Genomic DNA, 56668 nt, shown 5'->3' with positions numbered 1-56668 from the left:
ATCGTGTGATGCGGCTGGTCGTCGTCGGCCACTCGCTCCAGCGCAGCCATGAACATTGCCAGTTGTCCCTTGGCGTCACAAACGCCCCGGCCCGTCACCCGCCCTGCCGCCCGCTCCATCCGGAAGGGCTCCACGGTCATCCCTTGGACCTCGACGGTGTCGCTGTGGGTCTGCAGCACGATCGTGCCCGGCAACTCCCCGGGGATGGTCACCACACCGTTGGACCGGCCGGGCAAGGCTTCATCTAGACGGCCCGGCCATCCGTGCCCCTGCGCCCACCGGGCGAGGTGTTCGGCGATGCGGGTCTCACCGCCGTCAGCGGCGGTGTGGCGTGGGTTCACGCTCGGGATGGAGATGAGTTCCGCCAGGATCTGTTCGGTCCGGTTCAAGCCAGAACCCCTTCGTTCGCGGGTCGTAGCGGGCAGCGTGCAGGCACGGTGAGCACCCGGTGGGGGCGGCGTACGGAGGCGGATGCGCCTCTTTGACACCCCCAGGGGCGTGTGCTTCACTATCCACTGTTCGGTCTGCCGAACGATACTACGTTCTAGCGAACGATACGACCGACCCTCGAATCTCAGTCACCGGGAAACCGGGGGCGAGCGACCAGCACTCAAGGGAGAGCATGTGACGGAACGCACCGCGATGCAAGCCCCGCCCCCGGCCGAGGATGGCTCCATGGGTGCTTCGAACGGCGACGCCGGCTGGAGCGCTCCGGCTACAGGTGCAGGTGGACGCAGCGCACACCGACCGATGGTGGCGAACAACCTGCAGAAGTGGCGACTGCGCCGGGGCCTGTCCGTCTCCGCGCTGGCCCGCGCCGCCGAGGTGTCGAAGTCGACGATTTCCGAACTGGAACGCGGTGCGAGTAATCCCTCGTTGGACACCCTGTGGGCCATCGCCAAGAGCCTCAACGTCTCTCTGGGCGCGATGTTTGTCGACCCCGGCGGCGTCCAGGAGCCCGCGGTGCGCCGATACGCCGACGCACCGGCGTTGACCGCCGAAGGTCAGGCCCACCAGGCCAAACTGCTGCTCGGGTGGCAGGCACGCGGTGAGATCGAAATAGCCTTCGTCTCCCTGGACCGCGGCGCTCGGCGGGATTCACCCGGGAACGCCCCGGGGGTGGTCGAGAGGGTCGTGTGCGTCCAGGGCGAAGTCGAGGTCGGCCTGACGGACAACTATTCGACACTTCGTGTGGGGGATCTGATCACCTTCCGTGCCGATCGGCCGCACTTCTATCACGCACCCCATGGGCCGGGTGAACTCGTGGTCGTCCAGCAGTATCCGGAGAGCGCATGAGGACGATCACGAGATAGCCCTGCCGCCCCTGAGCGGACCAGGGCAACGCCGCCGGTCGTGCATCCGACTTTGCACATCACCCACGCAGAACCAACTCAGCAGAACCCATTCATCAGAACCCACTCATCAGAAAGGTGTATCGATGAAGACACCACGGATCGCAAAGTCAATCGCCGTCCTCGCCGCGGGCTCGCTCCTGCTGTCCGCTTGCGCAGGAGCAACCGAGAGCCCCGTGCCCGAGGAACGCGATGATGACGAGACCAACACCGAGGGTGAGGACGAGACCGCCGCAGCGGACAGCGACGAGGAGATCCTCATCGGCGGCAGCATCTTCACACTGCAGTACGCCTGGTTCCTCGGTGCCCAGGAGGGCATGGAGAACTGGGCCGAGGACAACCCGGACGCCAACATCCGGTTCCAGTTCGAGGACAGTAACCAGGACATCCAGCGCAACATCGAGAACCTGGAGAACCTGGCATCAGCGGGCGCGGACGGGATCGTGGTGTTCCCCACCGATTCCAAGGCGATCATCCCGACGATGGTCAACCTGCACAACACCCAGGACATCCAGTTCGTCGTCGGGGACTACCCCCAGCAGCCGGACAACCCCGATGATGCTGTCTGGGAGACCTTCGTCGGCCACGACATGGTTGCCCTGGGCGAGAGTTCCGGCCAGATCGCGGTCGACCACCTGCTCGAGCAGGGCGTCGAGGATCCGACCCTGTTGTTCATCACCGTGCCCTCCTCCGGTGAGGTGACCGAGCAGCGGTTGGAAGGCTTCCGGTCCGTCGTCGAGGCCGAGTTCCCGGACGCTAACATCATCGTCGAGGGTGACACCGGCGCCGGTGACCGCAACTCCTCGCACACCTTGATGGAGAACGTCTTGCAGCGGGAGGCTTCGATCGACGTGGTCTCCGGGCACAACGACGCCACGGTCCTGGGCGCCTACAACGCCGCCGTGGGCGCCGGCCGGGACGGAGACATGGGCTTCATCGGCATCGGCGGTGAGAAGGAGGTCTTCCAGCACATCCAGGACGGCAACGAGGCCTGGATCGGTGAAGTGGTGCAGGACCCGGTGGTCCTGGGTTACACCGCGATGGAAGCGCTCTGGCTCGCCATGAATGGCGAATCGCTGCCCGAGGAGTACGACCTCCCGGCGCCGGAAGGCATCACTCCGGCCAACATCGATGAGCACGACTGGCAGAACTGGACCTGGTTGGGCTGATCCGGACGGCCGCCGCGCGGAGCACCCGTGCGGCGGCCGCCGCCTGACCCGCGACTGGAAAGGACTGTGAACATGACTGTGTTGCTTCCCGAACCGAAGTTTGTGGCCACCCAGGAGGGGCTCACGCTGCCCTTCGAGGCTCTCGAACTGGACCTCACCGCCGCCGGTGAGATGAGCCAGGAGGAGATGCGGGAGATCGCGCAGATGCGGATGTGGAACGCCCCGTGGCTCCTGGCCGCCGAGGCGGGCCGGACGCTGCCGGTACGCGTGGTTCCCTTCCGTGCTGAGGTCGAGGTGGAGAATCCGGATCTGTTCCGCAGTCAGGGCTACATCCTGGAACTGCACGCCGACCACGCTGTGATCGAGTATGGGGGCCGGCAGGGTTACGTCGCCGGTCTTACCTCGCTGAAGAACCTCATCCTCGCCCAGCACCTGGCGGGGGAGGCCGACGGTTACCAGCTCGACTGCACCAGGATCATCGACTACCCGTCCATCCCGGTGCGTGCGGTGTCCCCGACGTTCAGTTGGTACGCCGGCTACGGGCGGATCGGCTTCGATATGCAGTTGTGGGGGTACGCCGAATGGGAGCAGTACCTGCAACAGTGCATCGACCAGAAGATCAACCAGTTGAACATGGTGATGTATGGCTACTGGCCCTTCGAGTTCGAGCAGTACCCGGAGACCACGTTCAAGGACATCCCGGTCCAGATCTGGAACGCCGAGAACGACCGCTGGTTGAAGATCGCCTACTCCCACCCGAACATCGAGGAGAACTTCCTCGCCGACTTCATCGAACTCGCCCACAAGTTCGGCGTCTCGATCTTTGCCTACGTGGGTCTGAACTCCTACAACGGCGGCTACACCATCGCTCACCCGGACAAGCGGATGACTCCGCCGGCCGATTCGGGGTTCCTGAACGATTTCGACTCGGTCTGCCTGTCCGACCAGGAGAACATCGACTACATCCTGGCCTCGATGCGCAAGATTGCCGAACTGGGCTTCGACGGCTTCAGCCTGGAGGAAAGTGAGGAGGGGTTCTGGTTCTGCGAGTGCCCGGCCTGCACCGAGCGGTGGCACGCGAACGCCAAGTCCGCCGGTGAGGCCAAGCATGCGGCGAACATGTGGCTGCTGAACCAGATCTACGACACCGTCCGCGCGGTGCGCAGCGACCTGGTGCTCGGAATCCGTGCCTTCCGCCAGCCGCCGCTGGTCAAGGACCCCGAATGGCTCGCGGAGACGGTGGCCTCGATCCCCGATGACATCGTGCTGTTCTGGGCGCCGGCGCTGTACGTCCCGGACAGTGAGTTCACCAAATGGGTCGAGGCGTTCGGCAAGCACCGGATTTGGGGCCGGGACTCGGAGGCCAACTCGATCACCTCCACGATGGGCCGGCTGTACCGGGTGTTCACCTCCAACATCGTCCGGTATGAGGATGAGCCGAACGAGATGTCGATCGAACGGGACATCGAACAGCACATCGGCAGCGTCGAACATGACGTGCACGGCATCAACGGGTTCATGTTCGAGTGGTACGGGCTGTTCATGCACCAGTTCGCCCACGGGAACTACGGCTGGGGTTCGACCATGCCCCAGGAGGAGTTCTTCCAGCGGGCATGTGACCTGCACTTCGGCCCCGACCTGGGTGCCCGGGTGCTGCGCGTACTGCAGTCGATCCTGACGATCCACGAGAGCCAGATCGAGTTGTACACCACCCCGTTCCCGTTCCAGGCGAACATCATCAACGACGGCGACCGTCCCCAGATCCGGCAGGCCATCAGCGATCATCCGCAACTGTTGGAAGAGATCCGCAGCATCCAGGAACAGGTGACGGCCGAGCCCGCACTGCGGCATTACCTGCCGCACTTCACCAAGATCGAGAACGCGCATCGGCGCAACCGGGTGATCTACGACCTGGTGCTCAGCGCACTGGACTACGAGCAGGAGGCCGACCCAGCCCGCAAGGCTGCACTGCTGGACGAGGTAGCCCGGCACAACGAACGCGACTTCGCGGTCGCGAAGGAGATGTTCTTCGACCTCAACCCGGTCTCCCAGACCGGGGTGCGCAGTTGCATGATGCCGTACCACGAGATGAAGCGACTGATCCACAACATCAAGAAACCCGATTCGCCCGATGAGGAAATCATCGTCTCGGGTATCGAGGCCCTCGGGTGGTTGTGGCTGGCAGACGACGAGGCACGGAACGCCCAGGTATGAGCGATTCGACGAACGTCCTGTTGGAGGTCCGCAACTGCACCGTGCGGTTCCCCGGCGTCGTAGCCGTCGACGACGTCAGTTTCGAAGTCCACGCGGGTGAGTGTCATGCCCTCGTGGGGGAGAACGGCGCCGGGAAGTCCAGCCTCATCAAGGCGATCATCGGTGAGAATCGGATGGCCACAGGTGAGGTGTCCGTCGCTGGAGAGCCGATACCGGCCGGGGCAAGCATGCACGAGATCCAGGACCGGGGCATCGCGGTGGTGCACCAGGAACTCCAACTAGTGGAGGACCTGTCCGCCCTGGAGAACATCTTCCTCGGGCAGTTGACTCCCGCCGGCCCGTTCGTGCAGCGCGCGGCGTTGCGCCGCCGCGGAGAGGAACTGATGAAGTTCCTCCAGATCGAGTTGGATCTGAACCGGCCGGTGCGCAGCCTGCGGACCTCGGACAAACAGGTCGTCCAACTGGCCCGCGCCCTGGCGCGCGATGCCCGGGTGGTCATCTTCGATGAGTTGACCGCGGTACTGCCCGAGCAGGAGACGAAGAACGTCTACCGACTCGTGCGGTTGCTCAAGGAACGCGGCCTGGCTGTGGTCTACATCTCGCACCGGCTCGATGAGATTTTCGAACTCTGCGATCGATACACCGTGCTCACCGACGGTAAGCAGGTGGGCAGTGGACGGGTCGAGGGGTTGACCAAGCCCGAACTCATCCAGATGATCGCCGGCCGGGAACTGACGAAGATCTACCCGACCATCGCCCCACACCAGGACGAGGTCCTGCTGGAGGTCGAGGGCCTGTCCTCTCCGGTGTTCTCCGACGTCAACCTCAACCTGCGATGCGGGGAGGTGGTGGGCATCGCCGGCCTGGTGGGCGCCGGGAAGACCGAACTGCTGCAGTCGATCTACGGCGCCATGAAGACCACCGGCGGCACGATCCGGGTGCGCGGCGAGCAGGTTCGGATCGGATCACCGATCGACGCCATCCGGGTGGGCATGGGGCTGGTGCCGGATGAACGGAAGACCGCCGGGCTCAATATGCACACCGATGTCCGGCGCAATGCCACGATCGCCTCACTGAAGAAGTTCAAACGTGGCTTCTTCTTCATGGACGAGCGCAAGGAGCGCTCCGCCGCCTATGACACCCTCGAGCGTCTGGGTACGCGGTACCGCTCCCTGTTCCAGGGCGTCGGCAAACTCTCCGGCGGGAACCAGCAGAAGATCATCATCGGCCGGTGGCTGCTGGCCGATACCGACATCTTCCTGATGGATGAGCCCACCCGGGGGATCGATGTGGGATCGAAATCGGAAATCTACAACCTGATCGGCGAACTCACAGCGCGCGGCAAGGGCGTGCTGATGGTGTCACCGGAGCTCGAGGAACTGCTCGGCGTATGTCACCGGATCTACGTGATGTACGAAGGACGGATCGTCGACGAAGTCTCCGGTAGCAGGCTGAATCAGGACCAGATCTTGGAATCATTGATGGGAGCAAAGGTATGACGGCACCTACCACTGGAGATGCCATCGAAGGCGGCCTCTCCCTGAAGAACCGCCGCTACGGAATCGGCAGCAGCGGGTTCGTCAGCGACTGGATGATCTTCTTCCTGGTGCTCAGCGTGTTCCTGCTCTGCTCGATCTTCATCGACAGGTTCTTCGAACTCGGCAACATGATGAACATCATGCGCCAGATCTCCTTCCTGGCGATCGTGGGGCTCGGGCAGTTCTTCGTGATCGTGCTCGGCCATCTGGACCTGTCGGTGGGTTCAGCGATCGGGTTGTACTCGGTGCTGATGGCCGGGTTGGTCTCCCGTAACGATTTGCCGTTGCTCGTCGCGATCGCGCTGGTGCTCGTGCTAGCTGCGCTCGTCGGGCTGGTTAACGGGCTGGTCACGGCGGTGGGGAAGGTACCGGCGTTCATCACCACGCTGGTGATGATGAACATCCTCATGGGCGTGGCCTTCCTCTACTCCCGCGGCCTGCCCATCTCCGGCCTGCCCTCCGGGTTCAACTTCCTGGGGATGGGCTACCTGTTCTCCGTGCCCGTCCCGATCTACCTGATGCTGCTGATCGGGGTGGGCTGTTACGTGTTCACGATGCACACCCAGATGGGACGCAACTTCTATGCCGTGGGTGGCAACGCCGAAGCGAGCCGGCTGAGCGGTATCAATGTCCGCGCGATCACCCTGATCGGCTTCATGCTCTCCTCGGTCTTCGCTGCCGTCGGGGCGATCGGACTGACCTCCCGGACCATGGCCGGTACCGCGTCGCTAGGGGAGGCGTTGCTCTTCGACGTCATCACCGTCGTCGTGCTCGGCGGAACGTCCCTCTTCGGAGGACGCGGTAACGTCGTCGGCGTCATCCTTGCCGCACTACTCATCGGGATCATCTCCAACGCGATGGTGCTGCTGGGGATCGACACCTACTTCCAGTGGATCGTCAAGGGCACGATCCTCATCATCATCGTGCTGATCGATGTGAACTCGAAACGACGATGACGGCGTAGCCGAGGAGCGCACCGCACCTGCTGGAGTACCGCCCAGGGCTACCTGGGCCCCGGGGACGGGACGCCTCTGGCTGCGACGCGGTTGGGCTCCAGGCGGCGCACCTACCTGTCCCAACTCCTGTTGCGTTGGGCGTTTGCCCCGGCGAGGAAGCAGAGCATGCGCGATTCAGGCAGTTGGTTGACGCCGTTCGCCAGTTCGCCATCGAGTGGTGCAGAGCCACCCTGAACTCCGGAAGCGGGTCGCCTACGAGACTGCCGATCTGCTCATCTACCTGGCGCGCATGGCGGACGTCACCGGCATTGACGCTGCTGGGGCAGCTTGGGTCTCTGGGTCGGTGGAGTGCAGGATCGTGCCTTTCATGCCACAGGTGAGCAGCACCCGCCGGGCTCAGTGGTTCCACTACTGCAGGTCGGTGTGCGGGGCGCTCATGCCCCGGGTTCGACCTCGACCACGGCTTCCACCTCGACCGGGGTACCGATCGGAAGTTCGGCCACGCCCACGGCCGAGCGGGCGTGGCGTCCACGATCCCCGAGGACCTCGACGAAGACATCCGAGGCACCGTTGGCTACCTGCGGCTGGTCGCGGAAGCCGGCAGCGGAGGCGACGAACACGGTGAGTTTGACGACCTGGGCGACCCGGTCCAGCGACCCCAGTTCCTCCTGCAGTCGCGCCAACAGGTTCAGCGCGCACTGGCGGGCACAGGCATTGCCGGTGGGGACGTCGACGTCGGTGCCCAGGACGCCGGTCGCCAGCAATTCGCTGCCCACGAAGGCCACCTGCCCCGACATGTGCAGTACCTGACCGGCCCTGCGCAGCGGGCGAACGGTGGACTGCGGTCCGGGAGCGGCAGAGGTGACTGGCTCCAGGGCGGCGAAGCGTGCGTCGGCGCCGTTGGTGGGGGAGTTGTTCATGGTGTCTCCTTGATAGTGGGTGGGGTGTTCAGGCCGGTTGCAGAACCTGGCCGGGTGCGGCGCCGGTGTCGACACCGCCGTTGATGACCACCTGTCCACCGACCAGCACATGGATCACTCCCTGTGGCGGGAGCAGCGGGTCGGCGAAGGTGGCCCGGTCTGTGATGGTGGCCGGGTCGAAGACCACCAGGTCAGCGGCGTAACCACGGGCGATACGGCCCCGCTGGGGCACGTTGAACCGCTCGGCGGCTTCCATGGTCATCCGTTTGACCATGGCTGGTAGATCGGCTACCTGTTCCTGCCGCACATAGTGTCCCAGCACCCGGGCGAAGGTGCCGGCAGTGCGTGGGTGGGGCCGCCCGGGAAGCGGGATGGTGTCGGATCCGATGAGCACGTACGGGTGGGAGATCAGGGTGCGGACGTCCCCTTCGCTCATCTTGTGCAGCACGACCATGCATTCACCGCGCAACTGTCGGAGCAAGCAGGTGAGGACTTCCGCCGGTGGACGGCCCTCGTCGTCGGCCAGTGCCGCGATGCTGCGGCCTTCGATCTCCGGACGGGCCGGCGCGGAGGCGATGATGATGCCATCCCATCCGGCCGCAGCGACGAAGTTCTGCCAGCCGGGTAGCCCGGTCTCGAATTCGGTGGCGACCCGACGACGCACCTCCGGATGGTCGAGCCGGGTGAGCATCGCGTCGATTCCACCGTCGTTGACCCACGGAGGCAGCAGTGCCCGCAGCAAGGTGCTGCTGGCGGCGTAGGGGTAGACATCGCCGCGCACGTCGATGCCGTCGGCGGTGGCGGCCTCGATCTGGTCCAGCACTCTCGAGGCGGTGCCCCACCGTGGCCTCCCGGCGACCTTCAGATGGGACAGTTGCACCCGCGCGCCGGTGGTCCGCCCCACCTCGATCCCCTCCGCCACGGCCTGGTGGACCGCCTCCATGTCGTTGCGCATGTGGGTGGCGTAGATGCGCCCGGCACCTGCGAGAACCCGGCCCAGGGCGTGCAGTTCCTCCGGTGGGCTGTACATCCCGGGTGGGTAGACCAGGCCGCTGGACATCCCGAATGCCCCCTCATCCAGGCACTGGGCCAGAAAGCGGCTCATCCCGCGGAGCGCCTCGGCGGTGCCGGGCTCACGCCCCAGCCCAGCGGCGGCGGCGCGCAGCGTGCCGTGCCCGACCAGGGGGGCCAGATTGGTCAGCAGGGGCTGGGCGCCGACCGCCTGCCGGTACTGGGCATAGGAATCGAAAGTACGAGCAGCGGGGCCGAACAGCGCCGCGATGTGGTCACCGATCACAGCCCGGCGCGCGGGCGTGGCGGGGAACGGCGTCCAGCCACAGTTGCCGGTGACTTCGGTGGTGACCCCTTGGCGCACCGAGGTGCGGGCGACCTCCGAGGCGCTCGCCGGCAGGAAGGCGGTGAGGTCACTGTGGGTGTGGACGTCGATGAAGCCCGGCGACACCACCAGCCCCGTGGCGTCGATCTCTGTCTCCGCCCGGGCCGGGGTCAGGTCACCGATCGCTTCGATCCGCCCGCCCCGCACACCGACGTCAGCCACGACGCTGGGAGTGCCGGTGCCGTCGATGACGAGACCGTTGCGCACGATCATTGAGAACATGGTGGTTTTGGTAGGCGATCCGGCAGGTATGCGGGGGCGGTTCGCGTTCAGCGGGGTGCGAGCACGGTCTGGCGCTGGGTGCCCAGGTGATCGATGCCCAACTCCATGGTGTCACCGGCCTGCAGGAAGATCTGCGGGTGGTAGCCCATGCCCACCCCGGGCGGGGTTCCGGTGTTGATTAGGTCCCCGGGTTCGAGGACCAGGAACTGACTGATGTAGTGCACGATCGTGTCGACATCGAAGACCATCGTGGCGGTGGACCCGTCCTGGCGGCGGGTACCGTTGACGTCCAGCCACATGCCCAGGTTGTCCACGTCGTCGATCTCCTCCGGGGTCGCCAACCACGGACCGGCGGGGTTGAAGGTTTCCGCGGACTTGCCCTTCAGCCACTGCCCGCCGCGGCGGGTCTGGAACTCCCGCTCGGAGACGTCATTGACCAGGACGAAGCCCGCGATCGCCTCGCGTGCCTGCTCGGGGGAGTCCAGGTAACTGGTGCGCTTGCCGATCACGATGCCCAGTTCGACCTCCCAGTCCACCTCGCTGGCCCCGCGCGGGATGCGCACCTCGTCATTGGGGCCGATGAGGGTATTGGGGGACTTGGTGAACAGGATCGGCTCTTCGGGGACGGGCTGACCGGTTTCCGCGGCATGGTCGGCGTAGTTCAGGCCCACGCACAGGATCTGGTGCGGGCGGGCGATGGGGGCGCCGATGCGCTCGTCGGTGAAGGTGTGGGTCTGGCCGGCCGCGCGATGCTCATCGACCACCTGGCGCAGATCCTCCAGGGCGCCGCGAGCGAAGAACTCCTCGTCGAAGTCGCCGGCCGTATCCGACACGTCCACGTAGGTGGACTCATCGAGGCGGACGACGGGCCGCTCTTGGCCGAGAGGGCCCAGGCGCATCAGTTTCACAGAAGTTGCTCCTTGGTTGTTCGTGGGGGTGGGGTGCGGGCCGCCGTCGGGGCAGGACCCGGCGGTCGTGAGCGCCCAGGTAGGGCCGGAGACGTTGGTTCAGGCACTGGAGTCGGGGGCCGCGGACCAGTCGAGGTCGGCCTCGAAGGGAAACACCGGGCGGATCCGTGAGTAGGCGAAGGTGTTTAGATCCGCACTGGTCACCCCGGGAGTGGCCACGTAGATCATCTGCGCCGCGAACGGTTCGAAGGTCGCTCGCGGGGAGTTCACACCCTTGGCGATGATGATCGGCTGCGTCGTCGGATCCAGTCCGACGGCGCGCAACTGCTGGGCGCTCACGTTGCCCACGGGGCGAGAAGTGAGCAGGACATCGTGGCCGTCGGTGGTGTGCACCAGGACGCTGGTTCCCGTGTTGAAGAACCGGAATCCACCGTGCGTGGGTCCGCTGTCCTCCCACTGACCGTCGGTGATGACGCGAACCTGTCCCTCGATCCGGACCGGTTCTCCGTGCCTCGCATCGGTCTTGCCACCCACGTGTAGTTCCACCTGGGCACCCGGGCCGGCCTGCACCGCGGCCGCCACCGCCTCGGGATCGCTCAGCGAGCAGAATACCCCGGTGACGCCCAGTCGCTGGGCAGCTGCGAGCAGATGGGTGGAGTCCGCTGGACTACCCGCACCAACGTTGTCCCCGGTGTCCAGCAGTACCACTGGACCGGAGTCGGCCCGGGCGGCTTGCTGCAGTGCATCCTCGATGCCTACGCCGAGCCCGTGGGTGTGTTCACGCATCCGCCAGGTGCGTTCGGCGAGGTCTGCCGCGACCACAGCGGCCAACTCGTCCTCGTCGTCGGTGATCACTACCACGCTCATGCCCATCTCGGCGACATCGGCATACGGGTAACCTTCCACCAGACTCACCGACAGCACTCCGGGCCTGTCCTCGGCTTCGCGGGCAGCGGTCAGCAGGTCCCGGACCGGGAAGTCATCGGTGCCCTGGCGCAGAATATTGATAGCGATCGGCACCATCTGCAAAGCCATGCGCGGGCGTCGATGACCGGCGATGGTGTCCCGAACGATCCGTGCGGCCCGAAGCGCTTGATCGCGGGCGTCGACGTGCGGGTTGGTCTGGTACACGGTCATGACATCGGCTGCTGCGACCATCCGCGCTGAGATATTGGCATGCATATCCAGGGTCACCCCGACGGTTACGTCAGGTCCGACTGCCTCGCGGACCCGTCGCAGGATCTCCCCATCGGCGTCCGGGTACTCCTCGGAGACTGCAGCACCGTGCAGCGCGAGCAGTACCCCGTCCCACGGTCCGTCCTCACGCAGCAGTGTCACCATCCTGCCGACGAGATGTTCGAAGGTGTCGGCCGGGATGATCCCCATCGGGGTGATCTTGGAGAAGAGCAAAGGCTCTACCTGAATCCGCTGATCGTGCTGGGCCAGAGCGAGAAATCCGCTGATGGTGGCCTCGGCAGTGGCGTACTGCTCCCGGATCTGGTCTCCGTGCAGGATCCCGGAACTCTCCCACTGCTCCAGGCTGGCCGGCACTGAGGAGAAAGTATTGGCCTCGTGACTGATTCCCAGCGTTGCGATCCGCATCTGCCACCCTCCATCGGGTTTCTCTGTTTGAAATGAGTAATTCAGTAGATGAATCTGTTGGCAACCTACTGAGAGGCGCCGGTCGCGGTCAACCGATCGAGCGGCATGGTCAGCGGATCAGGAAGGGAGGTAGGCGACGACGTCGATCTCGAATTTGAGGGAACTGATGCCGCCGGAGGTGGTGGTCCGGGCGGGCAGGGGGGCGGTGAAGTACTGGCCGTACTGCGCGTTGTATTCGTCGCGGTAGGAGATGTCGCCCAAGTAGGCGCGCACCTGCACCACATCGTCCATGGAGGCGCCGGCCGCGGCCAGGATGCGCTTGACATTGGACATCGACCGGTCCATCTCCCCGGCGAAGTGGTCCTCGACGTAGGCGCCGGTGTCATCGACGGAGGCCTGGCCGGAGACGAAGATGAAGTCGCCTGCACGGATTGCCGGGGAGAAGGGCAGGTGGCTGACCGGGATGTCGCCGGTGATGGCTGTGCGGGGCATGGCTGTCTCCTTCGAGTAAGGCGCCACCGGGACAAGATCGTCGGCGGCAGTCGGGGTTCATCGTAGTGCTCAGTTCACTCACTAGACTAAGTTGTTCATGTGGCGGAACGTCGACTGGTGCATCCAGCATCAGCCTGTTGGGCGTAGATTCGATCACAACGACATCTTGGTGGACGCTGGCCGAAGGCGCTCCATCCCGCGTATCGATGAAGGGGAATGAGAAATGACGGCGAAGGCAACGCAGCCTACGGAAGCCACAGACGTGCCACACAACGCCTACCCGATCCGCGCCGTGGACCGTGTGTGTGACATCTTGGACACGCTCGCCAATGCGTCCGAACCCGTCTCACTGCCCGCGGTCGCTGCAGCAACCGAGTTGCCGAAGAGTTCGGCGTTCCGGTATCTGACCGCCCTTGAAGCGCGCCACTACGTGGAACGTACCTCTGACGGGGCTGCCTACCGGCTCGGCCTGGCCTTCCGCTCCCAGGACACCCGAGGGGTGGAACATCTCAGCGAGACCGCGACCGCGGTACTCGGGAACCTACGCGATCGATTGGGGGAGACAACCAACCTCGGGGTACTCGATGGCTTCAAGGTGGTCCATACCGTCGTGGCGGAATCACCGCATATGATGCGGCTGGCCGCACGGGTTGGGGAGCGAGGCCTGGTCCACGCCACCGCTTTGGGCAAGGCCATGTGTTCACAGTTGCCCGACGACCGCGTGCGCTCGATGCTGAAGGTCAGTGGCATGCCCGGGTACACGTCCGCCACCATCACCACGCCGGCGGACTATCTGCGCGAACTTGAGCGAGTCCGCGAGCAGGGTTGGGCAGTGGACGACGAGGAGAACCAGGTAGCCGGTCGATGCGTCGCCGTGGTCATCCCAGATATCTCATTCCCCGCCGCGATCAGTGTTAGCGCCCCGGTGGACCGGCTCGCCCCGGACCAGGTGGAGGTCGTCGCACGGGACCTACAGCGCGCAGCGAAGGCAATCGCCCGGAAGGTCGCAAACTGACCACTCACCGGCCGGGGTGCACAGCCCCGCCCGATCCCACTTCGTCCCAGTACCGGAGGTAGACGTGCACAGTGTCCGCAGACGCAGGATCGGGATCGTGGGATTCTGGCATGAGACCAACACCTACTCCGCCGCTCCCACAACCATTGAGCAATTCCGCGACTTCGAACTCGCCAGCGGCAGCGTACTGGCCGAACAGAACGCGGGCGTAGGCTCGGTGATCGGCGGCTTTTTGGACGCTACCCAGTTCGACCTGGTGCCGGTGTTCTCCGCAGGCGCCTGGCCCTCAGGTCCCATTGACTCGGCAACGATGGCTGAACTTTTCGATCGCGCTCACTCCGAACTCTCCCGCGCGGGCGCATTGGACGGGGTGCTGCTCAACCTGCACGGTGCCATGGTGGCCGAGGGTTACGACGACGCCGAAGTCAGCGCGGTGCAGGCCGTGCGGGACGTCGTCGGTGAGGTGCCGATCGCCGGGGTGCTGGACTTGCACGCGAATCCCTCACCGGAGTTGATCGGTGCAGTGGATGCTCTGGTCAGTTACGACACATACCCGCATGTGGACATGCGCGAGCGTGGGGTGGAAGCCGGCCAGTTGCTGTCGACAGTGCTGGAGGGCACGGGCCTGCGGACGGCGATTCGCAAGGTGCCGCTGCTGGTTGCCCCCATTGCCCAGGCCACTGACCAGGACCCGATGCGTGCCTTGCAACAGCGCGCGAACCAGCGAGCAAACCAGGCCGGCTTGCACCGAGTGTGCGTCGTGGGTGGATTCGCCTATTCCGACGTCTCACGGGCCGGCATGAGCGTGCTCGCGATCCATGACGACGCGCACGAGACCGCCGCTGCCGATGTGCTGCAGCAGACCATCGCTGACATCGAGGGTAACGCCGCCAACTTCGTCGTCGCCCGCGAGGGTCCGGCAACCGCTGTGCGTCGCGCGCTGGGGTCCACCAAGCCCCCGGTCATCCTGGTCGACGTCGCCGATAACGTGGGCGGCGGCTCCGCCGGCGACGGCACCGCGCTGCTGAGCGAACTCCTGCGCGCCGGGGCCACCGGGGCGGTGGTCCCGCTGGTGGACCCGCAGGTTGCCCGGCTGGCTGAGGAACTCGGCGAGGGTGCGCAGATCGAAACCCTGGTGGGCGGCAAGACCGATGACCGTCACGGTCCACCGGTTCCGATCCGTGGACGGATCCTGCGGGTGAGCGACGGGCGCTATCGTTCGAGTGGTCCGTGGATGACCGGGCGGCAATTCTCCATGGGCACCACTGCCGTCATCGACGTGCAGGGCATTCGGATCATGGTGATGGCTGATCGCACGCCGGCGTTCCATGCCGAGCAGTTCACCAGTCAGGGTATCGACCCTGCGGCGGCGAGGTTAATCGTGGTCAAGGGTGCGATCGCCTGGCGCGGCGCCCTGGGCGATATCGCCGGCGACGTGATCGAGGTCGCTGGCCCGGGCATCACCCCGGTGGACGTGCACGATCTGCCTCGGACCACGCAGCCCGTGGGTCTGTGACCCAGCGATATCCCATGTTCGCCGAAGCGTATTGACCGATTCGCTGTGCACTCTCTACAGTTCAGGTACTGAAATCCCTGTTCCGGTAACCAGAACGCCGGAGTTCGTCGAACAGAAAGCGACATCGCATTGGCTAATACAGGCACCGTGGCCGAGACCGCCGGGTCCAGTCTCATCTCGTCCTGGCCCGCGTCCGAAGCGGCATGGGAACGGACCAAGGCCTCCCTGCCGGGGGGAGTGTCGACCGGATTGCGGGCGGCGATGCCGCCGCACCCGCTGTTCTTCGAAGGTGGCCAGGGTTCCCGGCTGACCGACCTGGACGGCAACTCCTACTTGGACTACGTGCTCGGATGGGGCCCGGTCATCCTGGGTCACGGCCACCCCGGGCTTACGGAGGCCGTCGCGGCCCAGTTGCCGCACGGGGCCACCTACGGCGCCGGCCACCTGCTGGAAGCCGAAGCCGCCGAGATGATCATCGACCGCGTTCCGGGTGCCGAGCGAGTGCTGTGGAGCAATACCGGTTCCGAAGCCGCCCAGATCGCGTTGCGGCTGGCCAGGGGCACGACCGGCCGGCACCGGTTCGTCAAGTTCGGCGGCCATTACCACGGGTGGACCGACGCCATGCTGATCGGTTACCGGACCGGCCCGGACGCCGACCTGGGCCGAGGCAGCCTGGGCCAGCCGGTCCAAGCGCTCGACGACGTTGCCGTCTCCCCGTGGGGTGATCTGGGCGCGGTCGCCGAACTGCTGCGCAGTCGCGACTACGCCGCGGTGTTCTGCGAACCGGTGCTGTGCAACTCCGGCGTGCTTGCCCCGCCGGAGGGGTTCTTGGCCGAACTGCGGCGGCTGTGCGATGAGACCGGCACGGTGCTGGTGTTCGACGAGGTCATCACGGGCTTCCGGATGGGTCGCGGTGGTGCCGCTGAACGCTACGGGGTGCAGCCCGACCTGGTCACTCTCGCCAAAGCGGTTGCCGGAGGCTTCCCACTTGCGGCGATCGCGGGTAAAGCCGACATTCTGGAGCGCACCACCAGCGGGATCGTGCACGCCGGTACCTACAACGGGAACCCGGTCGTCCTCGCCGCTGCCAAGGCGACCTTGCAGGCGTTGAACGAGCCGGGTGTGTACGAAACGTTCGAGCGGCACGGCCTGGCGCTGGGCGAGGGGCTCGGTGCATCCCTGGCAGCGCACGGTGTGGTCGGCACCGTGCACCAGGTGGGGCCAGTTGCCCAGTGCATCATCGGGGTGGAGCAGTCCGCGACGTTCGAGGACTTCCTGGGCGCGGACCAAGAGTTCTACAACCGGTTGCTGGTCCAAATGCTTCGGCGCGGCGTCTTCGCACTTCCCGGGGGTCGTTGGTACATCTCCACCGCGCACACCGACGATGACATCGCCCAGACAGTAACGGTCTTCGATGAATCCCTCGCCGCAACCCTGGCCGAGGGACCGCCGCCGGTGATCCAACGCTGAAGCGTTGCTCGCAGGCACCGCCGTTGCAGTGGTCGTTGACACCCCGCCAACTTCCTCCGTATCGTTAGGTGAATCAGGCGTTCCAATATGCAGAACGACGCGGGATACTTGTTCGCAGTGCGGCCGGGCCGCCCGGTCCGGCCGCAGTCACCACGACACGGCAACTCCACACATTTCACAGAGGCGTGGAAAGCCTTGATCCGGCACTTGGAGAAACGACATGGACAACGCACGCACCCCCCGTTCGGTCAACCGGCGCAGGTTCCTGCAAGGCTCGAGTAGCGTCGCCCTGCTCGGTCTGCTGGCCGCCTGCGGCCGTGATTCGAGTTCGCCGGAAGAGACCGCCGAACTCACCGGAGCCCTGAGCCTCCTGCTCGGCTCACACATGGGACCGATCGAGGAGGCGGCCGATAACCACGCCGACGCCTTCGACATCGACCTGGCCGTCGAGCACGTGACCACACCGGACCTGCGCAACGTGCTGACGAACGCCTTCATGGCGCGTCGCTCGCAGTGGGACGCGGTCTTCCTGAGCGCCGAGGTGGTCCAGGAGATGGCCGACCGGCAGTGGCTCACCGACATCTCCGGAGTCCTGGAGCCCTTCACGCAGAGTGAGGACTTCATGGTCCGGACCATGACCGCAGCCGAGGATGGCGGGCAGTACCTGGCCGTACCGTGGAACGTGGGCGCTCCGATCATGCACTGGAACAAGACCTTGCTGGAGCAGGTCGGCCTGGACCCGGAGGCCCCCGCCCAGTGGCACTCCCAACAGAACTCCTGGGACACCTTCGTGGAGTACGCCAAGGAACTCACCACCACCATCGACGGTCAGCAGACCTACGGGTTCACCGATGCCTGGGCTGACACCGCGGTCCTGAACACCTGGGGGTCGCTGCTGCAGATGCACGGCGGCCAGTGGTTCGATGAGGATGGGCAGCCTGCCTTCAACTCCGACGCCGGCCGGGCCGCAACGGAGAAGTTGTACGACCTGTTGCACACGCACCAGGTGGTCGACCCGGCGGCGACGACCTACACCTGGGTCTTCGACGCCTCCCCGGCATTCCTGAACGGATCCCGCGGCTTGTTCTTCACCTACCCGTTCATGGCCGGTGTGGCCAACGACCCCGAGGAGTCGGAGATCGCCGGCGCCAACGGGTACGCCCCCAAACCTGCGGTGGACACCAGCGCCTCGGTTGATGGTTCAGAGTTCCTGGCCATCCCCACGTTCGCCGAGAATCAGGGCGAGGCTGAACGCTTCCTGGAGCACGTTCTCAGTCCGGAGGTGCAGAAGGAAATCGCCATGGCCGGTTGGGCCACCGCCTCCACCGAGGCGAACCTGGACCCCGAGGTACTCGAGCAGTACCCGGTCAACGAAGCGGTGGTGCAGTCCTATGAGTACCCGGTGGACTACGGATTCAGCCCGGACTCAGCCATGTGGAGGGGCATCCTGGCAGACCAGATCCACGCCGTGCTGACCAACAGCACTGGCATCGAGGCGGCTCTGGACGACGCTGCCGCGCAGATTGTGAGCGAACGCTCTTGACCCAGACCGCTACCCCCCGAGTGCCGGCCGTCCCCCCTGGCCGGGCCGAACCGGCGGTCTCCGCCGGTTCGGCCCAGCGCCGTCAGCGTTGGACCGGACTGGCCCTGGTTTTCCCCGCCCTACTCATCGTGGGCGGGGTGTACCTGTACCCCATGATCACGACGCTGGTCTACGCGGTCTCCAGCATCGACATCGCCACCTACACGATCGAATCCTTCGTCGGCTTCGACAACTTCGCCCGCGTGATCGGCTCGGCAGCGTTCGTGCCGACCCTGGTGCGCACCCTGTACTTCGGGCTACTCGTCGTGGTGGTCACCCTGGTGCCTTCGCTCGCCATCGCCTTGGTGCTCAACGAGAGGTTCTGGGGACGCACCTTCGTCCGGCTCGTGGTGCTGCTGCCCTGGGCTGTGCCACCGGTGGTCGGCGGCGTGCTGTGGGGGCAGATGTTCCAACCCGAATTCGGATTCATCAACAAGATCATGGGCGCGGTTGGCTTGCCGGCGGACACCATCTGGCTGGGCGATCCCACCCTGGCGTTGCACGCGCTGGTGGTCGCCGAGTCCTGGCGCTGGATCCCGTTCGCCACCCTGTTCCTGCTCGCCGGCCTGCAGACCATCCCCACCAGCACCCTGGAGGCATCCCAGGTGGACGGCGCCGGTGCCTGGCAGCGGCTGCGTCACATCACTATGCCCCAATTGATGCCGACGGTGCTGCCGGTGATGATCTTCTTGTTCGTGTGGGCGATGAAGACCTTCGATGTCATCTTCGTGCTGACCCGCGGCGGTCCGGGCGGTGCCACCACCACTCTGAACTACATGGTGTACGAGGAAGGATTCGAGACCTTCCGCTTCGGCAATGCCGCAGCCATTGCCTGGCTGCTGACGTTGGTGACGGTGCTGGTCATCGGTCTGCTCGCCCTGGTCCGCAAGATGCTCTCTGCCTCGAGGGGGGAATCATGAGAACACGACGGCGTAAGCAAGTCGGCCTCTATGTAGCCGCTGTCATTATCGTGGTGCTCATGGGCTTCCCCCTGTACGGGGTGATCCTCACCAGCATCCAGCCCGAATCAGTGATCCGCTCCCCGCAGTTGAATCTGCTGCCTACCGATCTGGATTTCTCCCATTACACGGCCCTGTTTGCCCCGGGCCACGTTGTGTCGCTGATCCCAGCGATTGCCAACAGCATGTTCGTGGCACTGACGGCAGCGTTCCTGGGCGCCGCCCTGGCCGGACCCGCCGCTTATGCCTTGTTCCGCACCCGGGTTCCGGGTGGACGGCTCATTATGGGCGCCCTGGCGGCGGTGTACGTGTTCCCCACGTTGCTGTTCATCATCCCGCTGTACATCATGTGGGTGAACCTGGGCTTGTTCGACTCCCGGATCGGCCTGATCATCCCCTACGCGGCGTTCGTTCTGCCGATCATGATCTTCATCCTGGGCACCTTCGTGCGCTCGGTACCGATGGAGGTGGAGGAGGCGGCCCGCCTGGACGGGGCGAGCACGGTCCAAATCCTGATTCGGATATACACACCGCTGATGCGCCCAGGCATCTTCGCCGTCCTCATCCTGGGGTTCATCCTGTCCTGGGTGGAATTCACCACGCCGCTGCTGTTCACCTCCCAACTGGACATCATCACGGTGTCGCTGAGTTTGTTCCGATCCTCCTTCGACATCCAGATCGGGCAGTTGGCCGCCGCTGCCGTGGTCACTGCACTGCCTGTGGTTCTGGTCACCGCGGTGTTCCAGCGCCGCATTGTCGAAGTACTCACTGGAGCCCACCGCTGACCCCGCACCGTCAACGCCCGACGCTCTCGACCCAAGGAGGCCACAAATGAGTGTTGAATACCATCAGTTGACCACGACCGAAGCCCGCGAACTCGGTGCCGCAGGGGGCGTCGTCGTCGTCCCGATCGGAGCCACCGAGCAACACGGCCCGCACCTGCCGTTGGGCACCGACTTCATCATGGCCCACACCGTGGCCACCCGCGCCGCCGAGCAGGTCGAGGGGGTGCTGGTCACCCCGCCGATCTGGACTGGCTTCTCCCCCCATCACATGCAGTTCGCCGGTACCGTCAGCCTGCGTACCAACACGCTGATGGCGGTTATTCGCGACGTTGCCGAATCATTGTGGCACCACGGGATTCGACGAATTCTCTTCCTCAACGGTCACGGTGGAAACGCCAACATGCTCGGCGCGGCTGCACAGTCGTTGCGGTTCGAGTCGCAGGTGCGGATCGCGGTGGCAAGTTACTGGAACTTCGCGACCGAGAAAATCGCCACCTGGCGGCAATCCCCGCTGGGCGGAATCAACCACGCCTGTGAGATGGAAACGTCTCTGATGCTCGCCGCCCACGGTGAGCAGGTGCATGCTGAGAAGGCGACCAACACCCCGCACGTGGTCAGCAACCCCTATCTGGGCAACGACCTGCTGGGCGCCGGAGCGGTCGCCACCCCCTGGGACTTCACCGAGATCACCACAGATGGCACCCTGGGGCACCCTGAACTGGCCACCGCCGAACGGGGGGAGGATCTGCTCACCGCGATCACCCAGGGGGTGGTCGATTTCCTGTCCGATTTCAAGAATTGGGACTGGCAAGACCCGCAAACGATCATCGGGAGGGACGATGCCCGCTGAGAATGTTTCCATGTGGGCCTATCCATGGGACCTCAAGGACGAAGGCCCGGCCGCTGCCTTGCAACGGATGGCCGATGCTGGAATCGGCGACGTTAAAGTTGCGTCCGTTTACCACTCCGGGCGGTTCATCCTGCCGCACAACCCGCGGCGTAAGGTTTACTTCCCCCAGCCTGGCGCTCTGTACTTCCAGCCGGACGCCGGTTGGTATGACACGGCCGCGATTCAGCCGCCGGTCTGGAGTGACCTGCCCGAGGGGTTCTGGCCGCAACTGCGGGAGGAAACCAACGCTCGCGGCCAGTCATTGAGTTCGTGGTGCCTGGGATTGCACAACACGCATGTGGGCTCCACCCACCCCGAGGCGGCGGTACGCAACGCATTCGGTGATCTGCTCATGACCGACCTGTGCGCCGCCAACCCCCAGGTGTCGGAATTGGTGACCCGCACGGTGTCCAACGCCGCTCAGGCCACCGGTGCCGATCGGATCCTGCTGGAGTCCTTCGAGTACATGCCCTTCGCCCACGGGTACCACCACGAAGTAATCGGGGTGCCAATCGCTCCACGGACAGGTTTGCTGGCCACATTGTGCTTCTGCCGCTGGTGCACCGAAGCCGGCGAGAGGGACGGTGTGGACGTCTCCGGATTGCAGCAGTGGGTGCGAGAACAGGTCAACACGGCGATGGAGCACGCCTTCGACACGGCCGAACCGTTCGACTGGGATAAGTTCCGTGCCGGGTTCGGGGGCCAGTTGGGCCGCTACTGGCAGATGCGCAACAAGGCGGTGCAGTCGCTGCTGGCGGCAGTAGTCGCGGCGATCCGGGCGGTGAGTGACGCGCGCATCGGAGTGCTGGACTTCGGCCCGATATATGGGACACCCATCGACGGCACCACGTGGCAAAGTGGACAGGACGTCGCCCAGATTGCCCAGATTGCTGATGAGGTACACCCCACCTTCTATCTGGCTGACCCAGCGGCGAATGAAGCATCAATCAACGACTACCTGGACCTCGTACCCGACGGCGTACAGATCCACCCGGCGATTCGGGCGATCCTGCCCCAGGTCAGTGGACCGGAGAGCCTGCAGCGGACTCTCGCACCGCTGCAGGGGCGGGTCGATGGGGTGTCGTTCTACAACTATGGCTTCCTGGGCACCCAGGCTTTCGACTGGATTAGCGGGCAAGCCGCAGACTTCAAGGTGAGGAATTGACCCAATGATCAACGTGGACGTGGCCATTCAACCGGTGGTCGTACGATTCAGTCTCATCGGCAATGAGATCTCCTACCACTTCGCGGTGGGGGCCGATGCGCAACTCGATCAGATGGAGAAGCGATTCGGTATCGATCCTGAGCAGGACACGGTCTTCGACTCCAACCTAGGCTTCCTGCCGGTGGCGACCACCCTGCTGATCCGCGGGGAGAAGACGATCGTGGTCGATCCCGGCAACCACCACACCTCCAGTTACGGGATCCTGCCCGGGGCGCTGAAGAACTACGGTGTAGACGTTCAGGACGTCGACATTGTCGTGGCGACGCACTCCCACCACGACCATATTGCCGGCGCCTCGGTCTTCACCGGCGCCGAGTTGGTGGTAGGTGCCGGGGAGGTCGACTTCGCCCGGGAGGTGTACGGGCCGGCCAAGACGCAGGCGATCATCGAGGGATTGACTGTCCGCGAGGTGCCCACCGGGGAGCAGTTGGACTTGTGCCCAGGCGTGTCCGTGGTATCTACCCCGGGGCACACGCCGGGGTCGGTCAGTGTCCTGGTGGACACTGGCAGTGAGCGCTACCTCGCTACCGGTGATGCCGCAATGACCCGCAAGGAGTTCGAGACCCGGCGATTGGGCCACTGGTACACCGGCGAGCAGCGTGAGCAGATGGCCCGCAGTTTGCAAGTGCTGCACGACTTGCGGCCCACGATGGTCTTCCCGGGGCATGACCGGGCCTTCCGTCCGGAGGAGTCTGTATGACCCTTCGGGCGGCGGTGATCGGGACCGGTCGGATCGGATCCCTGCACGCGGCAATCTACGCACGCGATCCGCGCACTGACCTGGTCGGAGTGGTCGACGCCGATGTTGACCGCGCACAGCAGGTGGCGTCCGAGATGGGTACGGTCGCCTTCGACTCCACCGAGGAACTCCTGGAGAGATCTGCCCCGGACGTCGTCAGTGTGGCGGTCCCTGAAGGAGTGCGGTTGGAGCCCGCTGTGTTGGCTGCCAGAGCAGGTTGCCACCTGCTCCTGGAAAAGCCCATCGCCCCGACCCTGGCCCGGACCGACGAACTCATCGCTGGACTCGACCCGGCGCCCGGTGTGGTGATGGTCAACTTCATCCTGCGCTCCGACCCCAGGTTCCTCTCCGTGCGCGACGCCGTGCACCGAGGGCGTCTGGGGACCGTCCGTACGGTGTCAGCGCACCGTCGTGGCACCGCCGCCGGGGCTCAGGCGCTGGGGGAGTGGACGAATCTGCTGATCTCCACTGCCATCCACGATGTCGACGCCATGTCCTGGGTGGTCGGCTCCCCGATCCGCCGGGTGTATGCCGAGGCGGTCGCTGGGGCATCGGCCCAGTGGGGACATGAGGACGCAGTCCTGGCGACGTTCCAGTTCGCCAACGGCGCGATTGGGTCCCTGGACACCAGTTGGGTACTTCCTACTGGGGTTCCGGCCCCGCTCGATGCGGGGTTCCGGATCGTGGGAACCGGAGGGTCAGCCGCTGTGGAGGGCGCCAACCAGGGCCTGTCCTACGTGGGTAAAGCCGGACTGGAGTTACCTGACCTGATGCACTGGCCGACCGGCCGCGACGGTGTCGGTGGTGACCTGCGTGCCAGCGTCAGCCACTTCTTGGACTGCGTGCACACTGGATGTACCCCGGTGATGACCCTGGCCGATGCCCGTCAGACCGAGCGTGTGGTGCATGCCATCCGCGAATCGATCGCCAGGGAAGAGCCGGTCGTCCTCGACTAACCGGTTCGCGCCAGGCGGTATCCCACCGTGCCCGGCGCGGAAGCCCTCAACCGGCCTACGGCACCGAGCTGGTGCTCGGACGGAAGATGCCACCCACCACCGTTCCGTGGACGTGGATATCCTCGATCTCGACCGGTACCCCGTGGCGCAGGTCGCTGCTGCGTTGTTCCGTCGCGCCCCGTCGGGCCCGACCGTGATGTCCAGGTGCTGATCTCCATAGGCCCAGATGTGGTTTGCGAAGACATCGGCGCAGGCACCGAGTGCCGCCATGCGCCGGTACTGTGCCGCCGTAGTCATCTGTGTATGCGTGCAGGTGTGGCGGTGATCGGGCCTGGGAGCAGCACCGCGTGTTCGAAGCGGGGCTTCGCAAACGGCACCGGGATAGGCGAGCAACTCGGCGACGTGGCCGACCGCTCGGATCCGGTCTCCGCGCACCGCTACCGCCTCCGCCGTCGGGCACGCCGGGTCCATCGTCCGAATCAAGCGGACGCCGTACACAATGGTTGGGGTCATAACTCCTCGTGCTGGCCGGGGTGAGGCCAGTCGTCGCGGATGAACCTACGGCAGAATGTTTCAGCCCGCTCCATTGCACGTGCGACGATCTGCTCGCCTAAGCCTGCGTGAGCGGCGGTGGGATCTCCGTACACGCCGTCGGTGGTCAGATCGTCGAAGCGTGGCGCGACATCCACGAAACCATGCGGGGCGGAGAGGCTATCGATCTCGCGATGCTGACCGGGTCGTTGGATGCGTTCGGAATGCACCAATTCCGGGGCGAGGAACATCGCGACGGACGTCTCGAGTTCGCAGGCGTGGCCATAGCGCGGGCCTGACGCTAGTTCGGCGCAAAGGTCGCGTGCCAGACGCGCCCACATCACCGACGCGGCCAGGACGCCCAACTCGCTGCGAATCCGGCGTGTAGCGATCGACAGGGCGTCGATATTGCCGCCATGGCCGTTCACGAAAATGATCCGAGTGAAACCCTGACTCTTTAAAGATGCAGCCAGGTCGACCATGACCGCAATGAACGTCATGGGGCTCAGGGTCACCGTTCCGGCGAAGTTCTCGTGGTGTTCGGAGATCCCGTAAGGCTGCAAAGGGAAGAGAATTGCCTGCTCATCAAGGCGGCCTGCCAGGGACTCCGCGAAAGCCTCCGCGATCGTGGCATCTGTCAGCAAGGACAAGTGCGGGCCGTGTTGCTCCACGGCTCCGACCGGAAGGATCGCTACCTTCGCCCGGGTCATCGCTTCCGCGGCTTGCTCGGTCGTCTGGTCCTTGATGCGAATAGTGCTCATGGCAACATCCTGGCCGGCAGGGTGAACGTCTGGAGTTGGGACAACTCCTCGATGGAGTAGCGGCCCCCGATGCGGCCCACGCCGCTGGCGCGTCCGGAGTAGCCGCCGAAGGGGCTGTGCGGTTGCCAGGAGGTCGCCACGTCACCGATATTGACGATACCGGCCTGTAGCCGCCGGCCGAGGTCCACCGCACGGGCGGTGTCGGTGCTGAGCACTCCGGCGACCAGACCCAGCCCGTGGTCGTTGACCAGATTCGCTGCCTCATCCAGGTCATCGAAGGGCATCAGCATGGCGACCGGGCCGAACGTCTCCGCCCGGAACGCCGTCATCGTCGGATCCAGACCTTTGAGGATGCTCGGCTGGTAATACAGATCTGTGGGGTGGCCACTCGCCCTTGCACCGCCGGCGAGGACGGTCGCGCCACGGGAAGTGGCATCGGCGATGTGTTCGTCCACCTTGGCTGCGGTGGCTTCATTGTTCAACGGGCCGATCGTGGTGTGTTCGTCAAGGGAAGGGCCCAGACGGAGTTTGCGTGCTTCGGCGGCGAGTGCCTCCGCGAGGTCGTCATAGATGCCGCGTTCCACAATGATCCGCTCGGTGGAACTGCAGATCTGCCCGGCATTGGCGAACGTGGCACCGGCTAGCCGGCGGGCTGCTTCGGTCACATCGGCATCGGCCAGCACCACGGTGGCGTTGTTGCCGCCCAGTTCCAGCAGCAGCGGTTTCGGACCGGCCGCAGCGGTGATGGCATTGCCGGTGGCGGGGCTTCCGGTGAAGCCGATCGCGTCAATGCCCTTGTGCCCGGCGATCCCGGCGCCGATGTCGTGCCCCATTCCCGGCACCAGGTTGACGCTGCCTGCCGGGAAGCCTGCCTCCTCCACGAACTCCAGGAACCACAGCGCCGTCACCGGGGTGAGTTCGGAGGGTTTCCACACGATCGCGTTACCTGCGGCGAGACCGGCGCATAGGTACTCGGTCGGAATCGTGGCCGGGAAGTTCCACGGCGTGATCACTCCCAGCACGCCGTGCGGGCGCCGCACAGTGAGGATGGCGCGCTCGGGGTCATCACTGGGCAGGATCTGATCGGTCAGGTGCCGGGCAATCTCGGCCGCATCGCGCCACATCTCGGCCGCCACGGAGACTTCGCCGCGTGCCTCGGCAAGGGGTTTGCCCTGTTCGCTGGACAGGTCCCGGGCCATCGCTTCGGTGTCACGTTCGATGAGGTCGGCCACCTTGGCCACCTTCGCGGCCCGTTGCCGGATGGTCATCGCAGCCAGTTCCTCTGCTGCAGCCCGGGCCGCGTGGACAGCGCGGTCCAAGTCGCCGGCCGTAGCCAGGGCCATGGTGGCCACCGCGTCCCCGGTGGCCGGGCTGATCACCTTTCGATGACCATCGCCGGTGCTGCGCTTGCCGCCGATCACGATCGGTACGTGCTTCATCGGTCTCCAAACTCCTTCATCATGATGATCTGCCCGGTCCGGGCCGAGTGTTCCACGGCCAAACTGGCCCGTAGTGCTTCCATACCGTCACGGGCTGTGCAGACCGGGTCGGTGCCGTCTGCGATCACGGAAATGAAATGATCGACCTCCCCGGCCATGGCGCCACCGGTTCGGCCATGAATCTGCGGGCTGTACCAGGTGTCCAACGCGGTGGGGCCCTCAGCAGTGACTCCTACCAGCCCGGTCACCCCCTGCTCCACTTGCAGGTAGCCATCGTCCCCGATCACGGTGAAACCCGACAATCCCGGCGGGACCGAGCGGTCCGGTAGGGACCAACCCAGCATCGAGGTCCCATGGGCTCCACTGGTGAACTGCAGTGCGACCGAGTACAGGTCCGCGATGTCGTAGCCCTGGTGGGTGAGCACCCCGGAACTGCGGAAGGCGGAGATTCGCTCGATGTCACCGGCGTACCAGCGGGCCAGATCCAGTTCATGGGTCCCGTAGTACAGCGGGGCGGTGGTCCGCCCCCGTAGCACGTCCTGGTCCCCGCGGATGCCGATCCGGGCGCTGCGCACCCCGATGACCGGTCCGATCACACCTTCCTCGATGGCGGACTTGATGCGACTGTAGCGGGCTTCGAACCGCAGGATGTGACCGGCCAGGACGGGCACCCCGGCGCGTTCGGAGGCCTCGACGATCCGAGCCGCAGAGGCCAGATCATGGGCCAGTGGTTTCTCCACTGCTACCGGGATCCCTGCCTGCAGGGCCTGGACAGCAGGCTCTGTGTGCAGGTGCTCAGGTGTGCACACGAGCACACCGTCGATGCCGGTGAGATCGTCCAGATCCGCGGACCAGCGGGTCCCGAGGTCAGCTGCCCGGCTCCGGGCCCGCTCGGTGTCGGTGTCGCAGACCAGCGCGATCTCGGCCGACGGGTGATCGACCACAGCGCGCAGCCACCGGGATCCCATCACCCCTAGGCCCACAAGAGCGATGCGGACGGGAGGCCTCATGTGGCATCGCCTTGAGACCGGGCGAGGCATTGATCGGCGAAATGACACGCCACCTGCCTGCCGGGCCACCATTCGCGCAGTTCGGGTCTCTCGTTCCGGCAGATGTCCTGGGCCATCGGGCACCGCGGATGGAAGGTGCATCCCGGCGGGGGATCTTTGGGGTCCGGTGGATCCCCCTGGATTTCGCGGCGGGCCCGATTGCGGTTTTCGATGCTGGGCACCGCATCCATGAGAGCGCGGGTGTATGGATGAGCCGGGTTCTCGTAGACATCCGCCGCACTGGCCAGCTCCACCACGCGGCCTAGGTACATCACAGCGATCCGGTCGCTGATGTACCGCACCACGCCGATGTCGTGGGAGACGAACAACATCGTCAGGCCCAGTTTTCGTTGCAGCCGCCGTAGGAGGTTGAGGATCTGCGCCTGCACCGAGACATCCAGTGCCGACACCGCTTCATCGGCGATCAGCAGCGACGGCTCGAGCGCGAGGGCGCGGGCAATGCCCACCCGCTGCCGCTGACCACCACTGAGCTGGCCTGGTCGACGGCCCGCGTATTCAGGTCCCAGGCCGACACTGGTGAGCAACTCACCCACCCGTTGCTTCAGCGCATCCCCGCGCAGCAACCGGTGGATGAGTAGCGGCTCGGCAACGATCTGGCGCACGGTCATATGCGGGGGTAGGGAGGAGTAGGGGTCCTGGAAGACGATCTGGATCTCCCGCCGTAAGGATTCCGACGCCGATGGCTCCACGACGGCACCCTTGAACGTGATCTGGCCCGAATCGATCGTCTCCAACTGCACCAGGGTCCGGGACAGCGTGGACTTGCCGCAGCCACTTTCCCCGACTAGCCCGACGATCTCTCCCGGGGCTATCGAGAGCGTCACACCGTTGACGGCCTGGACAGCCACAGTCCGGCGGGACAATCCGCTGCGCACCCGGTAGTGCTTGTAGACATCGTCCAGTTCGACCAGGGGCGCGGGCCCTGCAGTCGTGCTCATCGGGGTACGACCTCCGGTTGCGGAACGTGAAGATGGCACGCGACGGTCTGACCGGCGGGGACCGGCAGCAAAGCCGGGTTGTTGGTCCGACAGACATCCATCACGAAGGGGCAGCGCGGTGCGAACGGACAACCGTGGATCGGTGCCATGGGGTCGGGCAGGTCACCGGCGATCCCTTCGAGGCTGTCGGCGGCGATGACCTCCGGGGTCGGCACCGAGGACAGCAACGCCTGGGTGTAGGGATGCTGCGGGTCGAGCAGGACCTGCTCGGCGGTGCCGGACTCGCATACGCGACCGGCGTACAGCACCACGACTTCGTCGGCGATCTCACCGATCAGGCCGATGTCGTGGCTGATAATCACCACGCTGACTCCGTGTTCATCCCGCACCCGGCGCAACTGGTCGAGTACCTGGGCCTGGGTGGTGACGTCCAGGGCTGTGGTGGGCTCATCGGCGAGCAGAAGTTCGGGCTCGACCACCATGGTCATGGCAATCATGACGCGTTGGTTCTGGCCTCCGCTGAGCCGGAAAGGGTGACGCCGCAGAACATCGGAAGGGTTGCCGAAGCCGACGTCCCGCAGTGCCGATGCGGCGAGTTCCCGGGCGGCTTTGCGGGCCATCGGCTGGTTGGCGCGGATCGCCTCGACCATCTGGAAACCCACGGTGAAGACCGGGTTGAGGGAACCGGTGGGGTTCTGGAAGATCATCCCGATACGGCGACCTCGGATCTGGCGCAACTGCCGTTCGGAGGCTGCGGTCAGGTCTATCCCGTCGAAGTGGATCGATCCGTGCGGGATACGCGCGGCACCCGGCAGCAGCCGACTGATCGCGTAAGCCGTGACCGACTTGCCCGATCCGCTCTCTCCCACGATCCCCGCGATCTGGCCACGACGTACCGTCAGATCGATACCGCGAACCGCGTGCACAGGCGGGCTGTCATTGTGTGGCTGGAAGTCCACGGCGAGGTTCTGCACACTCAGCAGCACATCCTCGTCGGTCGCCGGCGGTGCCGGCGAGGAGTCCGAGGGGGTCCGGGACGGGGAGTCGGACTTGGGGCGCCGCAGGAAGTGCGCACGCCACGGCCGTCGTCGGGACTCAAGGCCCGGGGCTTCCACAGCCAGGTTGATGGACAGCACCGTGAACATGATGGCCAGACCGGGTAGCACGGAGAGCCACGGGGCGATCGCCATGCTCTGGCGCCCATCGGCCAGGATCTGCCCCCAGGAGATATCGGGTGAGGAGAGGCCGAAACCGAGGAAGCTGAGGGTGGATTCCATGACCACCAGGTTGGACAGGTCCACCAGCGCGATGGCAGGCAGCACGCCCCAGACCTGCGGCAGGATGTATCGGAAGATCCTGCGTATCCCGCTGGCGCCCAGCGTCGTGGCCGCCTGCACGTAATCCGATTCTCGTTCTGTGAGCACTCGCGCACGGATCACCCTGGCGTAGACGATCCACGCCGGGATGCCCAGCACCACGATGAGGTGGATGGGGCGGCGCTCGGGCAGCATCCCCAGGATCACGATGGCGATCAGGATGAACGGTAGGGCGAGCTGGATGTCGCCCAGGCGCATGATGACGGTGTCGACCAGGCCTCCGAAGAACCCGGCGATGAGCCCGGTGATCACGCCGAGCGTGCCGCCGATCAGCATGGCGCTGCTGCTGATCAGGACCGAGGACCGGGCGCCGTAAATCAACCGGGACAACACGTCGCGACCGAGGCCGTCAGTGCCCAGGATGTGGGTCATGTCGCCGCCGGACCACACCGGCGGGGCCAGGACGTTGGCCAGGTTGGTCTGGCCCGGGGGATGCGGCACGATCCACGGTGCAGTGATGGCGACCAGGACGATGATGAAAAGCCCGGCCAGGCCGACGACGGCGGTACGCCGGCGCCACATCGAGGCGGTGAAACGTGGGGCGCGTCCAGGCAGCCGCGGTGAGGTGAGTGCGACGGTCGGTGTTCCGGTCACGCGTTCGCTCCCAACCGGATTCGAGGATCGAGTACCGAGTAGAGGATGTCGACGACGAAGTTCACCACCACGAAAGCAACCGCTGCGATGAGCACCGAGCCTTGCACCATCGGATAGTTCCGGCTCGCCAGCGCATCGACGGCCAATTTCCCGATACCGGGCCAGTTGAAGATCACTTCGACGACGTAGGACCCGGCCAGGATCATCCCGGACTGCAACCCGACCAGGGTGATCAGCGGCAGGGATGCCACCTTGAGGGTGTGCAACAGCAGGATCCGCGTGTTGGAGATGCCCCGGGCCCGGGCCGCCCGGATGTAGTCACGCTCCAACGTTTCGACGAAGGACTGGCGGATCGTGCGGATCAGGATCGGTGTCAGGGCCACCATCAGGGTGGTGACAGGCAGGACGAAACTGATCGGCCCGGTGAAGTCGATGGCTGGTAACCAACTCAGGTTCACGGCGAAGACCAGCACGAGCATCACGGCCAGCCAGAAGCTCGGTGTTGACTGGGCCAGGCTGACGTACACCTGCACGGCCCGGTCCAGTAGTGAACCGCGGAACAGTGCCGACCCGATGCCCAGCAGCAGCGCGAAGGCTGTGGAGACCACCACGGTCACCACGGCCAGGGCGATGGTGTTGGGTAGTGCCGCCAGCACCACGTCTCGGACTTCGTAGCCACCATGGAACGAGCGGCCGAAGTCGCCGACCACGATGCTGCGCAGGAAGTAGAGGTACTGCACGCCCAGGGGTCGGTCCAAACCCAGCCGTTCCCTGGTAGCGGCGATGACCTCTTCGGGGGCGTCGGCGGCGTTCATGAGCCTGGCCGGATCGCCCCCGGCGATCCGTAGGAGCACGAACACCAGCGTCACCACGCAGAAGACCACAAAGATCATCTGCGTGGTGCGCCGGATGAGGAAGAGAACCATCCGCTCTCTCAATCAGAGACGGAAGCGGGGTAGAAATTCGTGTCGTAGTTGGGCAGCACCCGCAGGTCTTGCAGGTTCTCGGAGTAGGCGACGGTGAAGTCGCTGTAGTACAGCGGGATGTGGGGAAGTTCCCCCCACATGTACTGCTGCAACTCGTGATAGATCCCCTCACGTTCGGTGTCGTCCGTGGTCGTCTTACCCTCTTGGACGAGTCTGTTGATGGTGTCGTCACCGTGCGTCCAACGGTTTGGTGAGGCGTAGATCCCGGCAGCGGCGTCCGGGTCCCCGCCGCTGGACCAACTGATGTGGTAGAGCAGTCCGGTGCCGTCCACTGAGTCATCGACCAAGCCAGCGACATCGGCGGTGACCAACCGGGCCTCGAGGCCGATCTCGTTGAGGTTCGCCACGATTGCTTCGGTGACTTGTTCTCCACGGGGCAGGAATCCGCTGGCTGCCCAGACATCGAACTCCAGGCCCACGGCGCCGGCTTCCTCGACCAGTGCGCGTGCTTCGTCGAGGTTCTGGCTGTAGTCGATCTCGCCTGGGCTGTAGTAGAGCGTCTCACTCGGCAGGAAGCTCTCTGCCACCACACTTTCGCCCTGGACCAGGTTCTCCACCAGCGCCTGCCGGTCGATGGCTAGCATCACGGCGCGGCGCAGTTCAGGGTTCTCGTCCCATTCCGGAACGCGGTTCGGGACGGAGAACAGATTGACCTGTTCACTCGCGGTAGCCGAGATCAGGCCGAAACCATCGGCATCTTCGATGGTGGACAGCTGCTCCGGAGGTACCCGGTCAATGGCATCAGCCTGACCGGCCAGGAGTGCGTTCACGCGAGTCTGGGCATCGCCCACGTATTCCCAGACAAGGTTTTGGATCGACGGGGCGCCGCCCCAGTAGTCCGGGTTCGCCACCATGGTTTTGATGGTTTCTGTCTCACTGTCCAACATGAACGGCCCGGTGCCGTTGGGGTTCGACGCCAGCGCATCACTGCCGGCCTGGATGTCCTCGGCCGCCACGATCGGCGTCTGCCGGATGGCGTTGAACAATGAGGCCAGGGGCGCTTCCATCTCGAAGCGCACGGTGTGGTCATCCACGACATCCACTGTGGTCGGCACCCAGCGGTTCTCAATGACCGTCTCGACGCCGGCGGTGCCGGAGGCCAGTTCCACAGACTCCTTCACGTCGTCGCCAGTGAACGGTTGGCCATCGTGGAAGGTGACATCCTGGCGCAGGGTGAACTCCCAGGTGGTGTCGTCGATCTGCTCCCACTCCGTTGCCAAGCCCGGCTCCGGCTCATCCAGACTGCCGCTCGGGAAGACCAGCAGGTAGTCGTAGATGTGTTGATTCAGGCGCGATTGGCTCTGCGCGGTGCTCTGGTACGGAGTCCAGTCCGCCCAGAAGTTCTCGGCGATGAGGAATCGCACAGAGTCGGAGGGTCCATCCTCGGCAGCACCCTCGACGTCCTCGGTGCCGGTGTCTGCGGGTTCCTCGCCGGGCACCTCACTCGGCGAACACGCGGCGACGAGTACGAGACTCGCCGCCAGGACAGCCACTTTGCTTAGACTCATAAAACGCCCTCGTTTCGGTGAGTGGAACCGTAGTTCCAGTGACCGTGAGTCAAGCAACTTTCGATGATGTTGTCAATGGGGCACCGGCAACTGTTGCACGACCGTCATCGCACGCCGGGGTAGAGGACTGGGGCGCAGTCAGTTCGGCCCCGCTTCTGCGGGCGTGCGGAGAGGTTCACCGGGCAACAGTGGTTGACGAGGCGCTGGAGTCTCTCTATGGTGCATGGACCAAAACCGACGTTCCGCAGATCAGAATCTCGGAGTCGGTTCCTCAAAGACGAGAAGTGGTGGCGCAGTGGCCGATGCGACGACGAACACGACGATGAGCGGGGTTGGGATCCGGTCCTGGCCGGAGTCCGAGCGGCTCTGGAACAGAACGAAGCAATCTCTACCCGGGGGCGTGTCCACCGGCCTTCGCGCTGCGATGCCCCCGCATCCGCTGTTCTTCCGAGAAGGGCGCGGCCCGCGGCTCACCGACGTCGACGGACACACGTACCTGGATTATGTGCTCGGGTGGGGGCCTGTCATTCTTGGCCACGGGCACCCAGGGCTGAGCACGGCGGTGGCGGCGCAATTGCCGCGGGGGGCTACGTTCGGCGCCGGTCACCTGCTGGAGCCGGAGGTTGCCGAGACGGTCATCGCCAGGGTTCCCGGTGCGGAGCGGGTGTTGTGGAGCAATACCGGTTCCGAGGCGACGCAGATCGCGCTACGGCTTGCCCGGGCCTGCACCGGACGCCGGAGGTTCATCAAGTTCGGAGGGCACTACCACGGGTGGTCCGATGCGATGTTGGTGGGCTACCGTCCCGATGCCGAGGGCCGGTTTGGTTTAGGCAGTCGTGGCCAGAGCACCCAGGCCATGGAGGATGTCACTGTGGCTCCCTGGGGAGACCTGGAGACGGTGCGAGAACTGCTCCGTGAGACCGACGGTGATTACGCCGCAGTCTTCTGTGAGCCCGTACTGTGCAACTCTGGAGTGTTGGCACCGCCACCCGGGTTCCTCGAGGGATTGGTGGACGTATGCCGGGTTACGGGCACGGTGCTCGTCTTCGACGAGGTGATCACCGGATTCCGGATGGCCCACGGGGGCGCTGCGCAGCGGTACGGAGTGGAACCGGACCTTACGGTCCTGGCCAAGGCCGTGGCGGGTGGGTTCCCGCTTGCCGCCGTAGCCGGGCGTGCCGACTTGCTGGACGTGACCACAACCGGAGTCGTGCATGCCGGCACCTACAACGGAAATCCTGTAGTACTCGCTGCCGCCGCCGCCACGTTGACCGCACTTGACGCGCCCGAGGTCTATGACGACTTCGAGCGGAGGGGGCGCGATCTGGCCGATGGGCTCCGGGCCGTCCTGACCGGCTCCGGAGTGCCCGCAACAGTCCATCAAGTTGGGCCGGTGGTGCAGTGCATCGTCGGGGTCCGCGACTCCACCTCGTTCGACGACTTCATGCAGGCAGACCAGGACTTTTATGATCGCCTGATCGTGGAGATGCTGAGCCGGGGCGTCTTCGCCTTGCCCGGGGGTCGCTGGTACCTCTCCACAGCGCACAGTGACCCCGATATCAACGAGACCGTCGAGGTCTTCAGCGATGCGTTGGATGCGGTACTCGAAGCAGGGCCACCGCCCGGCGGCCACTGATCAACCCTCCGAGCCTCCCAACCTGCAGGTGGTCACGTGCGACATCCTGGCTCTGAGAACCCGCAGGATTTGCGGGCGGTACGGTCTCTGTGGCCGTCAAGTCGGTATCGGCGCGTACGGTGCGGTGACGTCGCACCCAGCGACGAGGTCTGATCCCTGAGATTGGTGACCGGGCAGGACGGACGAATGCTCGTTGGCGCGACTCGCTGATCGAGATGACTGGGCTCACCGATGGGTACATTCTCCCGATACATGGACCACCGAGGAGGCGGTGCCTCTGCGGCGACATGTGGGGCCGCGCCGACCTTCGCCCTCACGTGACTGAGGGCGAGATGACCAGGCTGGTGGCCTGGAGTCGAGAGTTACGTGCCGTGCATGAACGGCTACGTGCAGCGCTCAGGGTGACGCGCGAGGCGGTGGACGCCGGAGGCGACACCGACTCGGCGACGCGTGACCTGTTGCTGTTCTGCCACGGCTTCTGCACCGCGCTGGCCGGGCACCACGAGGGTGAGGACCGGGAGTTGTTTTCCGCGATCGCGGCCGCGCACCCCGAACTGCGGCCGAGCCTGCAACGCCTGGAGCAGGACCACTCGATGATCGCCCACCTGTTCTCAGGGTTGCGGGCAGCGGTGTCGAGAGCGGCCTCCCCGGCCGAGTTGGATCGTCACCTCGAGGGGATCGCGGCGATCATGGAGAGCCACTTCCGTTATGAGGAGCGCCAACTCAGATGAGGTCAAGCACGCTCGTCGCCTGCGTCCAAAGATCCTCCGCGGCGTGGGCGGATCCGCCGTTCGGTGCCGAGTACGTCGAGGTCGTCATCGAGCAGCGGGAAGGAGTACACCGGCGTCAGGCTCATCGTCGCCCCGCCGTCCGCGTCGCGCTCGATGGGGACGCGTGTTGCAGTGATATCATTGCAACATGGCAGCGATCACCATCCGTCAACTGCCCGAGGAAGCCAAACAGCGACTTCGGATGCGGGCGGCTGCCCACGGTCGCTCGATGGAGGCGGAGGCTCGGGGGATCCTCCTGGCTGCATTGGAATCCACCGGGAAAGCCGACCTGAACTGGGTCGAGCAGTTGATCGCCGTCGGGTATGAGGTTGGCGGCGTAGACCTGCCCGTACCTGAGGACGAACCGGCGACGGCGGCCGACCTGCGGTCGTGATCATCCTCGACACCAATGTCGTCTCCGAACTCATGCGGGGGTCTGTTGCTTCTCCAGCAGTGCTGAACTGGGTACGCGGTCTGGACGAGCAACCCGTGACCACGGTGGTCACGCGCGCTGAGATCCTCGCTGGCGTTGCGCTGCTGCCCGCCGGACAGCGGCGCGACCGAATTGAGTCGGTGGCGACGGCCGCATTCGACACCCTCGGCGTCTGTTTGCCGCTAGTGCCCGGATGTGCTGCGCAGTACGCCGACATTGTGGCGACCAGACGCGGCATCGGGCGCCCGATCGGGGCGATGGATGCACTCATCGCAGCCATCGCACGCTTCAGCGGAAGCGCCCTGGCGACCCGGGACACCGAGGACTTCGAGCACCTCGGGCTGGACCTGGTCGACCCCTGGAACAAAAGGACCTGAGGAGGCTGCTCAGCGCCGTCCGGCACCCACCCACCCCCTCACCCGCGCCGCCGTGAGGCGCGCTTGGTGCGCGTGGTGGGCGTCGCCGTCGTCGGATCCTCCGGCCAGGGATGCTTCGGATAGCGGCCACGCAGTTCCGCGCGCACCTGCAGGTATCCGGAGGCCCAGAACGTGGCCAGATCGGCGGTGACGGCGGCGGGTCTGGAAGCCGGTGAAAGCAGTTCCAACACCAGCGGCACCCGGCCTCCGGCCAGCCGCGGCGCCTGGTCCCACCCGAACACCTCCTGTATCCGTACCGGCAGCACCGGGCGCTGCGGGTCGGTGTAGTCCACCGCGATCTTCGACCCGCTGGGCACCTCGATGCGTTCGGGTGCGAGGCGGTCCAACTCACCGGCATGGGGCCAGGGGAGCAGTCGTCTCAGTGCGGCGGTGGTGTCGATGCGGCGCAGGTCCGCTGTGGTCCGCACCCGGGCCAGGTCCGGGCCGAGCCACTCCTCGATGGCGTCCAGGAGTGCCTCATCGGAGACATCCGGCCAGGGCGCTCCGAGCGCCGCGTGCAGGAACAACAGCCGACGACGTAACCTGGCCGCCGCAGCCGGCCAGCCGATGAGGTTCAAGCCCTGCGCCTGCAGACCCTCGCGTACCGCCCGGGCGACCAGACCGGGACCGGGATCGGCCAGGCGCTGGCTGGACAGTTCGATCGCGCCCAGGTTCAGCACCTGGCGGGCGCGGATGCGACCCTCGTGCCACGCCACCTCGCGTTCCTCCGACAGTGCGTGACCGGCAGCCTCCAGCGCGGTGGCCTCATCGATCGGGGCGGCGGCGCGGATGATGGCGTCGGATTGTCCGGGGGAGCGGGCGGCGTCGGCGATCGCCAGCCACGAGCTGCCGGCCAGGGCGCTGCCCGGCGCCAGGCGCGCGCCGGTGCCGCCGACCATCAAGTAAGAGGACCCGCCCGGCCGCAACCGCGCGATGCGGCCGGGATGGGCCAGGGCGGTGACCGTGCCGACGGCTAGGTCGAGTTTCGTGCCGCCGTCGACGGACTGGCGTCCGGGTGGGGCCTCGGCCGGCGCGGGGGAGTGCGCCCCGCTGCCGGAAAGGGCGGTACGTAGCCGGCGACGTTGCTGCTCCCACGCACCCGTGCCCGGCCCGCCCCGACGCAGTTGGCGGAGCAGGGCAGTGAGGTCGCCACCGGGCGCCGGTGAGTCCTGGTCCAGCATGGCCACGGTCTCGGCGGCGAGGGCCGCGCCGACCTCACCGGCACCATCCAGCAGCGCCCTGCCCAGCCGCGGGTCCACGCCGACGTCGGCGATCGCCCGCCCGCGAGCAGTGATCATCCCAGCCGCATCGATCGCACCCAGTTCCATCAGGGCGGCCTCGGCAGCCTGGACGCTGCTGGCCGGGGGCTCATCCAGCAGGTTCAGGCCCTCACCGCGCGGGGTGCCCCACCGGGCGAGTTCGAGCATCGCGGAGGTGAGGTCGGCGGTGTGGATCTGTGGTGCGGGGTGGGCCTGCAGGCGGGCGTGGTCAACCTGGGACCAGCACCGGTACACCTGGCCCGGGCTCTCCCGGCCGGCCCGCCCGGCGCGCTGCTCGGCGGCGGCTTGGCTGACGCTGCGGGTGACCAGGCCGGCCAGGCCGCGGTTCTGGTCGGTGCGCGGCACCCGGGCCAGCCCGGCGTCGACGACGATCCGCACTCCCGGCACGGTGAGCGAGGACTCGGCGACGGCGCTCGAGACGACCACCCGGCGTCGTCGGCCCTTCCGCAGGGCGCGGTCCTGCTCGGCCGGCGGCAGGCGCCCATGCAGGGCCAGCACGTCCGTACCTGCCGGCAGCGCGCCGGCGCTACGCAGCCGGCGCACGACGTCGTCGATCTCCCGGGCGCCGGGCAGGAAGACCAGGGCATCGCCGTCATGGGCCGTCATGGCCTCGCCGGTGGTGGTGGCGACGTGGTCGAGGAAGGCCGGGGTGGTGCCGCGCTGGTCGAGGCGGGCGGCGGTGGCCGGCGGCGGGCGCCAGTGGGTCGTGACCGGGTGCAGCCGGCCCGGCACGGTCACCACCGGTGTGGCCGGGCCCAGCACGGCCGCGACGCGCTCGGCCTCGATCGTGGCCGACATCGCCACCACCGTGAGGTCCTCGCGCAACGCCGAGCGCACGTCCACGAGCAGGGCCAGCAGCAGGTCGGTGTCCAGATGCCGCTCGTGCACCTCATCGAGGACGACGGCGCCGACGCCGGGCAGTTCGGGGTCGGCCTGCAGCCGGCGCAGCAGCAGCCCGGCGGTGACCACCTCCACCCGGGTGCCGGGGGAGACGCGGCGCTCACCCCGCACGCTGAAGCCCACGTCGCTGCCCAGGGGCCTCTCGATCAGGTGGGACAGCCGGGCGGCTGCGGCCCGTGCGGCGATCCGGCGAGGCTGGGTAACGACAACCCGCGCACCGCTTCCCGCCGCCAGCGTCGGGGGCACCAGGGTGGTCTTGCCGCTGCCCGGCGGGGACTGCAGCACCGCGGTGCCGCCGCCGGTGAGGGCCTTGCCCAGTTGCGCCAGACCGTGGCGCACCGGCAGGTCCGGCGGGTCGGCGAGCAGCGTGGCGAACGGGTCAGTGGGCACCCGGCTAGTGTGCCGCAGGACCGGATGGGCATCTCTGACAGGTCGTAGTCTCCGTGAGGTCACGGCACGTCACGTCACGTCACGTCGAACGGTGGCCGCAGCCTCACTAGTAATCGAACATGCGTTCGGCTATACTGCAAGTTGTGTCCACCGGGCCCACCATCCTGCACGCCGACCTCGATGCGTTCTACGCCTCGGTCGAGCAGTTGCTGGAGCCCGGCCTGCGGGGCCGTCCGGTAGCCGTCGGTGGCAGCGCGCGTGGTGGCGTGGTGCTCGCGGCCTCGTATGAGGCCAAGGCTCATGGCGTGCAGGGCGGGATGCCGGGCCGGCGAGCGGCTGAACTCTGCCCAGACCTCATCTTCATCCGCGGGCACTTCCATCGGTATCAGCCAATCGCCGACGACGTGATGGCCATCCTTGGCGACCTCACCCCGGCCGTGCAGCGGGTCTCGATCGACGAGGCCTTCCTGGACGTCACCGGCTCCACCCACCTGTTCGGCCCGCCGGCGCAGATCGGTGAACTCATCCGCCGCCGGGTCCGCGCCGAGGTCGGGCTGCCGATCTCGGTCGGTGCCGCCCGGACCAAGCACCTGGCCAAGATCGCCTCCCAGGTCGCGAAACCGGACGGGCTGGTCGTGGTAGAGCCCCACGAGGAGACCGCCTTCCTTCATCCGCTCCCGGTCGGCCTCATCTGGGGCATCGGCCCGGTCACACAGCGCCGGTTGGCCGAGCTCGGGATCCACACCATCGCCGAACTCGCTGACCTCGGGCGCCCGGTGCTGGAGCACCTCCTCGGCAGTGCCGCCGGTGCCAAGCTGCACAGTCTCGCGCACAACGAGGACCCCCGACGGGTGACGACGTCGAGCCGGGCCCGGTCGGTCAGCGCCCAGTCCGCGCTGGGCCGGGTGGCCGTCTCGCCCGAACTGGTGCGCCGGGTGCTGGGCGGGCTAGCGGAACGCATCGCCAGGCGGCTGCGCACCAAAGGCCGGGCCGGGCGCACGGTGACGGTGCGGGTGCGGTACCCGGGAATGCGCACGGCCAGCAGGTCCCACACGCTGGCGCAGCCGGTCTCCGCGACGCTCACGCTCACCGAGGTGGCCGAGACACTGGCCTGGCGGGCCATCGACGCCGAGGACGGGGACCGCGTGGAGGTCACCTTGCTGGGGATCGCGGTCTCGAACCTGCAGACCCAGCACGCCGTCCAACTCGAGCTGCCGTTCCTCGCCGACCCCTGGCGCCCCGGATCACAGGCGGGCGCGGCCCGCTGGGCGCTGGACCACTCGATGGACACCGCGCGGAAGCGATTCGGCAGGAGGGCCGTCGGCTACCTCCCCGCCACCCTCGGCGCGGCCGGGGGAGTGCCCGACGACTTCCGCGAGTTGGCCGAGCGGGAGGTGTGACGCTCCCGCGGGGCCGTCTCGGGGCTCGGCGCGAAGCCTTGGTTGAGGGACACCGGGTGGCGTGCCGTGATTAAGTGCAGGTGAGAGCCGTCACGCAAAGGAGCCCGCAGTGAGCCTGCCAGTCCCCGCCCAACGGCGGCGCGTCATCGTCAACACCGACGCCAAGAATGAGGCAGACGATCAGTTCGCGATCGTGCACGCCCTCCTGACCCCGATGTTCGACCTGCGCGGCATCATCCCGGCCCACTTCGGCACCCGTCGCACCAACCAGAGCTTGCAGGAGAGCGCCGAGGAGGTGGATCTGATCCTGCGGTTGATGGATATGCAGGCAGACGTGGTGGTCGCCAACGGGGCGGAAGGAGCCATCCCGGACGAGAACACTCCGGCGGACTCCCCAGGCGCCCGGCTCATTGTCGACGAAGCGATGCGGGAGGGGGCGGGTCCGCTGTTCGTCGCGTTCCTCGGTCCGCTCACCGACATGGCCTCTGCGATTCTGCTCGAGCCCGCGATCGTGGACCGGGAGGTCACTGTGGTGTGGATCGGTGGTGCGCCGTACGGCCACAAACTGCCTCAGGGCGGGAATATCGAATTCAACCTGTCCAACGATGTCGCGGCGGCGAACGTGGTGGCCGCATCCGGAATCGACTTCTGGCAGGTGCCGCAGTCGACGTACCGGATGATCAGTGTCGGCTACGCCGAGTTGGAGGAGCGAGTCCGCCCGCACGGGCGTATCGGCGACTATCTGGTGCAGCAGTTGCTGGACTTCAACGCAGCCCATCACGCGCTGCCGATCGAGAGCCGACCGTTGGGGGACACTCCGGCGATCGGATTGATGATCGGCCCCGTCAGTGCCGAGTGGCGTGAGCAGTCCCCGGTCCGGTTCACCGGGGCCGGTGGCTATGAGGACGCTGCCACGGGGTCTCGGATCCGCGTGGCCGAGGCGATCGATGCCCGCTTCATGCTCGAGGACTTCTTCGCCAAACTCAAGGCCTTCGCGCGTGACTGATTCGCTCGTGACGGAGCCGGGCCGTCAGGCGCCTTTTCCGCCGTTCGCCGCTCGGTGGCGCCGCGCGAGATCCACATAGACCGCAGCGTTGCGCCGCAGCCCTTCGATCTGCTCCTCGTCCAGGTCGCGCCGGACCTTGGCCGGAACACCGGCGATGAGGGAGCCGGGCGGGATGTCCGCGCCCTCGGGCACCACAGCACCGGCCGCAACGAGCGTGCCGGCACCGATCCGGGCGCCGTTGAGGACCACGGCGCCCATACCGATGAGGCAGTCGTCCTCCACGGTGCATCCGTGCAGGATGGCCCGGTGCCCCACCGAGACATTGGCTCCCACCACTACCTGGAAACCGGGGTCGACGTGTGCGACGCATCCGTCCTGGATGTTGCTCCCCGAACCGATGACGATCTTCTCCATGTCGCCGCGCAACACGCTGCCGTAGAAGACGCTCGCACCTTCTCCCAGCGTCACCCGGCCGATCACGGTGGCGTTCGGCGCAACCCACGCATCGGAGTGAACGTCAGGGGCCTGGCCCTCGAACTCGATCAATGGCATGGCGATTCACTGCTCCTTCGGTACACGACGCGGTCCTGGTCGGCCCGGTTTCTAAGGTCGATCACATCGTGGATCCGATCCTACCCGCGCCTGAACGCGCCACCCGGGTCCCCGGTTTGGCAGCCCGCACCCGAACGTCGACCGGACCCAAGCACTCTCGCACCCGCCCACTGCGCAAGAATGTCCTCATGACCACCAACCCCTTCAGCCTGTCCGGACGAACCGCTGTCGTCACCGGAGGTCGGCGCGGGATCGGTCAGGGCGCCACCCGGGCGCTGCTGTCCGCCGGCGCCGACGTCGTCGTCCTCGCCCGCCAGGACGTGCCCGCCGAGGATCGCGGCTACGCCGCCTCCCTCGGGCGGAACCTGACCGAGCACCGGGTGGACCTGGGCGACCGGAGCGCCACCGAGCAGGTGGTGCAGACCGTGCTGAACGAGCACCAGGTGGACATCCTGGTCAACAACGCCGGGGTCCAGGCCCGCCACGCCGCGATCGACTTCCCGATGCAGGACTGGGAGCGGGTCATCGACATCAACCTGCGCGCGGTGTTCCAGCTGTGCCAGGACTTCGGGCGCCCGATGCTGCAGCGAGGTGAGGGAAAGATCATCAACATCGCCTCGCTGACCTCCTTCCAGGGCGGGCGGAACATCCCCGCCTACGCCGCCAGCAAGGGAGCGGTGGCGCAACTGACCAAGTCGTTGTGCAACGAGTGGGCCGGTCAAGGCGTGAACGTCAACGCGCTCGCGCCGGGTTACATCGCCACCGATATCAACGCCGAGTTGCGCGAGGACGAAGCCCGATTCGCCGAGTTGTCCGGGCGCATCCCCGCCGGGCGGTGGGGCACCCCGGCCGACATCGGCCACGCGGTGGTGTTCCTGGCCTCACCGGCGGCCTCGTACGTGCACGGCGAGGTGCTGGTGGTCGACGGTGGGTGGATGGCTTACTGAGGTCCGGGTGATCGGGCCTTACATCTTCTCGCCCGGCAGGGAACTCGCCTGCGCGATCCACGAGCGCAGTTGCGCCATGTCCACGTCCTCGTCCTGGTGGATGTCGAGGTAGCGGACCTCGGGGTGCTTCGAGGCCTTCGGCGGCATCGGATCCAGTGAGGTGCCCTTGAGGAACTGCACCTGCACATACCTGGTGTAGCACCGGAAAGAGAGGAAGTAGCCCTCATCCCCGCTGCCGTAGAACGGCTGGTTCCATTTCACCGCCTTCCGCACCTCCGGCACGGCCTCGCCGACCAACTCATCGAGGCGGCGGCCGATCTGGTGCTTCCAGCCGGGCATGGCGCGGATGTAGTCCTGCACCGGCCCGTCGCCCTCGCCCTTGGGGATCTGCGGGTTTCCACCGGATAGGAGCCGCGGTCCGGTGTTGTCATCGTCAGACATGTCTCACCTCCGTGCCCCGGCTGTGCGCCCTGTGCGGCACAACGCCGGTACGCCCGGGATGCTACGCCAGGTGAGCGCCGCCGTCGACGGGCACCACGGTGCCGGTGACGTAGTCCTGCCCGAGCAGCGCCAGGCAGGCCTGCGCCACGTCCTGCGGCGTACCGGTCCTGCCCAGCAGCGACCGGGCGGCCGCGCCCTCACGGGCCTGTGGCCATCGCGCGGTCCACCGGGTGTCGATGAAACCCGGTGCTACCGCGTTGACGCGCACGGTCGGCGCCAGTGCCTTGGCCAGCAACTTCGTGGTGTGGTTCAGGGAGGCCTTCATCGCCGCATAGGGAATCGAACTGCCCCTGGGCTCCACCCCGGCGATCGAGGTGATGTTGATGATGCTGCCGCCGCCCTGCTGCTGCATCAGTGGTGCGCACTCCTGGACCATGTGCCACGCGCCGAGCACGTTGCCCTGCAACATCGCCGTCCACACCTCATCGGTGGCCGAGGCGAGGTCGTCGTGAGCGATCTGCCTTGTCACCCCGGCGTTATTCACCAGGAGGTCAACCCGGCCCCAGCGCTCGACCGCGGCCCGGGCCAGGTCGGCAGCCTCGCCGGGCACGGTGACGTCGGCGCGCAGGTAAGCGGCGTCGTCGTACTCCGTGGTGAGGTCCGGGCCCTCCCAGTCGCTGGACCTGGAGTTGCACAGTACCCGGGCGCCCCGGTCCAGCAACGCTCGCGCCACCGCGTAGCCGATCCCGGTGGTCGAGCCGGTCACGATCGCGGTCAGGCCGTCGAATTGGTGTGGCACGTGCTGCTCCGTTCTTCGGGCGGCGATCTGGCTCAGCGGCTCACCGTGGCCGAGGCCGTGGTGTAGTAGCGGAGCACATCCTCGTCGATCTGCACACCCAGCCCCGGGCCTTGCGGCACCGCGACCGAGCCGTCGGTGAGCGGGAACCCCTCGGTGAGCAGGTCATCGCGAAGGGCGTTGGGGCTGCGGTCGTACTCGATCACCGGGGCGTTCTCCAGCGGGACCGGGGCGTAGGTGTGCGGCGTCGCGGGGATGACGGCGAGGGCGTGGGTGGCGGCGGCCAGCGCCACTCCCGAACCCCACACGTGCGGCACGGTGAGCACCCCGAAACTGCTCGCCAGCGCGAGCACCTTGGTGAATTCGCTGAACCCGCCCATGGCGCAGATGTCGGGTTGGATGATGTCCACGCACCCGTGCGTGAGCAGGCTGCGGAAGCCGTACCGGGTGAACTCCGCCTCACCACCGGCGATCGGGACGTCCAAGGCATCGCGCACCCGGCGGTAGCCGTCCCGGTCCTCGGGGACCACGGGCTCCTCGAACCACAACACCCCCTGGTCCTGCAGTGCCCGGCCCATCCGGATGGCGGTGGCGGCGTTGTAGGCGTGGTTGGCATCCACGAGCAGGTCGATGTCGGTGCCGATGCTCTCGCGCACCACCGCCACCCGCTGGGCGTCCAGGGCCACCGGTAGCAGACCGATCTTGACCTTCAGCGCGTTGAATCCACTGCCCACGTAGGTCTGGGCCTGCTCGCGCAGCTCGGCGATCGCGGCGGCCTGGTCGGTGTAGCGGTCGCTGTAGTACCCCCCGGTGGCGTAGGCGCCGACCCTGTCCCGGTGCGCCCCTCCCAGCAGTGCGTGCACGGGCCGGTCCAGCGACTTGCCCCAGGCGTCCCACAGGGCGATGTCCAGTGCGCTGATCGCCTCGATGTAGGTGCCCTTGCGGCCGAAGTCGCGGCTGAAGGCGTACAACTCCTCCCACAGGCGCACCGGCTGGTCGGCCCGGCGCCCGATCAGCAGCGGACCCAGCACGTGCTCGATGGCGGCGGCGACCGGTTCGGCCGGTCCGTACTGCCCGCCCTCACCCCACCCCACCAGGCCATCGGTGGTCACCACCCGCACCAGCAGGCTCTTGCGCTCACCGAAGGCGGCCTGGGAGGAGTAGAACCGTTGCTCACCCAGCGGCACCCGCAGGATGTGGGTCGAGATCTCCGCGATATGCATAACCGGGTCGCTCAGTCCTGGTAGCAGTACAGGACGTGCACGGCCACCATGCACAACCGACCGTCCTCGGTGCTGGCCCGGACCTGGCAGTAGGCGGTCTGCTTCTCGGGGTTCACCGACTCCACCTCGTACTGGACCCGCACGGTCTGGCCCAGGAACACCGGCGCCAGGAAGCGGACCTTGTCATACCCGTAGGACAACGCCGTCAGCCCGTGGTCGGCGCACAGCTTCGACGCCGCGGTCGAGGCCAGCGACAACGTCAGCGCCCCGTGCGCCACGCGCTGCCCCTCGGGGCGGGACCGCATGTACTCGGCGTCGATGTGCTGCGGGGCGAAGTCGCCGGTGAGCCCGGCGAAGAGCGTCACATCGGTCTCCCCGACGGTCTTGCGGAACTCCGCCCGTGCCCCCACCGGGGGGAGCCAGGTGTGCTCAGACATGGGTGAACTCCTTCACTGCCCGGCGGCCGAGCATCGTCTCGTGGATCTCGCTGGTGCCATCGAAGATCTGCATGACCTTGGCGTCGTTGTGCAACTGCCACACCTGGGCGTCCTGGGCCAGGCCCGCGGCGCCGAAGATCTGCATCGCCTCGTCGGTGTGCCTGCGGGCGGCGTCGGAGGCGAACAGTTTCGCCATCGAGATCAGGTCCCGGTCGCCCCCGGGCTGGTCGGCGAACGAGGCCACCGCCGCCAGGGTCAGTTCGCGGGCGGCCCGGTAGTCGGTCCACATCCGGCCCAGTTTGATCTGGATGCTCGGCAGCGCACTGAGCGGTTTGCCGAACGCCTCGCGCGAGTTGGCGCGCCCGGTGCCCAGTTCCAGCGCGCGGTACATGAGCCCGCAGGAGTAGGAGGCTGCCTCGATGCGGGCCAGATTCAACCCGTCCATCATCCCCGCAAAGCCGTCACAGGTGAGCAGGTTCTGGGCCGGAACAACGACGTCGGTGAACTCCAGGGTGCCATTGGGCATGCCCAGCACGCCGGACAGCGCCGGGCCGGGTGCGCCGGATGCGCCGGGGGAGTCCATCTCCACCACCAGGGCTATCGTGTCGGCGTCACGCCCGTCATGGCCCTCCTTGGCCAGCACGATCACGTAGTCCGAGACCGGGGCAAGGCCGATCCAGCTCTTGGACCCGTTCAGGACGTACTCATCCCCGCGGCGCACCGCCACGGTGCGCATGGCCCGCACGTCGGTGCCCGCATGCGGTTCGGTCATGGCGAACCCGCCGAAGGCTTCCGCCCGCTTGGTTGCCTCCAGGTACTTCCGGCGCACCTGGGGATGGGCGTACTTGGCGAGCAGGTAGGCGTGCAGCCGGGCCACGCTGGTGGCCACGGCCAGGCCCGGCATCACCCGGGCCAGGCGTTCGCTGGTCTCGTGCACGAGCAGCCCGCGGTCGAGGTTGAGTTCCTCGCCGTCGAACAGCAGCGACTGCAGGCCGAGGTCGGCCAGTTCGTGCAAGGCACCGGGGAAGAAGTCGGTGCCGTAGGACGGCAACCGCTCGGCGCACCAGGTCTCGAGCCGGGTGAGAAGTTGTGCCTCATCCATGGGTTCTCTCCTTGCCGGGGCCTGCGGCCCCGCGAGGGGGGCGCGGGGCCGCAGGGGTCTGTTTCAGAAGTTGGCCGTGGCGGCGCCGAAGTAGTCGGTGCCCAGCAACGCCGCCACGTATCCGGTCTCGGCGGCGGCGTGCACACCGGCCGGATCCTCCCGGGCGTTCAGCAGCGCCTTGGCGTGCCCGACGGCGGCCACACTGGTCCGCTCCAGCAGCCCGATGAGTTCGGCGACCCGGGCGCCCAGGGCGTCCTCGTCGTCGTGCACGCTGCTGACCAGGCCGAGCCGCGCGGCCGCATCGGCTCCGATCAACTCCCCGGTCAGGACCAGTTCCCTGGCCCTGGCCGGGCCGACGGCCTCGGCCAACCGCCACGTGCCGCCCCAACCGGGTAGTACCCCGACCTTGACCTCCGGAAGGCCCAGGCGGGCGCCGGCCACCGCCACCCGGATGTCGCAGGCCAGGGCCAGTTCCAACCCGCCGCCCAACGCCACGCCGTTGATCGCGGCGATCACCGGCACCGGCAGCGTACGTAACCGGGCAAACAGACGGTGCCCGCCCATGTTGTCGGCGTGGAACTGCGTGCCGCCGGCTGATTTGACCTGCTTCAGGTCCGCCCCGGCGCTGAACGCCCGCGAGCCGGTCCCGGTAATCACCAAGGCGCGCACCGGCTGCTCACTGGACGCGGCCTCACCGACCTGATCCAGTACCCGGTCCAATCCGTGCAGGATCTCCCGGTTCAGCGCGTTGAGCTTGCTCTCCCGGTTCAACCGCACCCACACGGCGGAGCCGTCGCGTTCGGTCTCGACTAGTGGCGTTCCGGAGTCGATCACGTCATCACGTCCCGATCAGGTTCGGTAGGAACAGCACGATCTCGGGGAACACCACGCACAGCACCAGCACGAGGACCATGACGAGGAAGAACGGCATCATCGGTCTGACCGCGGCGAGTACGGGGATCTTCCCGATCGAGGAGGCCACCAGGAGGCACAGTCCCACCGGTGGAGTGATCAGGCCCAGCGCCAGCGTCATCACCGCGACGATCCCGTAGTGCACCGGGTCGATCCCGGCCAGCACCACGGCCGGCCCCAGTACCGGGATCATGATCGCCATGGCTGGCAGTGCGTCCATGAACAACCCGATTGCGAACAGGATCAGCACGATCACCCCCAACAGCGCCCACCCCGGGACCGTATCCACGAGGCCCTGGAAGAGCCGCGGAATCCGGTACAGGGTCAGCACGTAGGCCAGCATGGTCGCTGCGGCCAGTGCGAACAGAGCCACGGAGGTGAGCTTTGCCGCCGAGACCAGCACCCGGCCGAGTTCGCGCAGGCTGACGGTGCGGTAGACCACGAGGGCCAGGAACAGCGAGTAGACCACAGCCAGCAGGGCCGCCTCGGTGGCGGTGACGTACCCCAGGCGGAACCCGCCCAGCACGATCACGATGATGCCCAGCGCCGGTACTGCCTGCAGGAACGTGCGTCCGGCCTCCCGGGCCTTGAACGAGGTGTCCCGGGGGTACTTCTTCCGGCGGGCCACGATATAGGCGGCGATCATCATCCCCACCCCCATCATCAGCCCGGGCACGATCCCGCCGATGAACAACGCTCCGATGGAGGTGTTGGTCAGCGAGCCCCAGACGATGAGTTGGATGCTGGGTGGGATAACCGAACTGATCACGGCCGAGGCTGCGGTGATCCCGACGGTGAAGCCGGCCGGGTAACCGCGCTTGACCATCTGCGGGATGAGTACCGAGCCGGTGCCTGCCACATCGGCTGTGGAGGACCCGGACATCCCGGAGAACCCGATCGAGGCACCGACGTTGACGATGCCCAGGCCTCCGCGGATCCAGCCCATTATCGCGCGGGCGAAGTCGATGAGCTTCTCGGTGATCCCCGAGGCGGTCATGATGGCCGCAGCGAAGATGAAGAACGGCACCGCGAGCAGGATGAAGGAGTCCAGACCCGCGTACATGCGCTGGACCATCAACTCGGTGCTGAGTTGGGGGTGCAGGAGTAGGAACGGCGCACAGGCAAGCAACAGCCCGAACGCCACCGGCACCCGCAGCGCGCTGGCGAGCAGGAAGATGGTGAGGATGATGATCATGACGGCCATCGCACTCATCGGGACTCACCTCCGGCGGTTCCGTCGTTCGTGGTGTCCCGGGTCGTGATCGGCTCGACCAGGGCGTCCTCGTCGAGGCGAAGACCGCCCTTCTCCGGTCGGCGCATGCCCTCCCACCAACTCTCGATGGAGAAGAGCACCATGAGCACCGCGGAAACCAACGGGGCGGTGAAGCTGTACACCAGGGACAACCCCGAGGTGGTGGAGGTTCGTCCGGTGCCGGTCTCCACGAAGGACAGGCTGCCGATGAACAGCACCACCGCGACCACGGTCACCAGCGCCAGGCCCAGCGTGATGATGACACGCTGTGCCCGGTCGCTGATGCGCTTGGGGATCAGGTCGATCAGGAAGTGCTCCGAGGTGCGCACCCCCACCGCGGCACCGAGGAAGACCAACCAGATGAGGCACATCCGGGCGATCTCCTCGGTCCACAGCGCTCGGCTGAGGAAGGGCAGGTACCTGCCCAGGATCTGGTACGCGACGACGAGGACCATCACCGCCAGCGCAACGGCGATGAGCGCGACCGCGGCGCTATAGAGCGCGCCGGTGAGGCGACGTAGCATCAGCTCTCCGTACGCAGTGCGATGATCTGCTCGAGGGTCTCCACGGCGTCCCACTGCTCGGCGTAGTCGTACCAGACCTCCTCAACGGCGTCCTGGACTCCGGAGGTGTCCACATCGATGACCTCCACGCCCTCGCGGGAGCCGAGGTCATTGAGCATCTCCTCATCCACCTCGGCCTCGAGGTTACGCTCGAACTCGCCGGCTTCCTCGGCCGCTTCGATGACCAGGGCGGCCAGTTCCTCACCCAGGTTGTCCAGCGTGATCTGGGAGACCAGCAGCGGGCGGATGGTCACCTCGTGGTTGGTGCGCAGGATGTAGGGGGCCACCTCGTAGAACTTCTGGGAGTCGATGAACACCGCCTCGTTGTCCGCGCCCTCGACCACACCCTGCTGCAGGGCGTTGTAGAGCTCGTTGTAGGCCACCACGGTGGGCTCCAGGCCGAGCGCTGCGAAGGAGTCGGTCAGCACGGCCGAGGGCTGCACGCGCAGCAGACGGCCCTCGATGTCGTCGAGGGACTCGGCGGGCTCGGTGAAGAACAACTGGCGGTAGCTACCGCCGAAGTAGGTCAGCGGCCGGGTCCCGGTGGTCTCGGCCAGGTTCTCGGCCAGGCCGGCGGCGATGTCTCCCTCGATCACGGCGTCACGCTGTTCCTGGGAGGTGATCAGGAACGGCACCGACAGGATGGACATCTCGGGTGCGAACTCACCGATCGAGCCGGGGGCGATGATGCCCACGTCGATGGTGCCGGACTGCATGCCCTGGAACATTTCGGTCTCGTTCCCCAGTGCCGCGTTCGGGTGGGTCTCCACGACCACGCGGCCCTCGGTCTTCTCCTCCACCAGTTCGGCGAACCGGTTCAGGCCCTCGTCGAAGGGGGTGTCGACAGCCAACTGGTGCCCGGCGGTGAGGACGAACTCGGCATCGGCGCCGCCGCCACCGTTTCCGTTTCCACCGCCGGCGCCGTTGTCGCTGCCGTTGTCACCGCCGTTGTCAGCGTTGCATCCGGCCAGGACCAGTGCTGCAGCGGCCGTGGTCGCGATGAGAGCGCGGCGTGTCAGGGATTTGCTCATGGGAGTGAACCTCTCTTCAGTGAGTTATTTTCTCGTGGGTGGGCTGCGGGTGGGTTGCGGGCGGTGTGGTGGGGTGATGGACGGCGGGCGCGGGGTCGGGGTGCTGGAAGAACTTCGCGTCCATGACGGACACGTCGCGGACCATGGGGGTGAAGTCCATCCGGTCCAGGACGTCGGCCTGCAGATCGATCCCGGGAGCGATCTCGATCAGTTCCAGGCCCTCCTCCCCGAGGGTGAACACGGCGCGTTCGGTGACATAGAGAATCTCCTGGCCCAACTCCCGGGCCCGGGCCGCGCTGAAAGTAATCTGGGAGACCTCCTCGACGAACTTGTGCACCTGACCTTCGGTGGTGACACGCAACTGACCGTCGCCGATGTCGAACCTGGCGCCGATGGCCGTGAATGAACCGCAGAACACCACCCGCCTGGTGCCCTGGGTGATGTTGATGAACCCGCCGGCCCCGGAGATCGCGCCCTTGGGCCGGGAGGAGTTGACGTTGCCGTACTGGTCCACCTCGGCCACCCCGAGGAAGGCGATGTCCAACCCGCCGCCGTCGAAGTAGTCGAACTGGTAGGCCGCGTCCATGCTGACCGCGGGGTTGTAGACGGCGCCGAACTCCACCCCACCGGCCGGTATGCCGCCGAGGTGGCCGTGCTCGACGGCGAAGGCCAGGGTCTTGGTCAGCCCGCGCTCGGAGGCGATCTGGGCGATCCCGTCGGGCATCCCGACGCCGAGGTTGACCACCGAGTGCGGCTTGATCTCCTCCGCGGCCCGTTCGGCGACCACCCGGCGCGGCCCGACGGGCAGTACCGGCAGACTCGTGGCCGGGGCGCGCACGGCTCCGGTGAAGGCGGGCTGGTAGTACTGCCGGGAGGTCTGCGGCTGGTCCGGGGCGAGCACGAGGCCGTCCACCAACGCGCCGGGCACCTTCACGGCGTGGGGATGCATGGCGTAGGCCTCGGTGAGGTACTTCACCTGCGCGTACACCCTGCCCCCGTTGGCCTTGACTGCCTGGGCGGCGGAGAAGGCCTCCAGCATCGAGGCTTCCTCGGTGAAGGACAGGTTGCCCAGTTCGTCGGCACAGGTGGCCCGCAACAGGGCGACATCCAGGCGGGGTGCAGGATAAAACAGGTACTCCTGACCGGCCAGTTTCACCACCTCGACGATCTCCTCAGTGGTGACCGCGTTCAAGCGGCCACCTTCGATCCGGGGATCCACGAACGTACCCAGGCCGACACCGGTGACCAGGCCGGGGCGCTTCCCTCCGGTCTCGCGCAGCAGTTGGGCGATCACTCCTTGCGGCAGGTTGTAGGCCTCGATCACGTCACGCTGGGCGAGGTCGGCCATCTTGGGCGCCATGCCCCAGTGCCCACCGACCACGCGCTTGACCAGGCCCTCGTGGGCCAGGTGGTTCAGTCCGGTGCTCTCCCGGTCACCAATACCGGAGCAGTGCCAGATGGTCAGGGAGGTCGGAGCGGCATCGGTGGTGAAGCGTTCCTCGAGCGCGGCCAACAGCCGGCCCGGTTCCTGCAGACCTCCGCCGGAGCCGCCCACGAAGACCGTGGACCCGGCCGGGATGCGCGCGGCGACCTCGGCCGCCGACAGCACCGGCCTGGAACTCCACTGGCCACGCGGGTGTGCCACGTCTGAGGTGGCGGGGATCGATGGGGCAAGACTCATCGTGGACTCACTCCTGCAGTGCGTAACACATCCCGGCATCGGGTCAGGGCGGCCAGGAAGTCGCGCCGGCGGTCTGCTCCGGCGCGTTGGGTGGGTGCGGAAACACACATGGCGTATCGGCCATCGGGATCGTGTTGGATCGGTACCGGGATGCCGACCGAGGTTACGCCGACCTCGTTCTCCTCGTTGGCTTCGGTGTAGCCGCGCCGGACGCTGCGATCGATCTCGGCGGACAGGTCGGCGCTGTCCGTGATCGTGTTCGCGGTGAAACTGCGCAGTTCCAAGGTCTGGATCAACTCTTCGCGCTGCGGCGAGGGCAGGGCGGTGAGTAGGGACTTGCCGATCGCGGTGCAGTGCAGTGGCCCACGCTGGCCCACGCTGCCCTTGATTCCCAACAGCCCTGGTCCGTGGATCACGTCCAGGTAGATGAACTCCTGACCGATCAAGGTGCCCAGAATCACGGTCTCCCCGACGCTGTCGGCCAGGTCGGTGAGGATGCTGTGCATGTCGCTCAGGCCACTCGAGGCGTGCATCGCCTCCACGGCCAGGAACATCTGCGGTCCGAGCCGGTAGGTGGCCGAGGGGGAGCGGGTGACCCAATTGGTGGCGACAAGGGTCGACAGCATCCGGTGGGTGGTGCTGACCGGCAGGTTCTGAGCGCGGGCGATCGTGCTCACGCCCTGCCCGTGCGGATGCTGCATCAGGTGCCGCAGGACGCGCAGCCCCTTCGCCAACATACTGTCCGTTTCCATGGAGCGGAAAGCCCTCCCGTCGAGTAGAAGGCAGACGGTAGCATGCAGGAATGCTTCGATCTACCCCCTCAGCCGAAGATCGCGATCCCGGTTCCGTGGTCCCCGATGCGTTCGCCCGCCTGGAGGACCAGGTGGTGCTCGTCACCGGTGCCGGCGGAGCCCTCGGCGTCGCCCTGATCGCCACCCTGCGGGCGGGCGGCGCTAGGGTTGTGGCCGCCGACCTGCACGACGGGCAGCCCACCGACGACGGCGTGCACCCGGTGGCGATGGACGTCACCAGCGAGGCTTCGGTGCATTCCGGAGTACAGGCCGCCGCGGGGGTGTGGGGCCGCCTGGATGCCCTCGTCAACAACGCCGGGGTGATGGAGGAGGTCGGTGTTACGGACGAGCGTGCGGCGCAGGTGTGGACGCGCACCATGGCGGTCAACCTGGACGGGGCGCACCGGGTGATCCGGGCGGCAGTGCCGCACCTACGGCGAAGGCCCTCTGCCGCGATCGTCTCGATCGCCTCCCAGTTGGCCTATGCAGGAGGACCGCGGGCGAGTGCCTACACCGCGTCCAAGGCGGGGCTGGTCGGCCTGACCCGCGCGCTGGCCCACGAACTGGGTCCACGGGTCCGGTGCAATGCCGTGGCGCCCGGACCGCTTGAGACGGCGATGACGGCCGGCTACCCCGAGGAGTGGCGTGCCCGTAAGACGGTGCGGATGATCCAGGGCAGGTTCGGCCTCGCCGAGGAGGTGGCCCCGGTGGTGCGGTTCCTACTCAGCGACCAGGCCTCCTTCATCACCGGTCAGACCGTGCACGTCAACGGTGGCGGGGTGATGTCGTGATCGTGGCAGAAACGGAACTGAGCCAGGAGATGCTCACCGAGGTCGCGCATCTGCTGGACTTCGGTGCGGGCGCCCGACTGCCGCATGGCGGGTTCGGGTGGCTGGACACCACCGGGGTGCCGATGCCCGGGCGCCCGCGGATGCTGTACGTCACCTGCCGGATGACCCACACCTACGCCCTCGGCGCGCTCGCCGGGCACCGCGGCGCCACCGAGATGGCGCGCCACGGAATCGCTGCGATCAACGACGTCTTCCGCGACGACGACCACGGCGGGTGGTTCACCGCGGTCGACGAGACCACCGCGGAGCCGGTGCAGCCGAACAAGTGGGCCTACCCGCACTCCTTCGTGGTGTTGGCGGCCTCCTCGGCCACCATCGCCGGGGTGCGCGGTGCGCGGGTTCTCCTCGCCGAGGCCCTGGCGGTGTTCACCGAGCGGTTCTGGGACGAGACCCAGGGCGCGCCGGTGGAGGAGTGGGACCGCACTTTCACCACACTGAGCCCCTACCGCGGGGCCAACTCGGCGATGCACGCGGTGGAGGCGTTGCTGGCGGCCACCGATGCCACCGGTGACGGGCGCTGGGCGCAGAAGGCCCACCGGATCTCCGAGCGGATGGTCGTGGCCGCCCGCGATCACGAGTGGCGCCTGCCCGAGCACTACGACGAACAGTGGCAGCCCGACCTGGAGCACAGCGCCGATCAGCGGGAGGACCCGTTCAAGCCCTACGGTGCCACGCCCGGGCACTCCTTCGAGTGGGCCCGGCTGCTGGTGCACCTGGGGCAAGGCGATGCGGACCTGAACGCTGCGGCAGAGCAGTTGTTCCACCGCGCCGTCACCGACGCCTGGGCTGTTGACGGCGAGCAGGGGTTCGTCTACACCGTGGACTGGCAGGGTGAGCCGATCGTGCGCAACCGGCTGCATTGGGTCCTGTGCGAGGCGCTCGCAGCCGCGAGCGTGCTGGGTCAGACCACCCAACTGCTCGAGTACCCCACCTGGCTGCAGCGGTGGTGGCGCTACGCCGGGGAGCACCACATCGATACCGTCGGGGGCTCCTGGCACCACGAGCTCGGCCCGGACCTGAGGCCCTCCACGCGCATCAGGCCCGGCAAGGCCGACATCTACCACGCCGTGCAGGCCTGCCTGCTGCCGGTCCTGCCACCGGCCCGGTCGCTGGCCGGAGCGCTGGCCGGCACAAGCGTCCACCTTCCCGAACCACCTGCTCGCGGGCGCTGGCGTGGCCGCGGCGCAACCGATGGGCAGCAGTAGCCCCGAACCGACGGCGCGGACGCGACCGTCACCCCGAAGGAGAGTCCCATGACGGCGCACCCCGATCTGACCGGAACCAGCGACGACCTGCGGGAGATGGTGCGCGAATTCGCCGCAGCCCGCATCGCACCGCTGGTGGCCGAACTCGACGAGACCGAGCGTTTCCCGAGTGAGATCTACCAGCAGATGGGTGGGCTCGGACTCTTCGGCATCACCATCGACGAGGACGACGGGGGTGCCGGCGGAACAGTCGCCGACTACATCACCGTGATGGAGGAACTCTCCTACGGATACGCCAGCGTGGCCGACCAGTGCGGGCTGGTGGAACTGGTGGCCTCGCTGCTGGCGGCGCACGGCACCCCCGACCAACGCGAGCAGTACCTGCCCGGGCTGCTGGCCGGCACGCTGCGCTGCAGTTACGCACTGACCGAGGCCGGAGCCGGTTCCGATCTGGGGGGCGTGGCGACCACGGCCCGCCGCGACGGCGATGACTGGATCCTGAACGGGGAAAAGGTGTTCATCCACAACGCACCGGTGGCCGACTTCGCGATGGTGCTGGCCGTCACGGATGCGTCCAAGCGCAAGCGCGGTGGCATGTCGATGTTCCTGGTGGACGTGGACCAGCCCGGTGTGGAGCGCGCCTACACCGAGCACAAGATGGGTCAGCGGGCCTCCCCGGTGGGCGGCTTCGTGTTCCGGGATGTCCGCCTGCCCGCCACCGCCCTGCTCGGCGCCGAGGGAACCGGCTTCGGGGCGGTCCTGTCCGTGCTCGAGAAGGGGCGCCTGGGGATCGGTGCGCTCGCCAACGGCATCACCCGTTCAGCGGTGGACACCGCCCGCGACTACGCGGTCGGCAGGCGTCAGTTCGGCCAGCCGATCGGGGCGTTCCAGGCCGTCTCCTTCACCCTGGCGGACATGGCCACCGAGTATCAGGCCGCCAGGTTGCTGCTGGAGTCCGGCGCCGCGCGCCTGGACGCCGGTCAGGAGGCCGGGGTGGCGTGCTCGATGGCCAAACTGTTCGCCAGCGAGACGGCGGTGCGCACCACCGGGCATGCCGTCCAGATCCTGGGTGGGGCCGGATACATCCGTGGGGTTCCGGCCGAACGGCTCTACCGCGATGCCCGGGTCACCACGATCTATGAGGGGACCAGCGAGGTGCAGCGCCTGATCATCTCCCGGGACCTGCTCGGCCGGCTCGCGTGAACCATGCCCTCGGCGGGCTCGCCTGACCACGCCCTCGTGGGCTCGCCCGAGTCGCTGCTCGGCCGGCTCACCCAGGCGACTGACCCCGTCGGTTCGCACGTGTGTGTCCCCACCCCACGGCCCGGTCCGCTGCGGTGCGTGGGCAGGCTAAGGTCGACGCCGTGGATCTGATCTGGCGGCCTCTGACCCGGCACGATGTGGCGGCAGCCACGGAGTTGAACAACACCGTGGCCCGCGCCGATGGCACCGGGGAGGTGATCACCCAGGACGCCCAGGCCGACTTCCTCAACCAACCGAGATTCGATCCGGGCACCGACACCATGAGTGTGTGGAAGGGCACGG

53 protein-coding genes (2 of these 53 running past the window's edge) are annotated in these 56668 nt (G+C 66.7%); 26 read left to right on the top strand and 27 right to left on the bottom strand.

All coding sequences use genetic code 11. The features are described 5' to 3' along the window. Window positions 1-389 carry the beginning of a M20/M25/M40 family metallo-hydrolase gene (locus tag ACO0LU_RS14680; RefSeq protein WP_424792094.1) on the bottom strand. Its footprint begins 754 nt before the window's first position, so 389 of the gene's 1143 nt are visible here — the first part of the coding sequence; its start codon is at window positions 387-389; its stop codon lies beyond the left edge, outside the window. A gap of 235 nt (window positions 390-624) precedes the next feature. On the opposite strand from ACO0LU_RS14680, the gene ACO0LU_RS14675 reads away from it, so the two are divergent. The 5 genes from ACO0LU_RS14675 to ACO0LU_RS14655 all read left to right on the top strand — a co-directional run bounded on the left by ACO0LU_RS14675 (window position 625) and on the right by ACO0LU_RS14655 (window position 7229). After that, window positions 625-1296 (top strand): helix-turn-helix domain-containing protein, encoded by a 672-nt coding sequence (locus ACO0LU_RS14675; RefSeq protein ID WP_424792093.1) that lies wholly within the window; start codon window positions 625-627, stop codon window positions 1294-1296. A gap of 142 nt (window positions 1297-1438) precedes the next feature. Next, on the top strand, window positions 1439-2521 hold the full coding sequence (locus ACO0LU_RS14670; protein WP_424792092.1) for a sugar ABC transporter substrate-binding protein: 1083 nt from the start codon (window positions 1439-1441) through the stop codon (window positions 2519-2521). Between the two features lie 72 nt (window positions 2522-2593). Further along, a complete protein-coding gene (locus ACO0LU_RS14665) occupies window positions 2594-4735 on the top strand; it encodes a hypothetical protein (protein ID WP_424792090.1) in 2142 nt (713 codons plus the stop codon). Further along, a complete protein-coding gene (locus ACO0LU_RS14660) occupies window positions 4732-6234 on the top strand; it encodes a sugar ABC transporter ATP-binding protein (protein WP_424792089.1) in 1503 nt (500 codons plus the stop codon). Before ACO0LU_RS14665 ends, ACO0LU_RS14660 begins: the two co-directional genes overlap by 4 nt. After that, the gene (locus ACO0LU_RS14655) at window positions 6231-7229 is read left to right on the top strand and encodes an ABC transporter permease (protein WP_424792088.1); all 999 of its coding nucleotides are present in this window, start codon (window positions 6231-6233) and stop codon (window positions 7227-7229) included. Before ACO0LU_RS14660 ends, ACO0LU_RS14655 begins: the two co-directional genes overlap by 4 nt. A 434-nt stretch (window positions 7230-7663) precedes the next feature. On the opposite strand, the gene ACO0LU_RS14650 is transcribed toward ACO0LU_RS14655, so the two are convergent. From ACO0LU_RS14650 to ACO0LU_RS14630, 5 genes are all read right to left on the bottom strand, one after another. Then, window positions 7664-8149, bottom strand: coding sequence for a RidA family protein (locus ACO0LU_RS14650; RefSeq protein ID WP_424792087.1), 486 nt, complete (start codon window positions 8147-8149; stop codon window positions 7664-7666). A 28-nt stretch (window positions 8150-8177) separates the two neighbouring features. Then, complete coding sequence (locus tag ACO0LU_RS14645) at window positions 8178-9767, bottom strand: N-acyl-D-amino-acid deacylase family protein (protein ID WP_424792086.1); 1590 nt, start codon at window positions 9765-9767, stop codon at window positions 8178-8180. 47 nt (window positions 9768-9814) lie between these two features. Then, entirely contained in the window at window positions 9815-10675 is an 861-nt protein-coding gene (locus ACO0LU_RS14640; RefSeq protein ID WP_424792085.1) for a fumarylacetoacetate hydrolase family protein, read from the bottom strand. A gap of 99 nt (window positions 10676-10774) precedes the next feature. Further along, window positions 10775-12277, bottom strand: a complete 1503-nt coding sequence (locus ACO0LU_RS14635) for a M81 family metallopeptidase (protein WP_424792084.1) — start codon at window positions 12275-12277, stop codon at window positions 10775-10777. A 117-nt stretch (window positions 12278-12394) separates the two neighbouring features. Continuing rightward, window positions 12395-12769, bottom strand: coding sequence for a RidA family protein (locus ACO0LU_RS14630; RefSeq protein ID WP_424792083.1), 375 nt, complete (start codon window positions 12767-12769; stop codon window positions 12395-12397). Window positions 12770-13031: 262 nt separating this feature from the next. Here ACO0LU_RS14630 and ACO0LU_RS14625 point away from each other — a divergent pair, with 262 nt between their 5' ends. The 10 genes from ACO0LU_RS14625 (at window position 13032) to ACO0LU_RS14580 (ending at window position 23905) form a co-directional block, all read left to right on the top strand. Then, window positions 13032-13784: an IclR family transcriptional regulator gene (locus ACO0LU_RS14625; RefSeq protein WP_424792082.1), complete on the top strand. Its 753-nt coding sequence runs from the start codon at window positions 13032-13034 to the stop codon at window positions 13782-13784. A gap of 97 nt (window positions 13785-13881) precedes the next feature. Beyond that, on the top strand, window positions 13882-15300 hold the full coding sequence (locus tag ACO0LU_RS14620; RefSeq protein ID WP_424792081.1) for a M81 family metallopeptidase: 1419 nt from the start codon (window positions 13882-13884) through the stop codon (window positions 15298-15300). Between the two features lie 147 nt (window positions 15301-15447). Next, window positions 15448-16770, top strand: coding sequence for an aspartate aminotransferase family protein (locus tag ACO0LU_RS14615; RefSeq protein ID WP_424792080.1), 1323 nt, complete (start codon window positions 15448-15450; stop codon window positions 16768-16770). Window positions 16771-16990: 220 nt separating this feature from the next. Then, on the top strand, window positions 16991-18313 hold the full coding sequence (locus ACO0LU_RS14610) for an extracellular solute-binding protein (protein WP_424792079.1): 1323 nt from the start codon (window positions 16991-16993) through the stop codon (window positions 18311-18313). Then, the gene (locus ACO0LU_RS14605; RefSeq protein WP_424792078.1) at window positions 18310-19272 is read left to right on the top strand and encodes a carbohydrate ABC transporter permease; all 963 of its coding nucleotides are present in this window, start codon (window positions 18310-18312) and stop codon (window positions 19270-19272) included. The genes ACO0LU_RS14610 and ACO0LU_RS14605 overlap by 4 nt, the downstream gene beginning before the upstream one ends. Next, window positions 19269-20096 carry a carbohydrate ABC transporter permease gene (locus tag ACO0LU_RS14600; protein WP_424792077.1) on the top strand — a complete coding sequence of 276 codons (828 nt, stop codon included), beginning with the start codon at window positions 19269-19271 and terminating at the stop codon, window positions 20094-20096. The genes ACO0LU_RS14605 and ACO0LU_RS14600 overlap by 4 nt, the downstream gene beginning before the upstream one ends. Window positions 20097-20142: 46 nt before the next feature. Then, window positions 20143-20946, top strand: coding sequence for a creatininase family protein (locus tag ACO0LU_RS14595; RefSeq protein ID WP_424792075.1), 804 nt, complete (start codon window positions 20143-20145; stop codon window positions 20944-20946). Then, complete coding sequence (locus ACO0LU_RS14590; protein ID WP_424792074.1) at window positions 20936-22150, top strand: hypothetical protein; 1215 nt, start codon at window positions 20936-20938, stop codon at window positions 22148-22150. The genes ACO0LU_RS14595 and ACO0LU_RS14590 overlap by 11 nt, the downstream gene beginning before the upstream one ends. A gap of 4 nt (window positions 22151-22154) precedes the next feature. Continuing rightward, a complete protein-coding gene (locus tag ACO0LU_RS14585; protein ID WP_424792072.1) occupies window positions 22155-22910 on the top strand; it encodes an MBL fold metallo-hydrolase in 756 nt (251 codons plus the stop codon). Continuing rightward, entirely contained in the window at window positions 22907-23905 is a 999-nt protein-coding gene (locus ACO0LU_RS14580) for a Gfo/Idh/MocA family protein (protein ID WP_424792071.1), read from the top strand. Before ACO0LU_RS14585 ends, ACO0LU_RS14580 begins: the two co-directional genes overlap by 4 nt. 509 nt (window positions 23906-24414) lie before the next feature. Here ACO0LU_RS14580 and ACO0LU_RS14575 read toward each other — a convergent pair. The 7 genes from ACO0LU_RS14575 to ACO0LU_RS14545 are packed head-to-tail and all read right to left on the bottom strand — an operon-like array spanning window position 24415 to window position 33108. Next, window positions 24415-25197, bottom strand: a complete 783-nt coding sequence (locus ACO0LU_RS14575; RefSeq protein WP_424792070.1) for a creatininase family protein — start codon at window positions 25195-25197, stop codon at window positions 24415-24417. After that, a complete protein-coding gene (locus ACO0LU_RS14570; RefSeq protein WP_424792069.1) occupies window positions 25194-26636 on the bottom strand; it encodes an aldehyde dehydrogenase family protein in 1443 nt (480 codons plus the stop codon). Before ACO0LU_RS14570 ends, ACO0LU_RS14575 begins: the two co-directional genes overlap by 4 nt. Next, window positions 26633-27646, bottom strand: coding sequence for a Gfo/Idh/MocA family protein (locus tag ACO0LU_RS14565; protein ID WP_424792068.1), 1014 nt, complete (start codon window positions 27644-27646; stop codon window positions 26633-26635). Before ACO0LU_RS14565 ends, ACO0LU_RS14570 begins: the two co-directional genes overlap by 4 nt. Next, window positions 27643-28644 carry an ABC transporter ATP-binding protein gene (locus ACO0LU_RS14560; protein ID WP_424792067.1) on the bottom strand — a complete coding sequence of 334 codons (1002 nt, stop codon included), beginning with the start codon at window positions 28642-28644 and terminating at the stop codon, window positions 27643-27645. Before ACO0LU_RS14560 ends, ACO0LU_RS14565 begins: the two co-directional genes overlap by 4 nt. Further along, window positions 28641-30614 (bottom strand): dipeptide/oligopeptide/nickel ABC transporter permease/ATP-binding protein, encoded by a 1974-nt coding sequence (locus ACO0LU_RS14555; protein WP_424792066.1) that lies wholly within the window; start codon window positions 30612-30614, stop codon window positions 28641-28643. Before ACO0LU_RS14555 ends, ACO0LU_RS14560 begins: the two co-directional genes overlap by 4 nt. Further along, on the bottom strand, window positions 30611-31540 hold the full coding sequence (locus ACO0LU_RS14550; protein WP_424792065.1) for an ABC transporter permease: 930 nt from the start codon (window positions 31538-31540) through the stop codon (window positions 30611-30613). Before ACO0LU_RS14550 ends, ACO0LU_RS14555 begins: the two co-directional genes overlap by 4 nt. 8 nt (window positions 31541-31548) lie before the next feature. Further along, window positions 31549-33108, bottom strand: a complete 1560-nt coding sequence (locus ACO0LU_RS14545; RefSeq protein WP_424792064.1) for an ABC transporter substrate-binding protein — start codon at window positions 33106-33108, stop codon at window positions 31549-31551. Between the two features lie 400 nt (window positions 33109-33508). Between ACO0LU_RS14545 and ACO0LU_RS14540 the strand changes: the two genes are divergently transcribed. Together ACO0LU_RS14540 and ACO0LU_RS14535 are read left to right on the top strand one after the other, a co-directional pair. Continuing rightward, window positions 33509-34744, top strand: coding sequence for an aspartate aminotransferase family protein (locus tag ACO0LU_RS14540; protein WP_424792063.1), 1236 nt, complete (start codon window positions 33509-33511; stop codon window positions 34742-34744). A 332-nt stretch (window positions 34745-35076) separates the two neighbouring features. Next, complete coding sequence (locus tag ACO0LU_RS14535; RefSeq protein WP_424792062.1) at window positions 35077-35475, top strand: hemerythrin domain-containing protein; 399 nt, start codon at window positions 35077-35079, stop codon at window positions 35473-35475. 2 nt (window positions 35476-35477) lie between these two features. On the opposite strand, the gene ACO0LU_RS14530 is transcribed toward ACO0LU_RS14535, so the two are convergent. Further along, window positions 35478-35600 (bottom strand): hypothetical protein, encoded by a 123-nt coding sequence (locus ACO0LU_RS14530; RefSeq protein WP_424792061.1) that lies wholly within the window; start codon window positions 35598-35600, stop codon window positions 35478-35480. Between the two features lie 62 nt (window positions 35601-35662). Between ACO0LU_RS14530 and ACO0LU_RS14525 the strand changes: the two genes are divergently transcribed. After that, complete coding sequence (locus tag ACO0LU_RS14525; RefSeq protein WP_424792060.1) at window positions 35663-35908, top strand: FitA-like ribbon-helix-helix domain-containing protein; 246 nt, start codon at window positions 35663-35665, stop codon at window positions 35906-35908. Further along, the gene (locus ACO0LU_RS14520) at window positions 35905-36324 is read left to right on the top strand and encodes a type II toxin-antitoxin system VapC family toxin (protein WP_424792059.1); all 420 of its coding nucleotides are present in this window, start codon (window positions 35905-35907) and stop codon (window positions 36322-36324) included. The genes ACO0LU_RS14525 and ACO0LU_RS14520 overlap by 4 nt, the downstream gene beginning before the upstream one ends. 38 nt (window positions 36325-36362) lie before the next feature. On the opposite strand, the gene hrpB is transcribed toward ACO0LU_RS14520, so the two are convergent. Further along, complete coding sequence (gene hrpB / locus ACO0LU_RS14515) at window positions 36363-38933, bottom strand: ATP-dependent helicase HrpB (protein WP_424792058.1); 2571 nt, start codon at window positions 38931-38933, stop codon at window positions 36363-36365. A gap of 143 nt (window positions 38934-39076) precedes the next feature. Here hrpB and dinB point away from each other — a divergent pair, with 143 nt between their 5' ends. After that, complete coding sequence (dinB, locus tag ACO0LU_RS14510; RefSeq protein ID WP_424792056.1) at window positions 39077-40333, top strand: DNA polymerase IV; 1257 nt, start codon at window positions 39077-39079, stop codon at window positions 40331-40333. Between the two features lie 109 nt (window positions 40334-40442). Then, entirely contained in the window at window positions 40443-41339 is an 897-nt protein-coding gene (locus ACO0LU_RS14505) for a nucleoside hydrolase (protein WP_424792055.1), read from the top strand. Window positions 41340-41363: 24 nt separating this feature from the next. Here the strand turns inward: ACO0LU_RS14505 and ACO0LU_RS14500 are convergent, their stop codons facing one another. After that, on the bottom strand, window positions 41364-41891 hold the full coding sequence (locus tag ACO0LU_RS14500) for a gamma carbonic anhydrase family protein (RefSeq protein WP_424792054.1): 528 nt from the start codon (window positions 41889-41891) through the stop codon (window positions 41364-41366). A 188-nt stretch (window positions 41892-42079) separates the two neighbouring features. Here ACO0LU_RS14500 and ACO0LU_RS14495 point away from each other — a divergent pair, with 188 nt between their 5' ends. Continuing rightward, window positions 42080-42838: a glucose 1-dehydrogenase gene (locus ACO0LU_RS14495; protein WP_424792053.1), complete on the top strand. Its 759-nt coding sequence runs from the start codon at window positions 42080-42082 to the stop codon at window positions 42836-42838. A gap of 18 nt (window positions 42839-42856) precedes the next feature. Here ACO0LU_RS14495 and ACO0LU_RS14490 read toward each other — a convergent pair whose 3' ends face one another. The 11 genes from ACO0LU_RS14490 to ACO0LU_RS14440 all read right to left on the bottom strand — a co-directional run bounded on the left by ACO0LU_RS14490 (window position 42857) and on the right by ACO0LU_RS14440 (window position 53028). Then, entirely contained in the window at window positions 42857-43279 is a 423-nt protein-coding gene (locus ACO0LU_RS14490) for a DUF1801 domain-containing protein (protein ID WP_424792052.1), read from the bottom strand. 61 nt (window positions 43280-43340) lie between these two features. Next, window positions 43341-44078: an SDR family NAD(P)-dependent oxidoreductase gene (locus tag ACO0LU_RS14485; RefSeq protein WP_424792050.1), complete on the bottom strand. Its 738-nt coding sequence runs from the start codon at window positions 44076-44078 to the stop codon at window positions 43341-43343. 32 nt (window positions 44079-44110) lie between these two features. Beyond that, window positions 44111-45298 carry a mandelate racemase/muconate lactonizing enzyme family protein gene (locus ACO0LU_RS14480; RefSeq protein WP_424792049.1) on the bottom strand — a complete coding sequence of 396 codons (1188 nt, stop codon included), beginning with the start codon at window positions 45296-45298 and terminating at the stop codon, window positions 44111-44113. 11 nt (window positions 45299-45309) lie between these two features. Beyond that, on the bottom strand, window positions 45310-45735 hold the full coding sequence (locus ACO0LU_RS14475; protein WP_424792048.1) for a MaoC family dehydratase: 426 nt from the start codon (window positions 45733-45735) through the stop codon (window positions 45310-45312). Continuing rightward, a complete protein-coding gene (locus ACO0LU_RS14470) occupies window positions 45728-46837 on the bottom strand; it encodes an acyl-CoA dehydrogenase family protein (protein WP_424792047.1) in 1110 nt (369 codons plus the stop codon). The genes ACO0LU_RS14475 and ACO0LU_RS14470 overlap by 8 nt, the downstream gene beginning before the upstream one ends. Before the next feature lie 63 nt (window positions 46838-46900). Beyond that, window positions 46901-47671 carry an enoyl-CoA hydratase/isomerase family protein gene (locus tag ACO0LU_RS14465; protein WP_424792046.1) on the bottom strand — a complete coding sequence of 257 codons (771 nt, stop codon included), beginning with the start codon at window positions 47669-47671 and terminating at the stop codon, window positions 46901-46903. A gap of 4 nt (window positions 47672-47675) precedes the next feature. Continuing rightward, window positions 47676-48962 (bottom strand): TRAP transporter large permease, encoded by a 1287-nt coding sequence (locus ACO0LU_RS14460; protein ID WP_424792045.1) that lies wholly within the window; start codon window positions 48960-48962, stop codon window positions 47676-47678. Beyond that, complete coding sequence (locus tag ACO0LU_RS14455) at window positions 48959-49525, bottom strand: TRAP transporter small permease (RefSeq protein WP_424792044.1); 567 nt, start codon at window positions 49523-49525, stop codon at window positions 48959-48961. The genes ACO0LU_RS14460 and ACO0LU_RS14455 overlap by 4 nt, the downstream gene beginning before the upstream one ends. Next, entirely contained in the window at window positions 49525-50595 is a 1071-nt protein-coding gene (locus ACO0LU_RS14450) for a TRAP transporter substrate-binding protein (protein WP_424792043.1), read from the bottom strand. The genes ACO0LU_RS14455 and ACO0LU_RS14450 overlap by 1 nt, the downstream gene beginning before the upstream one ends. A 16-nt stretch (window positions 50596-50611) precedes the next feature. Then, entirely contained in the window at window positions 50612-52276 is a 1665-nt protein-coding gene (locus ACO0LU_RS14445) for an acyl CoA:acetate/3-ketoacid CoA transferase (RefSeq protein ID WP_424792042.1), read from the bottom strand. After that, on the bottom strand, window positions 52273-53028 hold the full coding sequence (locus tag ACO0LU_RS14440; protein WP_424792041.1) for an IclR family transcriptional regulator: 756 nt from the start codon (window positions 53026-53028) through the stop codon (window positions 52273-52275). The genes ACO0LU_RS14445 and ACO0LU_RS14440 overlap by 4 nt, the downstream gene beginning before the upstream one ends. Before the next feature lie 50 nt (window positions 53029-53078). Here ACO0LU_RS14440 and ACO0LU_RS14435 point away from each other — a divergent pair, with 50 nt between their 5' ends. The 4 genes from ACO0LU_RS14435 to ACO0LU_RS14420 form a co-directional block, all read left to right on the top strand. Next, window positions 53079-53858, top strand: a complete 780-nt coding sequence (locus tag ACO0LU_RS14435; protein WP_424792040.1) for an SDR family NAD(P)-dependent oxidoreductase — start codon at window positions 53079-53081, stop codon at window positions 53856-53858. Then, a complete protein-coding gene (locus ACO0LU_RS14430; protein ID WP_424792039.1) occupies window positions 53855-55123 on the top strand; it encodes an AGE family epimerase/isomerase in 1269 nt (422 codons plus the stop codon). Before ACO0LU_RS14435 ends, ACO0LU_RS14430 begins: the two co-directional genes overlap by 4 nt. A gap of 48 nt (window positions 55124-55171) precedes the next feature. Next, window positions 55172-56326 carry an acyl-CoA dehydrogenase family protein gene (locus tag ACO0LU_RS14425; protein WP_424792038.1) on the top strand — a complete coding sequence of 385 codons (1155 nt, stop codon included), beginning with the start codon at window positions 55172-55174 and terminating at the stop codon, window positions 56324-56326. A gap of 161 nt (window positions 56327-56487) precedes the next feature. Further along, window positions 56488-56668, top strand: partial view of a GNAT family N-acetyltransferase gene (locus ACO0LU_RS14420; protein WP_424792037.1) — the start only. It continues 749 nt past the right edge of the window; only the first 181 of its 930 coding nucleotides appear in the window; its start codon is at window positions 56488-56490; the stop codon falls past the right edge of the window.

Source organism: Pseudactinotalea sp. Z1748, assembly GCF_049725185.1.
GTDB lineage: Bacteria > Actinomycetota > Actinomycetes > Actinomycetales > Beutenbergiaceae > CALKWS01.
This window is presented reverse-complemented; position numbering and strand designations above follow the sequence as displayed.

Excerpts from the sequence above, each read along its gene's own strand:
- ACO0LU_RS14670 (WP_424792092.1), top strand. The coding sequence starts at position 1,439 with ATGAAGACACCACGGATCGCAAAGTCAATCGCCGTCCTCGCCGCGGGC.
- ACO0LU_RS14665 (WP_424792090.1), top strand. The coding sequence starts at position 2,594 with ATGACTGTGTTGCTTCCCGAACCGAAGTTTGTGGCCACCCAGGAGGGG.
- ACO0LU_RS14660 (WP_424792089.1), top strand. The coding sequence starts at position 4,732 with ATGAGCGATTCGACGAACGTCCTGTTGGAGGTCCGCAACTGCACCGTG.
- ACO0LU_RS14655 (WP_424792088.1), top strand. The coding sequence starts at position 6,231 with ATGACGGCACCTACCACTGGAGATGCCATCGAAGGCGGCCTCTCCCTG.
- ACO0LU_RS14650 (WP_424792087.1), bottom strand. The coding sequence starts at position 8,149 with ATGAACAACTCCCCCACCAACGGCGCCGACGCACGCTTCGCCGCCCTG.
- ACO0LU_RS14645 (WP_424792086.1), bottom strand. The coding sequence starts at position 9,767 with ATGTTCTCAATGATCGTGCGCAACGGTCTCGTCATCGACGGCACCGGC.
- ACO0LU_RS14635 (WP_424792084.1), bottom strand. The coding sequence starts at position 12,277 with ATGCGGATCGCAACGCTGGGAATCAGTCACGAGGCCAATACTTTCTCC.
- ACO0LU_RS14630 (WP_424792083.1), bottom strand. The coding sequence starts at position 12,769 with ATGCCCCGCACAGCCATCACCGGCGACATCCCGGTCAGCCACCTGCCC.
- ACO0LU_RS14610 (WP_424792079.1), top strand. The coding sequence starts at position 16,991 with ATGGACAACGCACGCACCCCCCGTTCGGTCAACCGGCGCAGGTTCCTG.
- ACO0LU_RS14600 (WP_424792077.1), top strand. The coding sequence starts at position 19,269 with ATGAGAACACGACGGCGTAAGCAAGTCGGCCTCTATGTAGCCGCTGTC.
- ACO0LU_RS14595 (WP_424792075.1), top strand. The coding sequence starts at position 20,143 with ATGAGTGTTGAATACCATCAGTTGACCACGACCGAAGCCCGCGAACTC.
- ACO0LU_RS14590 (WP_424792074.1), top strand. The coding sequence starts at position 20,936 with ATGCCCGCTGAGAATGTTTCCATGTGGGCCTATCCATGGGACCTCAAG.
- ACO0LU_RS14585 (WP_424792072.1), top strand. The coding sequence starts at position 22,155 with ATGATCAACGTGGACGTGGCCATTCAACCGGTGGTCGTACGATTCAGT.
- ACO0LU_RS14580 (WP_424792071.1), top strand. The coding sequence starts at position 22,907 with ATGACCCTTCGGGCGGCGGTGATCGGGACCGGTCGGATCGGATCCCTG.
- ACO0LU_RS14575 (WP_424792070.1), bottom strand. The coding sequence starts at position 25,197 with ATGAGCACTATTCGCATCAAGGACCAGACGACCGAGCAAGCCGCGGAA.
- ACO0LU_RS14570 (WP_424792069.1), bottom strand. The coding sequence starts at position 26,636 with ATGAAGCACGTACCGATCGTGATCGGCGGCAAGCGCAGCACCGGCGAT.
- ACO0LU_RS14565 (WP_424792068.1), bottom strand. The coding sequence starts at position 27,646 with ATGAGGCCTCCCGTCCGCATCGCTCTTGTGGGCCTAGGGGTGATGGGA.
- ACO0LU_RS14560 (WP_424792067.1), bottom strand. The coding sequence starts at position 28,644 with ATGAGCACGACTGCAGGGCCCGCGCCCCTGGTCGAACTGGACGATGTC.
- ACO0LU_RS14550 (WP_424792065.1), bottom strand. The coding sequence starts at position 31,540 with ATGGTTCTCTTCCTCATCCGGCGCACCACGCAGATGATCTTTGTGGTC.
- ACO0LU_RS14545 (WP_424792064.1), bottom strand. The coding sequence starts at position 33,108 with ATGAGTCTAAGCAAAGTGGCTGTCCTGGCGGCGAGTCTCGTACTCGTC.
- ACO0LU_RS14535 (WP_424792062.1), top strand. The coding sequence starts at position 35,077 with ATGACCAGGCTGGTGGCCTGGAGTCGAGAGTTACGTGCCGTGCATGAA.
- ACO0LU_RS14530 (WP_424792061.1), bottom strand. The coding sequence starts at position 35,600 with ATGAGCCTGACGCCGGTGTACTCCTTCCCGCTGCTCGATGACGACCTC.
- ACO0LU_RS14525 (WP_424792060.1), top strand. The coding sequence starts at position 35,663 with ATGGCAGCGATCACCATCCGTCAACTGCCCGAGGAAGCCAAACAGCGA.
- ACO0LU_RS14500 (WP_424792054.1), bottom strand. The coding sequence starts at position 41,891 with ATGCCATTGATCGAGTTCGAGGGCCAGGCCCCTGACGTTCACTCCGAT.
- ACO0LU_RS14495 (WP_424792053.1), top strand. The coding sequence starts at position 42,080 with ATGACCACCAACCCCTTCAGCCTGTCCGGACGAACCGCTGTCGTCACC.
- ACO0LU_RS14490 (WP_424792052.1), bottom strand. The coding sequence starts at position 43,279 with ATGTCTGACGATGACAACACCGGACCGCGGCTCCTATCCGGTGGAAAC.
- ACO0LU_RS14480 (WP_424792049.1), bottom strand. The coding sequence starts at position 45,298 with ATGCATATCGCGGAGATCTCGACCCACATCCTGCGGGTGCCGCTGGGT.
- ACO0LU_RS14475 (WP_424792048.1), bottom strand. The coding sequence starts at position 45,735 with ATGTCTGAGCACACCTGGCTCCCCCCGGTGGGGGCACGGGCGGAGTTC.
- ACO0LU_RS14470 (WP_424792047.1), bottom strand. The coding sequence starts at position 46,837 with ATGGATGAGGCACAACTTCTCACCCGGCTCGAGACCTGGTGCGCCGAG.
- ACO0LU_RS14460 (WP_424792045.1), bottom strand. The coding sequence starts at position 48,962 with ATGAGTGCGATGGCCGTCATGATCATCATCCTCACCATCTTCCTGCTC.
- ACO0LU_RS14455 (WP_424792044.1), bottom strand. The coding sequence starts at position 49,525 with ATGCTACGTCGCCTCACCGGCGCGCTCTATAGCGCCGCGGTCGCGCTC.
- ACO0LU_RS14450 (WP_424792043.1), bottom strand. The coding sequence starts at position 50,595 with ATGAGCAAATCCCTGACACGCCGCGCTCTCATCGCGACCACGGCCGCT.
- ACO0LU_RS14445 (WP_424792042.1), bottom strand. The coding sequence starts at position 52,276 with ATGAGTCTTGCCCCATCGATCCCCGCCACCTCAGACGTGGCACACCCG.
- ACO0LU_RS14440 (WP_424792041.1), bottom strand. The coding sequence starts at position 53,028 with ATGGAAACGGACAGTATGTTGGCGAAGGGGCTGCGCGTCCTGCGGCAC.
- ACO0LU_RS14435 (WP_424792040.1), top strand. The coding sequence starts at position 53,079 with ATGCTTCGATCTACCCCCTCAGCCGAAGATCGCGATCCCGGTTCCGTG.
- ACO0LU_RS14425 (WP_424792038.1), top strand. The coding sequence starts at position 55,172 with ATGACGGCGCACCCCGATCTGACCGGAACCAGCGACGACCTGCGGGAG.